Origin of the sequence: Paracidovorax konjaci, assembly GCF_900112675.1 — a bacterium.
Taxonomy (GTDB): domain Bacteria; phylum Pseudomonadota; class Gammaproteobacteria; order Burkholderiales; family Burkholderiaceae_C; genus Paracidovorax; species Paracidovorax konjaci.
The window spans coordinates 113,861-171,531 of the sequence record NZ_FOMQ01000002.1; the positions used below are offsets into that span (position 1 = coordinate 113,861).

Below are 57,671 nucleotides of genomic sequence, written 5' to 3' on the forward strand. Positions count from 1 at the left end.
CCGGGCGGCTCCGCCGAGGGGCAGGGCTGCGAGGTGCGCATCGTGCTGCCCAGTGCGTGAGCAGGCAGCCGCCGCGCCGGGCTGCCCGGTACGGCGGCGCGCCGGTCACCCCTTGCGCCCGAGCATCACGATCGCGGCCAGCACCACGGCGCCGCCCAGCAACTGCAGGGGCTGCAGGGTCTGGTCCAGCACCCACCAGCCGAGCAGCAGCGTGGCGACGGGCTCGATGTTCATCACGGGCGCGTTGCGGGCCATGTCCAGCCGCGGCAGGCTCACGAACATCGCGGTGAAGGCCGTGCCGTAGAGCAACACCAGTGCCGCCAGGCCCCACCAGCCGGGGGCGGCCTCGGGCCACCGCATGCCGCCCGGCACGAGCCCGCTCGCGCCGGCCGCCACCATCAGCGCGAACACGGTGCCCACGGTCATCAGGCTGCGCCACATGCCGGGCAGGGTTTTCAGCTTGTGGTCGGTGATCCACAGCGCCACGGCGAACACGCAGGCCGCCGTGAAGGCGAACCCGATGCCGGCCACCCAGGCATCGCTGCCGTCCTGGCCCAGTTGCGCGATGCGTCCCGGAACGTCCAGCGCCAGCAGCAGCCCGCCGAGTGCGACGGCCATCACCGCCGCCGCGCGGCGCGTGGGGCGAGGCCCGCCCAGCCCCCAGGTCAGCAGCGCGAGCAGCACCGGGCACACGTTCGACACCAGCAGTGCCAGTGCCACCGGAATGCGGGCCACGGCCGAGTAGAGGCACAGGCTCTGCGTGGCCACCAGCGCGCCCAGCAGCAGTTGCCAGCGCAGCATGCCGGGGGCCATCGCCAGCCGCGGGCGCTGCCACGCCACCAGCGCGGCCAGCACCAGCGCGGTGGCGCCGCTGCGGCACAGCACCGCCAGCAGCAGGCCGGTGCCGTGGTCGAACGCCAGCCGCGCCGCGACGTGGTTGGCCGCGAACGTGCAGCTGATCAGGGCCAGCAGCCCGATGGCGAGGCGGCGTGGAAAGAGGGCGGGAAAGGACATGCTGCTGCTCCGGATGTCGAAAAACGGGAAGGCCCGGCCGTTGGCTGGCCCGGGGCCTTGCAGGGAAAAAGCGGGGGGCGGCGGGTGCGGCGCACGGCCGACCCGGCGCGGTGCGGTGCGGGGGTGGTGGGCCGCGTGCGGCCCGGTCAGCCAGGGCGCCGCGGCACGGCGGAGGGGACCGCCGCGGCCGGGGCCTGCTCGCCGGCCTTGCGGCAGGGCAGGCGGGGCTCGAACTTGCTGCGCTTGATGCTGAAGAACGCCTTCACGTTGCGCACATTGCTGTCGCTGGTGAAGAGCCGCTGCGCCAGGGCGAGGTAGCCCGGCATGTCGGGCGCATGCACGATCAGGATGAAATCCGGGCCCGGCGACACGCGGTAGCACTGCTGCACCGCCGCCTCGTCGGCCACGCGCGCCTCGAACGCATCCATCTGCGCGGCATCCTGCCGGTCCAGAGCCACTTCGACGATGGCCGTCAGGCCGTGCCCCAGGTGCCGCGCCAGCGCATCGGGCTGCACCAGGGCGATTTCACGCTCGATCAGGCCCGCATCGCGAAGCCGCTTGACGCGGCGCAGGCACGTGGGCGGCGATACGCGCACCAGCGCTGCGAGGGCCTGGTTGCTCAGCGTGGCATCGGTCTGCAGCGCTTCCAGCAACTGGAGGTCAGTGGTATCCAGGAAGGATTCTTCCATTTATGGAGATCTCGTGAACATCTATTTCATGGATTATGGAGGGTGAAACCATATTTCTTCTGCAATCAAAAAATTGATGAGAAATTTCTCAGTGCCCTGCCTACCATCGCGGCTGTCTGGCAACGGCCGGGCATTTCTCTTCCCCCATCTACACCACTTCCAAAACAGGAGCAGGCCATGTGCGGCATCGTCGGCGCAGTTTCCACGCGCAACATCGTTCCCATCCTCGTGCAAGGCCTGCAGCGCCTGGAGTACCGCGGGTATGACTCGTGCGGCGTGGCGATCCACGACGCCAGCCTGGACCCCGCCCGCACCGGCGGCCTGCGCCGCGCGCGCAGCACGGCCCGCGTGGCCGAGCTGCTGGAGCAGGTCCACACCGACCATGTGGAAGGTGCCACGGGCATCGCGCACACCCGCTGGGCCACGCACGGCGCGCCTGCCGTGCACAACGCGCATCCCCACTTCAGCCATGGCTCCGGCCCCGACGAGCCCCTGCGGCTGGGACGGGTCGCGCTGGTGCACAACGGCATCATCGAAAACCATGAAGCCCTGCGCGCGTCGCTGCAGGCGCGCGGGTATGTCTTCACCAGCCAGACCGACACCGAGGTGATCGCCCACCTGGTGGACAGCCACTACGGCGGCGACCTGTTCCAGGCCGTGCAGGCCGCCGTGGCCGAGCTGCACGGAGCCTATGCCATCGCCGTGATCCACAAGGACGAGCCCCACCGCGTGGTGGGCGCGCGCGCGGGATCGCCGCTCATCCTGGGCGTTGGCGAGGGCGAGCACTTCCTCGCCAGCGACGCCATGGCCCTGGCAGGCGTGACCGACCAGATCGTGTACCTGGAAGAGGGCGATCTGGTCGATCTGCAACTGGGCCGCTACTGGATCACCGGCAAGGACGGCCAGCCGCTCGATACCACCCGCCGCCCCGTGCGCACCGTGCTGGCGCACAGCGGCGCGGCCGAACTGGGTCCCTACCGCCACTACATGCAGAAGGAGATCTTCGAGCAGCCGCGCGCCATCGGCGACACGCTCGAAGGGGTGCGCGGTGTGGCGCCCGAACTCTTCGACGGTGCCGACGGCACGGCCGCTTGGCGTGTCTTCAAGGAGGTGGACTCCGTTCTGATCCTGGCGTGCGGGACGAGCTACTACAGCGGCTGCACCGCCAAGTACTGGCTCGAATCCATCGCCGGCATACCGACCCAGGTCGAGGTGGCGAGCGAGTACCGCTACCGAACCAGCGTGCCCAACCCGCGCGCCCTGGTGGTCACGATCACCCAGTCGGGGGAGACCGCCGACACGCTGGCGGCGCTGCGCCATGCGCAGAGCCTGGGCATGCAGAACACGCTGACCATCTGCAACGTCTCCACGAGCGCCATGGTGCGCGAATGCAAGCTGGCCTACATCACCCGCGCAGGCGTGGAGATCGGCGTGGCCTCCACCAAGGCCTTCACGACCCAGCTCGCCGGGTTGTTCCTGCTCACCCTGGCGCTGGCCCAGGCCCGTGGCCGCCTCACCGAAGAGCAGGAGGCCCGGCACCTGCAGGCCATGCGCCACCTGCCGGTCGCCCTGCAGGGCGTGCTGGCGCTGGAGCCCCAGATCATCAGCTGGGCCGAGGACTTCGCGCGCATGGAAAACGCCCTGTTCCTGGGGCGCGGCATGCACTATCCCATCGCCCTCGAAGGCGCGCTCAAGCTCAAGGAAATCAGCTACATCCACGCCGAGGCCTATCCGGCCGGAGAACTCAAGCACGGCCCCCTGGCACTGGTCACTAGCAGCATGCCCGTGGTCACCGTGGCGCCCAACGACGAACTGCTCGAAAAACTCAAGAGCAACCTCCAGGAAGTGCGCGCGCGCGGCGGCGTGCTCTATGTGCTGGCCGATGCCAAGACCAACATCGACACCGCCGACGGCATGCACGTGATCCGCATGCCCGAGAACTACGGCGCGCTCAGCCCCATCCTGCACGTGGTGCCACTGCAATTGCTGGCCTACCACACCGCCTGCGCACGCGGCACGGACGTCGACAAGCCGCGCAACCTGGCGAAGAGCGTGACGGTGGAGTGAGAGGGGTCGGGCAGGGGCGAATCCGTCGCCTCTCTGCCCTGGCGTTGCAATCGTTGCTGCCGAAAAGGAGCGCTCGCAGGAGCGCTCCTTTCTTTTTGCAAAAGCCAGAAATCCCGGGGGGATGGCGGTGAGGTACCAAAAAGGCTTCGGCAGCTCAATGGGTTGCCAGGATAAATTTCGATAGTTGCTGCCAATCAACATCCACCGACATTTGTCACAGATGAGTTCATCCGTTACCGCTAGTATCCGCGCCAACAAAAAATTGCAACGACTCTGCATCTGCGGTTAGGGGGAGGTGGTCGACTCAGGGTCGGCCGACGACGCTTTTTCATGCGCACGGTGAGAGACGAGAGGATCTCCAATGCGTGTGACGGGAATCGAGCGTGCGGCCCAGGCCGTGCGGGTGTGGTTGTGCTTCGTTCTGCTGTGGGCCTGTTCCGGCCTGGCCTGGGCGGACAGTGCCGGCGGCCTTGCGTGGCTGCAGGCCCAGGTGCAGTCAACGGGTGGGCTGGCCAGCGCGTCCGGCTCGGCCACAGCCTCCCAGGGCCAATGCGAAGCCGCGCGTACGCTGCTGGAGTTCTCCGATCCCGCCCGGGCCGCCTCGCTGACCGCCGCGCTGGATGCGGCGCCCGTGGCCGAGACGGCGACGGAAGTGCTGGCATGCACGCAGTGGTTGCAGCAGCAGCAGAGCCAGATCCCCCGCGCCTCGGAACTCCAAGGCCGGCGCGCGGCCTCCGGCGGCTTTGCCACCTACGACCAACTCAGCGGGACCAGCGCGCTGGACACCGGCTGGGCCTTGCAGGCACTGGCGGGCGCATGGAGCGCCGCCCAGGCCGAGCCCACCCTGGCCTGGCTGCAACAGCAGCAGGCTGCCAATGGCAGCTTCACCGTGGGCGGCCGCGGCGATCTGCTGGGCACGGCCACCGTGCTGCGTGGCCTGCGGGAGCACCGCCAGCGCTCGGCCCTCGCCGCTGCCATTGCCGACAGAGCCGCGGCCTACCTGCTGTCCCAGGCCGATCCTGCGGGGCATTGGCAGTCCGATGCCGGAATCACCGCGCTCGTCTATGAGGCCGTGCACCCTTACAGCGGCGCTCTGCCGGACATCGGCCCATCCGTGAAGGCCTGGCTGCTGGCGGCGCAAGGCGCCAGCGGGGCCTGGGGCGGCAACGATCCCTGGGCCACGGCGCTGGCCCTGCGCGCATTGGCATTGGCGGAGCGCCCCGCCGTCAACCCCGCCCAGGCCGCACTGCGCGTGCAGTTCATCGACGCCCGCAACGGCAACCCCATCCCTGCGGTCCAGCTCACCGGCCCGGCAGGCAGCGGCATCCAGGGGCTGAGCGACGCATCCGGTCAGATCCGCCTGGCGGGGCTGCCACCCGGCGCCTACACCCTCACCGCCAGCACCCCTGGCTACCGCACCGTCCAGACATCGGCCACCTTGCGCGCCGGCGTGGTGACCGACCTGGGCACGCTGCAGATGCTGGTGCCGGGCAACAGCACCAGCGCGGTCATCACCGGCACTATCAAGGACAGTGCCAGCGGAGCCCCCCTGGGCGCCGTGACCGTCTCGGTGGCGGGCCGATCGCTGAGCGCCACCACCGACGCGGCCGGCCGCTACCTGATCAGCGATGTCGCGCCCGGCACCGTCGGCCTGGTGGCCAGCAGGGCCGGGTATTACGACGCCACCGGCCAGGCGGACGTCCTGGCAGGGCAGACGCTGGATTTCTCGCCCGCCCTGGTGCGCAGCCCGGCCACAGGCCCGGGCGGCGCGACCGACTGCCGCATCCTGGGCCGCGTCACCAAGGCCGCCGACACCTCGCCCATCGCGGGCGCCACCGTGTCGCTGAGCGGCGCCAACACGGGCAACGTGCTCACGGATGCCGATGGCGCGTATGTGCTGGCCGGCCTGGTTTCGGGCGATACGCGCATCAGCGTCAGCCAGACGGGCTACGGCCCGGCCGAGGCCAACACCCGGCTCGCCTGCAGTTCGCAGAGCGATACGGCGGTTCAATACTCCCCCAGGCTCCACGCAGGCAGCCAGAGCCCGCCGGATGCCAACCGTGCCAGCCTGAGCGGGATCGTCCTGGACGCCCGCAACAACCAGCCCATTGCCGCGGCGCAACTGTCCGCCACGACCAGCACCGGCATCGTGCGCACCACCACGAGCCAGGCGGACGGCCGCTTCGCGATCGGTGGCCTGGACGGCGCCAGCGTGCAGCTCGTGGTCGCCGCCCCGGGCTACGAGGGCTTCACGGCCAGCTACCTGCTGCAGCCTGCGCAGGACATCGACCTGGGACAACTGCGCCTGCGCCCCCCACGGACCGCGGCGCTGGCCGTGGACCTGCAGGTGCAGGCCGTCCGGCGCCACACCCTGCAGACCGATCCGCAAACACTGCGCGTTCTCGGGGCGCTGCAGGTGCAGGTGCGCAACGCGGGCACGCAGCCGGCCCCCGCGAACGTGCCGGTGCTCGCCTTCCTCGACACGGACAGCAACGGCCGATACGACGCCGGCACGGACACCGTGCTCGGCCAGGCAACGTTGTCCGCGGCACTGGCGTCCGAGCAGTCCCAGACCCTCGAGATCGTGGTGGCCGGCATGCTGCCGTTCCGGGATGCGCCGATCCACGTGATCGTCGATCCCGAAGGGGCGGTTCCCGAGAGCGACAAGTCCAACAACGTGCGGTCCAGTGCGCAGGACGTGCTGTTCACGCCCTCGGCCGCAGCGTTCTCGCCCAAGCTCAAATGGCACTGGGACGGGAGCCAGTCGCCGTATCCCGACTACAACCAGGTGATGATGGCGCCGGTGGTCGGGCGCGTCGTCGATACCAACGGCGACGGGCGGCTGGACTCGGACGACAGGCCCGTCGCGGTGTTCACGTCGTTCTCCGCCTCGCTGGGATACAACAACGCGGCCACGATCCGCGTGGTCGATGGCAAGACCGGGGTGCACCTGCTGTCCATCCGGGACGACTCCATCTCCGCGATCGCCAACCTCGCGCTGGCGGACCTCGATGGCGACGGCAAGCCGGAGATCATCGCCATCACGCGCGACTACCGCGTCGTCGCCTTCCGCAACACCGGCGACAAGTGGTGGGTTTCCGACGTGATGGTGGCCAGCTCGGGCTCCCCGCCGTGGGGCGCGCCGTACGTGGCGGACATCGACCGCGACGGCCGGCCGGAAATCATTTTCGGCCTCACCGTGCTGAATTTCGACGGCACCACCAAATGGCGCGCCAATGGACCGAACGTCGGCACCTCCTATGAAAGGAACGGGGGCTTCTCGATCCCCGTCGCGGCCGACATCGAGGGGCGCGGCAATGCCAACGTGATCTTCGGCGGGTCGCTCTATTCCGCCGACGGAACGCTGGTGTGGCAGGCCCCCATGGATGGCTACACCGCCGTCGCATCCTTCGATGGCAAGCAGCAGCCTTCCATCGCCATCGTCCATTCGGGCCAGCTCTCGCTGATCGGTGCGGACGGGCAGGTCCGGTGGACGACGGCGCTGCCCGGCGGCGGGACCGGTGGCCCGCCCACCATTGCCGACATGGACGGCGACGGCATCCCAGAAATCGGTGTGGCGGGCTCCAATGCGTACTCGGCGTTCCGGGGCGACGGGTCGCTGCTGTGGAGCAAGCCCTCGCAGGACTGGTCTTCGCAGATCACGGGTTCGACCGTGTTCGACTTCGACGGCGACGGCGTGGCCGAAGTGCTCTATGCCGATGAAATCAAGCTGCGCGTCTTCAAGGGGCCGACCGGCGAGGTGCTCTGGGAGCAGCCCAACACGTCGGACACCACGCTCGAATACCCGTTGGTGGTCGATGTGGATGCCGATGGGCATTCGGACATGCTGGTGGTGTCCAACGACTTCGGCTGGCTCATCAACGCGACGGAGCGTTTCCATGGCGTGCGGGCGTTCGAGGACGTCAACAACGCCTGGGTGCCCACGCGCAGCGTCTGGAACCAGCACGCGTACAGCATCAACCACATCAACGACGACCTGAGCGTTCCGCGCGACCCCGAGCCCAGCTGGAAGAGCCACAACACCTTCCGGCTGAACCGTCGCATGGATGCGGACGCCCGGGCCATCGCGGACGTCACGGCCAGCTACGTGCGCGTGGTGGATGGCGGTGCGCAGACGCCCTCGCAGATCATCGTGCGCGTAGGCAATGCCGGCTCCTACAAGGTGCCCGCAGGCACCCCGGTGGCCATCTACAACACCGACCCCGCCCTGGGCCCGCCTGCGGCGCAGGCCCTGGTGGCGCAAGGCGTCACGCGGGAGGTGCTGCCGACGGGCGCCTTCGAAGACCTGGCGATCGTCCCCGCCCGTGCGCTGGCGCAACTCAGCGCCATGGGCACCGTGTGGATCGTCGCCGACGACGACGGCACGGGCCGCCACACCCTGGCCGACTTCGACCGCGGCAACAACGTGGCCGCGGCCGATCTGGGCGCTATCGCCAACCACCTGCTCATCGCGGTGGCCACGGACAAACCGACCTACGCGGAAGCCGACACCGCCCGCTTCACGGCGACGGTGCGCAACGCGGGGAGTTTTGTCCGCAACGCGCTCGTTCGGCTGACGGTGCTGGATGCGGCCGGAAAGTCCGTGGACGTCTTGCCGCTCGGCACCGCGGCCCCGCTGCAACCGGCGGCCAGCGACCAGGTGCTGGCGCCGTGGTCGGTGGCCGCCGTGCTCGCCGGCGACTACCAGGTGCGGGCAGAACTCGTCACGCCGCAGGGCCTCGTGTACGGCACGGCAAGCGCGCCCTTCGCGGTGAAGGCGGGCGCCGTGGCCGGCGCTGCGGACAACAGCCTCAACAGCGCCCGCGCGAGCACCGACCGCAGCCGCTACAGCGCTGCGCACACCGTGTTCATCGACTCGCGGGTGGCCAACCTCAGCGCCAACCTGCTGCAGGAAAACCTGCGAGCGGTCACGCAGGTCATCGCGCCCGGCGGGCAGGTCGTGCTCGTCCAGACCGAGGACATCGCCCAGGCCGTTCCGCGCAGCCAGCGCAAGTACGGCTACTACCTCCCGGCCGGCAGCCTGGCGCCGGGCACCTACCAGGTGCGCATCCAGCTCTTCGGTTCGGCCAGCTACCAGAGCCGAACGGCCCTGGCCGCCAGGTCGAGCGCCCGGGCAGGCCTTGGCGACGTGGAACTGGCGTCCAGCACCGCCAGCTTCGTGGTCCAGGATTCGCTGCAAAGTGCCGTGGGCATCACGGGCCAGCTCGGTGCGGCCCCGGCCGCTGTCGCCATCGGCGCCTCTTCGGCGCTGCAACTGAGCGTGTTCAACAACGGCAATGCGGCCATAGCGGGCGCCACGGTGCGCGTGCGTGTGCTGGACCCCGGCAGCGGCACCCCCATCGCCGTCTTCACCCAGACCGGCGTGCAATTGCCCGCAGGCACGGGCGGCCAGTACAGCTGGAACTGGGTCGCTGCCGGCACGGCGGGCAGCGTGCTGCCAGTGGCCGCCACCATCGAGATCGCGGGCAGCGAGCAGCCCCTGGCGCAAGCCACCGTCACGCTCACCGCCTCGGCCGCGCAGCCACCGGTCGAGTTCCGGCCCGTGCCCCTCGAGGGGCGGTGGCTGCTCGCGCTGCTTCTCCTGGTGCCTGCAGTCGCACATTTCGGCGCGCGCCGCCGCCCGTCCCCGCGCTCACCCCTTCAAAGCAAACCATGAACCACGCGATCCCGAGCATGAGTGCACCCCACAACACCCGAGCCGCGTGGCACCCCTGGCTGCGCCCCGTAGCCCGCACCGTGATGGCGGCGCAACTGGCATTGGCGCTCCAGCCCCTGAGCGCGCTGGCCCAGGAAGGCACGCCTGCCGTCCCTGCCGCCGCGCAGCAGCAGATGCAGCGGCTGGCGCAGTGGCAGCAGCGCATCGAGGCGGCCAAACTGGAGCAGGCACGCGCGTCGCAGCCGCCGGGTGCGCTGGTGACCGAGCGCACCAGCCGCAACCTCACGCGGGTGCACGAGTTGCTGAGGGAGGTGAAGGCCCGAAACGAACGGCCCGTTGCCCGCGTGGCCAAAGCGCAGGCGGGCGCGGAGCCCGCCGAGGCCGATCAGGCGCAGATCACCGCGCTGCTGGGCGCGATCGATGCCGACACCGATGCCGTGCTGGCCGACTTCGCCGCGATGCGCCAGCAGCTCCAGGCGCAGGGCGTGGGCGCCGAGATCCTGGCCCGCCACGACCAGGCGCAGACGGAGCTGGACCAGCGTGCCGGCGAACTGCGCGGGCTGATCCGTGCATGGCGGCAGTCCCCGGGCGCGGCCACCCTGGCCGCACTGGACGCCTACTTCACGCGGTACCCCGCAGCGCGTGCCGGCGCACCCGCGGCCCCCGGCCCACTGCCCTGGAGAAACCCGCAGCCCAACCAGCGCCCGCCGGCGGAGAACAGGCTCGCGTGGTTCCAGAACCTGCATGGCAAGCAGCAGGTGCAAGTGGCGCAGGCGGGCGGGGGGAATGGCCTGGGCCTGGGCCTGCAGTTCACAATCCCGCCCGAGCCCGGGCAGGCGCCCATGCCCGAGGACTTGGCGGAAACGGCGGAAGTCACCCTCACGGCCGCCATCCGCGCGAAGGCCCAGGAACTGGGCAACAACCCCGTGGCGATCCAGAACTGGGTGCGCAACACCATCGAATGGGTGCCCACATGGGGAGCGATCCAGAGCGCGCAGGACACGCTGGACAAGCAGCGCGGCAACGCGGTCGACATCGCCAGCCTGCAGATCGCGCTGCTGCGCGCAGCGGGCATCCCGGCGCGCTACCAGTTCGGGACGGTGGAGATCCCTGCCGCGCAGGCGATGAACTGGGTGGGAGGCGCGAGCCACATCCAGGCGGTGCTGCAGCTGATGAACCAGGGCGGCATCGCGGCACGGGGCAGCGTGCAGGGCGGGACGGTGCAGAGCATCCGCTTCGAGCATGCGTGGGTGCAGGCCTATGTGAACTGGGCGCCTGGTCGGGGAGCCCGCAACGCCACGCCGACCCAGCACAACCACCCCAACGGGGCGCTGAACGCCTGGGTGGCGCTGGACGCGAGCGTGAAGCAGTACAGCTACGCGGCGGGCATGGATCTGCAGACCGCGGTGCCGCTGGACGCACAGGCCCTGCTGAATGCCGCCCAGAGCGGGGCCACGGTCAATGAGCAGGAAGGCTGGGTGCAGAACCTGAACCAGGCGGCCATCCAGAGTCAGCTCACCGCGTACCAGGCCCGCCTCAAGACCGCCATCGACACCCAGAAGCCCGACGCCACCGTGGGCGACGTCATCGGCAGGAAGATCATTCCGCAGACCGTGCACAGCGTGCTGGGCGGCGTCACGCCGCTGGCCCTGGTCCAGGCGGGCCAGCAGAGCGCCACGGTCCCGGCGGGTCTGCAGCACCGGTTCACCTATCGACTGAGCGACGGCTGGGGCAATGAGTTACTGAGCTATACAGCCCCAACGAGCCGCCTGGCGGGCAAACGCCTGACCCTGAGCTATGTGCCGGCCGACCAGGCCACGTCGGACCTGATCGCCAGCTTCCTGCCCAAGCCGCACGCGGACGGCAGCCCGATCCAGCCCGGTGAACTGCCCACCAGCCTGCCGGGCTACCTGATCCGGCTCAAACCGCAAATCAGCCTGGATGGGCAGGTGGTGGCCCAAAGCGCCAGCGCGGTCACGATGGGCAGCGACCTGCAGGGGCAGGGCGGCTTCACGCAGCTGTACGACCCCACGCAATGGGACATCACGCCCGACCAAAGCCACGTGGCGGGGCAGGCCACGGCCATCGGCATCAGCGCGGGAGGTATCAGCGCGAGGCAACTGGACAGCCTCAAGGCGAGGCTGGAGAACACCAAAACTCAGCTACAGGCCAACAACCTGCAGAACCTGACCGGGGAGCAGATCAGTGGGGATCTGCTGACGGCGGTGATCTGGAGCTGGTTCGCAGCGGCGGAAAGCCATAACCGGCTCTCCCAGAACCAGGCGCAGATGATCGAGAACCCTGGGCTCTCCTACGGCCTGTTCCATGCAGTAGCCCAACCGATTTATAGCTGGGGCGTGGTGAGGCAGGTGACGTTTCCTGGGGTGAATATCGATATCGGGCACATCCGGAATGTGAGTTGGGCGAAGGACAACGACGATAAGAAATGGGTGAGCTACAACCGGCTTAGGGGGCAGTACATGAGTGCGCTGGAGCACGCGGTGCCTGAGCGGTTCTTCAATGATCCGCAGAAGTGCAATCTGCAGGGAAACTCCAACCCTATTGCAGGCTTGCCGGAATGCCCGCAGGGAATATCGTCAGTCAAAGCCTTGGGGATTGCGGCAGCGCAGGGGCAGAAGATCTACACCATCACGAGAAAGGTCTACAGCCAAAACCCGGGCATCGTTACCAGCGCGCTATCAGCACATAGCTACGACACGCAGAACCGGGTGCAGCAGTCACTGGATGTGGGGTATGAGGTGACGATTCATGAGAGCCCGATCGCTGAGAGCGGATGGATGGGGGCGGGGTACACGGCAATTGATCCTGCTACGGGGGCTGGGGCCTACACCATTGAAGGAGGAAGTAATGGAGCGTTCACTGTAGGGGCGCAAATGGCAATTTTGCTGTCTATTACGATAGCTTTATATGCCGTCACTATTCCCGCAGGAGTAGGTACCGCATTCCCTGCGTACCTTTCAATTGCATTTGCTGGCGAATTTTCTCACGCATTAAGCCTCTACGAAGGGGATGAAGAAAAGCTCGCTTGCTTTTGGGGTGGATTCTTTTTCGCAATGGGCGGGATTTCATTGCTTGCAGGTGTTTTGACTGGAGGAGTATTGACTGGGTTGACGATGGGATTTTTATTCTGGATGTTGCCAGGGATATTTATCCCTACTAACACTGCATTGCAGTGCAAAGCTTTTTACTGGCAGAGGTAATTTATGTTCATTTGGAATGTTGTTGTATTTTTATTAATTCTAATAATATATCTTCTTGGGGTTAGAAGAAATATTGATGGACGATTGCTGGTGCAGCCTTTGCTGGGATTTTCGTTTTTCCAGTGGATAAACAACTTTGTATACAAATTCGATGATTTGGTTGTTGCCTGGATGAATTTCTTTTTTGTTGCATTGACGTTGTTGGTGATTATTTTTCTGGTAATTAAAAAGAAAAATATCAATTAGTGGGGTTGTTGATCGTTGTCATTGGCTCATGATAATGAGCCAGAGGATTGGAAGTCGCCATTGGAAAAATCCTAGCTCAAACAGCAGCCTTGCTGCTTGCAGATTTGATCGCGCTAAAGATTGCTGGGTATTGGACGCAACTTTTGCTTAACAGTAATTCTGTACGCGTTGGCGGTTCGGCAATTGGATGGTTTGATTCCCGTGGGGTGTGTAGATGAATTATTTGTTTTTTGTATATGTTTTTCCGTTCGTTGTTCTTTCATTGGTTGTTTATTTGCTGGAGGTCAAGCTGAAGAAAGGATCGCTGAGTGATCTGAGGCGGCTGACAATATTAAGGGTTGTTTATTTGTCGGTATCGGTTATTATGTTTTTTGTTGCGTTGTATTTTTTGATATTTTCTGAAAACGAAATGGCGAGTTTGATTATTTTGCTTGCTACATTTGATGTATTTTTCTATCTCGGAAAATATACAAATTCTCGTGGTTTGTGATTAATCTTGGCCGCATTGAACGCCTACTTCACGCGGTATAACGCAGCGCTTGTCGGCGCACTTACTGCCCTCGATCAGCTAGACAAGTGGTGCCCAAAGCACCAGCGCGGTCACGATGGGCAACAACCTGCGAGGGCAGGCGGCTTCACGCAGCTGTACGACCCCAAACGCTAAAGGCCAACTACAAACAATTAAGTTTCAATATCACTGCTTGCTTGGTGAGCAGGTTTTGCGCAAGGTGCTTCTGTTGCTGCTTACATAGGAATAGTTTCAATCTTGGCAGGTACTGCGATTGGCTCAATAGGTTATGGGGTGGATTATTTGCTGCACTCTTGCTTTCTGCTATTTTGATTGCAATTCATCTTGTTGTTCTTGAATTGAACCTGCGGAGTATGACGGATGAAAAAGTTTAATGCTATAACGGAGGATTCGGTTCTGGTTTGTCTTGAACTTCTGCTTTTTTAGTTGTCATGTCGCAGCTTTTGAAGAGTGTTTCGGCTAAACCTTTTAATAGTACTATTTCTGATTTGTATGAAACTATTATTGGAATTCCTGTATTAATTGCGAGATGAGAGTATCCATCTACAGGCCGTCCAACGTTTTTCAAGGGTTAGTTATGAATGGCTTGGTCCAGAGTTTGATATTCGTGCTGTCACTGGCATTTCTTTTTCTCAGTATAAATATCAAGGAGAATAAAGGGAATAATGGAAGGCCAAAGATATTTCTGTATTGTATTGTCATGTTCTTGCTTCTAATTCTTCTAATGTTCTTTTAGGCTGATAACGTCTTTGGATTTCGTGAGGCGGATGTATCGCATGGCGCAATACCAGCACAATATCCGAACAGGGTGCCCACCTAGGGTTGCTTTCTAGAGCGCGCACGACATCCTGGGCAAGCAGCGCGGCAATGCGATCAACATCGCAGCCTGCAGATCGCGTTGCTGAGCGCAGCGAGCAGTGATTTCCAGAGATCAAACAACTATATTCTGCTATATAAATGTGAGCGAACTATTCAATGTTTGCGGCGGCATGAAGGCAGTTTTCCTCTTCATTCAATTTTCTTGGCGTCATTACGGAAAATTTGCGGCACGTGCTTTGTGTACTGAACAGCCAATACAGCCAATGCCTCGAAACGACAATGCCAATCCTGCGCGGTAGAGGCTTGGATCGGGGGATAGGGCGGCTGCACATCCGGCGCACGGCTTGAGCCGCGCGTTGAACAGTCGGAATCAACGCGCCAGCAGAAGCAGACGGGCACGCCCACGCAGTAGCTGCAAGCTCCGTCACAGACAAAAAAGCCCACACCAGCCAGAACAGCCGGCCGGCACGTGGCGAGTTCAATCGCGGCTGTCTCCGGCCGCGTTAAAACGTGCGGCGCTGAATCAAGCCTCGTCCTACAGCCTCCTGCGCGGGTCGCAGATAGCTTCGCCCCATGCCAGAAAAAAACCTCAAGAACACATGGGCGCTCGTCAAGCAGGCGGCTTCTTCGTGGGTCGATGACTACGCGCCCAGCATGGGGGCGGCGCTGTCGTACTACAGCGTGTTCTCGCTCGCACCACTGCTCGTCATCGTGATCGCCATCGCAGGCATGGTGTTCGGCGAAGAGGCCGCACGCGGCGAGGTGTTCGCCCAACTGAGCGGGTTGATGGGAGCGGACGCTGCCGCGGCCGTGGAGGAACTGCTCAATGCCGCTGCCAAGCCGTCGACGGGGATCACGTCCGCGGCGATCGGGCTGGTGGTGCTCCTGATCGGGGCGACGACGGTGTTCGGCGAACTGCAGGATGCCCTGGACCGCATCTGGCGCGCGCCGGTGCGCGAAGGGTCCACCGGGCTGTGGGGCCTGTTGCGGGCCCGATTCCTGTCGTTCGGGATGATCCTGGGGATCGCTTTTCTGCTCATGGTCTCGCTGGTCATGAGCGCGGCGGTGTCGGCGCTCGGCAAATGGTGGGCGCCAGCGTTCGGCGGGTGGGAGGTGCTGGCGCAGGGCATCAACGCGGCCGTGGGTTTCGCTTTCACCACCGTGGTGTTCGCGATGATCTACAAGGTCATGCCCCGCGTGAGCGTTCGCTGGCACGACGTCTGGCTGGGGGCGGCCATCACGGCGGTGCTGTTCACCGTGGGCCGGATGCTCATCGGGCTCTACATCGGCAAGACGGCGCTGGCTTCCGGGTTCGGCGCCGCCGGGTCACTCGCGGTCATCTTCGTGTGGGTGTATTACTCGGCGCAGATTTTCCTCATGGGGGCCGAGTTCACCTGGGTCTACGCGCGCACCTTCGGGTCGATGCGGGACCGGGCGGACGATACGCCGGCGGCCGCAGAGGCCCAGGGTGAGCCACCTTCCCGCGCTGCGGGCCAGACCCCGGGCCGGGCCGTTTCGGCCTAGCCATCCATTCCACCTTGTCCAGGCAGGGCAGGACGGCTTATGGCCGGAACGCCCTTTTGCGGACTTCCGGGCCGTCGCCGATGCGCTGCAGCGCGCGTTGGCAATTTTCCAGGGTGTGCCGGCGCCGCGCCGCCAGCCAGCCCACGGCAAACCAGGCTTGCGGGTGCCGCGCCGCCCGTTGGCGGTACAGCCGGTCGGCCACCTGTTCGTCATTGAGCCGGCCCAGGGACGCTTGCGCAGGCGCGAGGCGCTTCAGGAATTTCCGGCCCCCGCCTTCCAGCACGGGCGCCAGGAATTCCGTGAGGTAGCGCAGGCGCTTGATGCGTTTACGCACGCGGTGCTGGCGCTCGGTGGTCAGTTCGGAAAACGATGCGATGTCTTTGCCGATGCCGCGATGGAGCTTGCGCAGGGCCTTGCCCACCGCACGCCGTGTTCCCTCGGCATCCAGGGCCTGGGCCTGCGCGGGCGGCGTGCCGTCCTGCGCGACCGTGAAGCCCATCAACGCGATCAGCACCGCCTGGAAGGCGCCATCGGACAAGATCTCTTCGGGCGATACCGCGGCCTCGGGGTCGGGCGCCACCTCCGGTCCTCCGGCCTGGCGCAGTTGCGCATTCATCGCCTCCAGCACGTGCCCGCTGTCGCGCAGTTCGCCCAGGCGGCGGAACACCGTGCGCAAGGGCGCCTCCCATGCCGGGTCGAAGCTGTTGGGCGCCAGGCCGTCCAGCTCGCGCAGGGCGGTCCGCAACCGGCGGATGCCCACGCGCAACTGGTGCACGTGTTTCTCGGTGCCGTGGCCCTGCGCGATCTCGCTCGCGTTGGCCATGATCTGCTCCAAGCAGTTGCCCACGACCACCCGCTGCAGGTGCTGCCCGGAAGGGAGGCGGCCGTTCTTCGCGCGCATGGGCGTGGCCTTGGCCGCGGGGCCTGCGGAGCCACCCGCGCGCAGGCGCTCGCCGCGCTCGGCTTTCGACAGGGTGCTGAGGACCAGCCCGTGCCTTGCCGCCCAGGCGCGTGCCGCCTCGACGAGCGCGGAAACCGGGCCGTCTTTCAGTTCCAGCTCCAGTTCGCAGATCGGTGCGGAGGCTTCTTCCGCGGTGCCGCGGTGGGCGACGACCCGCCCGGTGTCCAGCGCCAGTTCCATGGCACCTCCGCCGTCGAAGGGAATGTCGCGGGTCACCCGCTCGAACCCGGTGCCGTAGGTCTCCACGGGCGATGTTTTCGCGTGGGCCAATGCCCGGGCCAGTTGCCGACCTGCCGCGGAGCCCGCATGCAGCGCCGGGTCCGGCCGGGGAACACCCTCCGCACCGGCAGGCCGCGGCAGGGCGGCGTTGTGTTCTTCGCGCGCCAGCGGGCCTTCGCCCAGCGTTTTGACGGTCTGCACCCATGCACCGCCTTCGTCCCGGACGCGCCAGGCGATCCCCTGGCGGGCCAGGTCGCCCTCGGGGGTATCGAAGTAGTGCGCCTCCATGCGGCGTGCGGTGTAGTGGCCCTGCTGCATCTCCGCCTGCACGCCTTCCAGGCGGTGCGAAGGGATGAGGAACTTGAACTCGATTTCCATGGCGTTTCCGGAATGGGTGGGGGGTTGGGCGGTGTTTCTGATCGGATGGTGGGCGGTGCGGCGAGGGCTTGCGGAAGGCGGGGCGCGTCCCAGGTGGTTCGCGGGCATCAGTCCTTCGCGTGCGATGCCAGCGCGGCGCCCAGGTAGGGAGCCGTGCGGGAGGCCGCGCAGCGGGCCACGTCCTGCGGCGTTCCCGCCACGACGATGCGCCCTCCATCGTGACCGGCGCCGGGGCCGATGTCGATCACCCAGTCGCAGGCTGCCACGAAATGCATGTCGTGTTCGACCACCACGACGGTGTGGCCGGCCTGCACCAGCGCGTCAAGGTGCGCCAGCAGGCGGTCCGCGTCGGCGGGGTGCAGGCCGGTGGTGGGCTCATCCAGCACATAGAGCGTATGGCCCCGCTGCGTGCGCTGCAGCTCGGCGGCCAGTTTGATGCGCTGGGCCTCGCCGCCCGAGAGTTCGGTGGCCGGCTGGCCCAGGCGCAGGTAGCCCAGGCCGATCTTCCGGAGCACCTGCAGCGGCCGCAGGACGGCGGGTTCGTGGGCGAACGCTTCGCAGGCCGCATCGACGGTCAACCCCAGCACGTCGGCGATCGTCAGGCCGTTCCAGGTGACGGCAAGCGTCTGCGGGTTGTAGCGCGAGCCGTGGCACGTGGGGCAGGGCGCGTAGGCACTCGGAAGAAAAAGCAACTCGACGCTCACGAAGCCTTCCCCCTGGCAGGTGGGGCAGCGCCCCTTGGCGACGTTGAACGAGAACCGGCCGGCGTCGTAGTGCGTCCTGCGGGCGGCCGGCGTGGCCGCGAAGAGTTTCCGGATGGCGTCGAACAGGCCGGTGTAGGTGGCGAGGTTGGAGCGCGGGGTCCTGCCGATCGGCTTCTGGTCCACGTTCACCAGCCGCCGTATCTGGCCGGTGGCGCCGCCCAGCCGGCCGGTGGATCGTTGCTCCGGGCCTTCCGCGGCGCCCGCGCCGGGGTCGTCGTCCGCCGCATCGGGAAGGACCGTCTCGGGCAGCGCATCGCCGTCCGCGGGCGATGCGTCCTGCCCCAGGTGGTCCGCCACCAGGGTCAGCAGCGCGTGGCTGACGAGGCTGGATTTGCCGGAGCCCGACACCCCGGTCACCGCCGTCAGGCAGCCCAGCGGGATGGCGGCCTGCACGCCCTGGAGGTTGTGGCTCCGGACATCTTCCAGCTGGAGCCAGGCCTGCGGAGTGCGGCGGTGCCTGCGGGCGCGGGCGCCGTCGTCGAAAAGGTATTGCCGCGTTCGCGAATCGGCCACGTCCCGCAGGCCCTGCGGCGGGCCGCTGTAGAGCACCCGGCCACCGCGCTCGCCGGCCTCCGGGCCCACTTCCACGAGCCAGTCGGCGCGGCGCATGGTGGCCACGTCGTGCTCCACGACGAGGATGGAGTTGCCTGCGGCCTTGAGCCGGTCCAGCGCCGCGAGCAGCGATTCCCCGTCGGCCGGGTGCAGGCCGGCCGATGGCTCGTCGAGGACGTAGACCACGCCGAACAACTGGGACGCCAACTGGGTCGCCAGGCGCAGCCGCTGAAGCTCGCCCGGCGACAGCGTGGGCGTGGCGCGGTCGAGCGACAGATAGCCCAGTCCCAGCCCGACCAGTGCCCCCACCCGCGCGAGCAATTCCTGCGCGATGCGCTGCGCGGCCAGGCGCTTCTCCGCGGAGAGGTTGGGTGTGCGGCGGATGTCGGGTGCGGCGGCATGCGCGGCCCCGCCGGCCGCGACCCGCCGGGCCGTCGCGCGTGCACGGGCGGATTCGGTCGGTGCCGGGTTCTCGGCATCGTCGTCGGCGGACTGCAGCGCGCCATCGGCCACCGGGCGCAGCACGTCGGCCAGCGCGGCCAGGGGAAGGCGGGTGAATTCGCCGATGTCCATGCCGCAGAACGTCACCGACAGCGCTTCCGGCTTGAGGCGCTTGCCGTGGCAGACGGGGCAGGCCTGGCCCACCATGAACTGCGCCACCCGGCGTTTCATCATCGCGCTCTGGCTGGTGGCGAAGGTCTGCATCACATAGCGCCGCGCACCCGTGAAGGTGCCCATGTAGCTGGGCGGCTGGCCGCTCTTGCGCGCCTGCCGCACCTCCTGCCGGCTGAACCCGGCATAGACCGGCACCGTGGGCTGCTCGTCCGTGAACAGGATCCAGTCCCGCGTCTTGCGCGGCAGATCGCGCCAGGGCACGTCGATGTCGTGGCCCAGGGTGGTGAGGATGTCGCGCAGGTTCTGGCCCTGCCACGCGGTGGGCCACGCCGCCACGGCGCGTTCGCGCAGCGTCAGCGAGTCGTCCGGCACCATCGAGGCTTCCGTCACCTCGTAGACGCGGCCAAGCCCATGGCAGTGCGGGCAGGCGCCCTGCGGCGTGTTGGGCGAGAAGTCTTCTGCATACAGCATCGGCTGGCGGGCCGGGTAGCTTCCGGCGCGCGAGTAGAGCATGCGCACCAGGCTCGAAATGGTGGTGACGCTGCCCACGGAGGACCGCGCGCTCGGCGTGCCGCGCTGCTGCTGCAGCGCGACCGCGGGCGGCAGGCCCTCGATGGCGTCCACCTGCGGCACGCCCACCTGGTCGATCAGGCGCCGGGCATACGGGGCGACCGACTCGAAGTACCGGCGCTGCGCCTCGGCATAGATCGTGCCGAAGGCGAGCGACGATTTGCCGGAACCCGAAACGCCGGTGAACACCACGAGCGCATTGCGCGGAATCCGGACGTCCACGTTCTTGAGGTTGTGCTCGCGCGCGCCGCGCACGGAGATGAATCCGCCGAAGGGCGTTTCTTGGGAGGGAAGGGTGGGTTTCATCGTGCCTTGGAGGGTTCATCCGCAGCATTGCCCGTGGACGGCGCCGGGCGTGTAGGTGCGGTCCGGTATTGGCCGCAGCGCGCGCCGCATGTTTTCCGAATCTTGCAAAAAACATCCATTGACCATCCATATGGATGGTAATAGGATGGCGCATGACCTCCGATACGCCCGTTCAGCGCCCGCCCAAGGCCGGCGATTCCGAAAAGATCACCATCAACCTGGGGTATGTCGATCTCGGCCACATCGATCTGCTGGTGGCCGAGAGCTTCTACGGCAACCGCACCGACTTCATCCGCACGGCGATCCGCAACCAGTTGGCCGTGCATTCCGATGCGCTGCGGCAGGTGGTGGCTCGCAAGATGCTGGTGCTGGGCCTGCAGCGGTTCTCGTCGGCCGACCTGGAGGCCGCACGTGCGGCAGGCCAGAAGCTGCAGATCCGCGTGCTGGGGCTGGCCACCATCGACCCCGACGTGGCGCCCGAACTGGCGCTGGCCACCATCGAGTCCATCACCGTGCTCGGAGCGCTGCAGGCCAGCCGTGCCGTGAAGACCGCGCTGGCCGGACGCATCCATTGACCCCGCAACGAAAGTCTCCGTGAACACAATCTTTCAGCAATGGATGGCCGACGCGGCACGATCCACCCGCAGCGGCCAGCTCGGCGAAGCCACCCAGACCATCCAGCGGGCGCTGCGCGAAGCCGCCGCGGCCGCCCGGGGCGGGGTGCCGGAGACGCCTGCGGCCGCCCCCCGCCCGGCACCCCGCGGCGCCGACGATCCCCTGGTGCTCGACGGCCTGGTCCGCGAGATCGATGGACGGGGGCACGGTCCATCGGACGGGCCGGCGGACCCGCCGCACGGCGGCACGCAGGAGCGCTGGCAACGTGCCAGCTTTTCCCACCAGGGCCGCACGCTCGCGTTCCGGCTGTATCTGCCGCCCGGCACGGCCGATGCCGCGGCGTTGCGGCCGATGGTGGTCATGCTCCACGGATGCACGCAGAGCGCGGAGGATTTCGCCGCCGGTACGCGCATGAACCTGCTCGCCCGCGATCTCGGCGTGGTGGTGCTCTACCCGGAGCAGACGCAGCATGCCAATGCGCAGAAGTGCTGGAACTGGTTCAAGCCGCAGCACCAGCGGCGTGGCCGTGGCGAACCCGCGGTGATCGCGGCCCTCGCGCGCTCCGTGGCGGCCGAGCACCGGGTGGACCCGGCCCGGATCTACGTGGCGGGGCTGTCCGCCGGCGGGGCGATGGCCGATATCGCCGGGCACTGCTATCCGGACGTGTTCGCGGCGGTCGGGGTGCATTCCGGGTTGCCCCAGGGGTGCGCGACCGATGTCGCTTCGGCGCTGGCCGCCATGCGCAGCGGCCAGGGGACAGCGGCGCCGCAGAACCGGGCGCAGGCCATCCCCACCATCGTTTTCCACGGCGATGCGGACCCCACGGTCCACGTCCGCAATGCCGAGGTGCTCGTCGATTCCTTGCTCGGTGCCGGGCCCACGCCTGCCGCCGGCGCCGGCCAGGCGGCCGCGCGCGTGATCCGGGGCCGCTCGGCACGGGGGGCGCACCACACGCGCAGCGTGTACACGGACGCGTCCGGGCGCGACACGCTCGAATACTGGCAATTGCACGGGGCGGGCCATGCCTGGTCGGGCGGCAGCGCCAGCGGAAGCTATACGGCCCCGGAGGGCGTGGACGCCAGCGCGGAGATGCTCCGGTTCTTTCTCGCGCATCCGCGCGTCGCCCGCTGAGGCCGGCGCTGCCGCACGCGTGCCAATCCGGCACGGGCGGTGGGGGCATGGCGCGCCCGCGGCGGCGCCGTGCCTACACTCGCCCCATGACCTCCCTGGCCCACGCCGTCGCCTTTCCGGCCGCGCTGTCGCACGCAGACGCGGCAGGGCGCGCGCTGGCGGCCGCGGCAGAACGGGCCCACCGCCCGTCGACGCCCGCACCTTCCTGAGCCCGGCGGTCCGCTCTCCCTCCCCCTTCTCTTCAGCGCAATCCTCCACCGCCGGGCCCCACCTTCCGCGCGCCCACGGCCGCTCTCTGCGCAGGCGATGGCGGCCACCGATGGAGTGCTTGCATGCATGCAATGGTCCGTGGCGAGCGCACGCTCACCGATCTCGATTTTTCCCGTCTGTCCAGGCTGGCGGGCCAGCCGCTTCCGCCCACCCTCTGCGACCTGCTGGCCACCGCCGAGGTCACCAGCTCCCGCTCCGTCCAGGCGGATGTGGTCACCATGTATTCGCGCGTGGAGCTGGTGGATGCCCTGACCCACCGGCGCCAGGTGCTGACGCTGTGCTACCCGCGCGATGCGGAGCCCGCCGCGGGCTTCATCTCGGTGCTGTCCCCGGTGGGGAGCAGCCTGCTGGGCCTGCGGGCGGGCGATGTCGCCAGGTGGTCCACCCCGCTGGGCGAAGCGTGCGCGGCGACGATCGCGGCCGTGCAGTACCAGCCCGAGGCCACGGGGGACTACCTCACGTAGCGCCGCGCGGTCACTGCCCGGCCGGCCCCTTGAACGTCTTCGTGCTGTACAGGTCGCGGGGCAGCCGGCGCAGCGCGGGCAGGCCGCTGGCCGCATCCTTGCCCTGGCGCTCGATGTAGCTGAAGAACACGTCGGCATCCAGCACGCCGATGTCCAGTCGCCGCGATGCGGGCACGGCGGCCAGGGTCTTGTAGCCATCGCCGCCGGTGGCGTTGAAGCTCAGCACGAAGAGCTTGTAGGTCTTCGTGGCATCGAGCGGCTCCCAGGCGCCCGCTGCGTTGCGCACCTCGGCGCCCGAGATGCGCTGGCCGAAGGCCGCGGCGGCATTGGCGTCGAAGCGCAGGCCGCCCGTGTACGGGTAGGGGCCGGTGGAGCCGCCCGTGCCGTAGACGGCTTCCAGGCCGTCTTCCAGCATGGCCTTCACTTCGGCGCCCGTCACGTCCAGGCGGAAGAGCATGTTGCCGAAGGGCAGCACCTGGATCACCTGGGCGGCCGAGACCGTGCCCTGCAGCGGGATGCGCACGCCGCCGCCGCTCTGCAGCGAGATGTCGGCGCCGCCGTACTGCGCCTTGGCCACGTCGAGATAGGCCTGGGCCACCAGTTGCTGGATGTCGCCGCCGCGCACGCTCACGCTGCCTTCGGCATTGCAGGCCGCGCTGGAGCGGCCGTAGTCGGCGGAGCCGGCCCCGCCGGGCACGCGGCGCGAGCACAGTTCCTCGGGCACGAAGGCCACCTGCGTGCGGTTGAACACCGCCACGCGGTCCTTGAAGGGCTGCAGGGCCGCGGTGGCGGCGGCCGAGGGCTGCGTCACGCGCAGGAAGCCGGTGGCCGCCACGCTGGCCTGCAGCGCGCGGGCCTCGGCGTCGGTGGGCGCCTTGCCGGCGATGGTGAAGCTGTCGCCGATCAGCACGTGCGGCGTGCCGGCGCACTGGGTGACGTTGCCGTCGCCGTCGAACTGCACCTTCAGCTCGCCCACCACCTGCGCGTATTCCCAGGCCTGCACCACGCAGACGGTGTGGCCGTCCTTGTCCACGGTGCGCGTGGGGTAGGCGCCGCCCGGCGTGCCCACGCCCGTGGTGCGCAGTCCGTCGAGGCCGAGCAGCGTGTGCGAATCGCCGCCCACCACCACGTCCACGCCCGAGAGCCGGGGCACGATCTGCCGGTCGGCGTCGTAGCCGATGTGGCTCATCAGCACGATTTTGTTGATGCCCTGGGCGCGCAGGCGGTCGATCTCGCGCTGGGCGGCCGTGGCCTCGTCCTCGAACGTGGTGTCCGGGTCGGGGCTGGAGGAGGCCTTGGTCTTGCCGGCGATGGTGAGGCCCACGATGCCGATCTTCTGGCCGCCGCGTTCCACCACGGTGGACGGGTTGACGTAGCCGGGCGCCTTGTTCGCGTTCAGCGCCGAATTGGCGCCGAAGCGCACGTTGGCACTCAGCACGGGCGTCTTGCAACTGCCCTTGCGCAGCAGGTCCAGGAAGGACTTCAGGCCGGAGTCGCCCTTGTCGAATTCGTGGTTGCCGAGCGTGAAGGCATCGAAGCAGACGGTGTTCATCAGGGCCGCGTCGGCTTCGCCGTCGGCGCCGGCACGGTTGAAGTACAGGGTGCCGGTGAGCGCGTCGCCCGCATGCAGCTTGAGCACGTTGGGCGACTGCTTCGCCAGCGTCTCGATGGCCGCGGTCACGCGCGGGAAGCCGCCCGCATCGACCGCCACGGCCACCGGAGCGGCGCCCCCGGCCGAGAGCTGCAGCGTCTTCGAGCGCGGCTCCAGGGTGGAGTGGTGGTCGTTGATGTGCAGGATGGTGAGTTCCATGGGTTCGCCACCACCGCCCGATCCGCCGCAGGCGGCCAACAGCAGGGCCGTGGCGGTCATCGCCAGCCATCCGCCCGCACGTGCCGCTTGCCGGCGCCCACCTTCTCTCCACGTCGTTCCCGCCATCGGGGTCTCCTACAAAGCGTTGCAAAGCAGGCATGCTTGCGGCGCCACGTGACAGGGCGATGAATGGCGCCCCGCGCGGTGCGGGTGTTCAGGCGGCCGGCAGCCGCGCCTGGTAGAGCGCCAGATCGCGCGCGCCGAAGCAGCAGAACGTGACCTGCAGCCGGGCATCGCCCACGGCCTCCCGGGTGGCGGCCACGGCGATGTCGGCCGCCGCATCCGCCGGGTAGCCGTAGGCGCCGGTGCCGATGCAGGGGAATGCGATCGAGCGCATGCCGTGCGCGAGCGCCAGCGCGATGCTTTCGCGGTAGCACGAGGCGAGCAGGGCAGGTTCGCCCTGGCGTCCGCCGTGCCAGACCGGCCCCACGGTGTGGATCACGTGGCGCGCGGGCAGCCGGAAACCCGGGGTCAGCCTGGCCTGGCCGACCCGGCAGCCGTTCAGCGCCCGGCAGGCCGCCAGCAGGTCGGGCCCGGCCGCGCGGTGGATGGCGCCGTCCACGCCTGCGCCGCCCAGCAACGAAGTGTTGGCGGCATTGACGATGGCGTCGACCTCCAGGCGGGTGATGTCGTGCTGGATCGCGTCGAAGGCGGGCATGGGAGGCTCCTGGTGGGATGGCTGACGCTGGACGATGGCGCAGTTCCGGCGGCCCGTGTGTCGGCGGCCGCGCAGAATGGGCGGCACACTGCCTGTTTTTTGAGAAAGCCTCCGACCGATCCATGGCCCCTTCTTCCCCGGACACCGATTTCACGCCCATTCTGTGCACCGTGGACGTGGTGCTGCTCACCCTGGAGCGGCAGGAACTGCACGCCGTGCTGATGCAGCGCCCGCACGGCCCCTGCGCGGGCGCCTGGGCGCTGCCGGGCGGCTACATCCATGCCCAGGAGGACGGCACGGCCTGGGATGCCGCGGCCCGGGTGCTGCGGCACAAGGTGGGCATCGCGAGCCCCTACCTGGAGCAGCTCGCCACCTATTCGGGCGCGGAGCGCGACCCGCGCGGCTGGTCGGTGTCGATCGTCTACTGCGCGCTCGTGCCGGCCGAGATGCTGCCCGCGTCCGCGCCGGGCCTGCAGCGGGCGCCCGTGCACCGCCTGCCGCCCCTGGCCTTCGACCATGCGGACATGGTGGCGCTGGCGGTGTCGCGCGTGCGATCCAAGAGCCAGTATTCGTCGCTGCCCGTGTATTTCTGCGGGGAGCGCATGACGCTGCCGCAGTTGCAGGCGGTGTACGAGGCGGTGCTCGGCGAGCCCGTCAACAAGGTGAGCTTCCGCCGCAAGATCGACGAGCTGGGCATGCTGGAGCCGATCGAGGGCGTGCTGGAGTCCGGCGCGGCGCACCGGCCCGCGCAGGTGTACCGGCTGCGGCCGCCGTACCGCCGCGCGCTCTCGCTGGTGGCGCGGGGTCTCAATGCGTGAGCCGGCGGGTTGCCGGCGCCGTTCCTAGAATGCGCCCCACGATGTCTGCCGGCGCCCCCACGTCCTCTTCCCCCGCCTTCCCGGTCCCGGTCCGCGCCGAATGCCCGCCGGGCGCCTGCACCTGCGACCTGCAGGCCATGCTGCAGGCGCCGGACGCGGACCGGCGCGTGCTGCTGCTCTCGCGCGAGGAGGAGAAGCGCCTCGTGCAGCGCCTGGAGAACATCGAGAGCCTGGCCGATCTGCGCCGCCTGGAGGGCCGCATGGAGCAGCAGCTCGGCATCCGCATCGACATCGCGCAGGGGGCGAGCGAGGTGCGCACGCTGCGCGGCATCGCCATCCTGGTGCACGAGCAGCGCGGCCTCTGCCGCAAGACCCGGCAGGCGATCGCGGCCGCCATCCGCCGGGGCATGGAGCGGCGCCCGGAGATCGCGTTCGCGCTGCTGGACGAAGGCGGCCTGTTCGGCTGACAGGCATGGCGGCCCGCCCCCGTCCGCCGGAAGGGGCGGTATGGCGCGCCATACCACGGCGCGCAATTCCCCGTGCGAGCGCGGTGTCTCGGCGGCTCCTAGACTCGGCCGTTCCTGATTCCACCAACGCTCAACACACAGGAACCGACACCATGGAATTGCTCGACGTGCTGCAGTGGCGCTACGCCACGAAGAAGATGGACCCCTCCCGCGCCGTGCCGCAGGACACCGTGGACCGCATCCTGGAGGCCGCCCGGCTGGCGCCGACCTCCAGCGGACTGCAGCCCTACGAGATCATCGTGGTCACCAGCGCCGACGTGCGGGCCCGCATCCGCGAAGTGGCCTGGAACCAGGCGCAGGTGACCGACGGCTCGCACCTGCTCGTGTTCGCCGCGTGGGACGACTACACCACCGAACGCATCAACCAGATGTTCGACTACACCAACGAAGTGCGGGGCTTCCGCAACGAGGGCTGGGAGAACTACCGCAACATGCTGCTCGGCTCGTACCCGCAGCGGGGCGCGGAGGTGAACTTCCAGCATGCCGCGCGGCAGGCCTACATCGGCTTCGGCGCCGCGCTCATCGCCGCGGCCGCCGAGGGCGTGGACAGCACGCCGATGGAGGGCTTCCAGCCCGAGGCGGTGGACGAGATCCTGGGCCTGCGCGCTCGCGGCCTGCGCAGCGTGACGCTGCTGCCGCTGGGGTACCGCCAGCCCGAGGAAGACTGGCTCGTCAACCTCAAGAAAGTGCGCCGTCCGCGCGAACAGTTCGTCTCCGAAGTGCGCTGACCCGCCAGGGCGTCGCAGCTACCGGCACGGAGGTGAAATCGCCTCCATGCCGCCGGATCCATTGAATAGTTTGCTATATATTTAATAGCAAACGCCGGTGGCGACCCTGCCCGCATCGCCGGGCCTTGCCTCCGGCGCGGCCGGTCAGAACAGCCGGCGCAGCAGCGCAATGAGCGCCAACGCCAGGCCGGCCAGGGCCGCCACGGCGCGCAGCGCCCGCTCGCGGTGTTCCCGCCAGTGCGCGTTCAGGCCCATCTCGTGCAGCACCTGGGGAACCCGGCCGTGCAGCAGGTCGGACAACAGCCCTTCCAGCACGTTGACGCGGTCGGCCAGCAACAGCAGCAGCCAATGGCGCAGATCGCTCTCGCTCGTCTGGAAAGCCAGGCGGCGCAACATTCCGCTCACGCCCGAGGGCGGGACCGTGGTGCCGAACACGGGCGTGAGGCCCGGGCGCTCGATCGAATGCAGCACCTCCACGGTGGGTGTCTGCGCCTCGGGCCGCTTCCACGGCACGTCGATGCGCGGCGGCGTGCGTTCGCGCGGCACGGCGGGGCGGTCTTCGCGCCGCAGGTCGGCCCCCCAGCCGGGGATGCTGCCGGCATCGGCGCGGGCGCGCGGGCCCGGCGGGGTGGCGTCGATGTGGATGGTGGCGGTGGTCATGCGGTGTCCTTTCGGGGCGGAGCGATGGGCTTCGGGGTCGGAGTCGTTCAGGCTGCGGCGGGCACGATCACGGGCTTGATGCAGCCGTCCAGCTTGCTCGAGAACGTGTGGTATGCCTCGGCGATGTCCTCGAGCCCGAAGCGGTGGGTGATGATTTCGCGGGGGCGGATGCGCCCGGCCTGGATGTGTTCGATGAGGCGCGGCAGGTGCCGCTTCACGCTCGCCTGGTTCATGCGCAGCGTCAGACCCTTGTTGACGGCGTTGCCGATCGGCACGGCGTTGAACGTGGGCCCGTACACGCCCACGATGGACACCGTGCCGCCTTTGCGCACCGAGTTGATGCACCAGTGCAGCACGGTGGCCGCGCCGCCCTGCAGTTTCAGCCGCACGCCCGTGAGCGATTGAGCGAAGGAGCCCGCGGCCTCGCAACCCACCGCGTCGATGCAGACGTCGGGCCCCAGGCCGTCGGTCATGCCCTTGAGGTGCACGGCCATGTCCCGCACGCTCTTGAAATCCACCGTTTCGCAGGGCGCGTAGCCGCGGACGAAATCCAGGCGGTACTCGACGTGGTCCACCACGATCACGCGCCCGGCGCCGAGCAGCCACGCGCACCGCGCTGCGAAGATGCCGACCGGCCCGGCGCCGAACACCACCACGGTGTCGCCCTCGCGGATGCCGCCCATCTCCGCCGCCTGGTAGCCCGTGGGCAGCGCGTCGGTGAGCAGCACGGCGTCGTCCAGATCGAGGTCGGAGGGGATGACCTGCGGCCCCACGTCGGCCAGGGGCACGCGCACGTACTCGGCCTGGCCGCCGTCGTAGCCGCCCGTGGTGTGCGAGTAGCCGTAGATGCCGCCCACGGCCGTGGCCTCGGGGTTGGTGTTGTGGCAGTTGCTGTACAGCTCCTTCTGGCAGAAGTAGCACGAGCCGCAGAAGATGTTGAACGGCACGAGCACGTGGTCGCCCGGCTTGAGATTGCGCACCGAAGGCCCGACGGCCACCACGGTGCCCGTGAACTCATGGCCGAAGGTGGTGCCGACGCGCGTGTCGGGCACGAGGCCGTGGTAGAGGTGCAGGTCCGATCCGCAGATGCACGAGCGCGTGACGCGCACGATGGCATCGTTGGGATGCTCGATGTCGGGTTCCTGTTTGTGCGATGCCCGCACGCGGTAGGGGCCGCGGTAGTTCATTGCCAGCATGGGGTTCGCTTGCCTTTCGTCAGAGCCGGTGGTGCGGGAGAGAAGCCCGTCCTGTGGTCCATCTTGCGAACTTCCCGGGGTCTGTCGGTGTAGGACGTGCGCACGCTTACGAATCACTGCGCGGCCGTGGCGCAGGCGTCGGCGCCAGCGGCTGCGTCTGCGCCCCACGCCCGGAGCGCGGCCACGATGCGCTCGGCGCCTCCGCCGTAGAGCATGGTGAAGTGGTTGCCCGGAATGCGCACGGGACGCGTGCGCAGCAGCTGCGCAGTGGTCTCCGCCCCCTCGTCCGTCAGCATCGGCATGCCCATCCAGAACGGTTCCGTGGCCTGTGCCAGCAGGGCGGGCACCTGCACGCGCGCCGCGCAGTCGCGCCATTGGCGCTGCGTCACGCTCTGCACGTGCAGGGAGGCGAGGTGCGCGGTGCCGGCGCGCGCCGAGGTGGTGTAGAGGCCCGGGCCGATGGCGGCGAGGTCCGCTTCCACGAAGCCTTGCATCGCGGCATGCCAGGGCGCGACGAAAGGCGCGCTGCGCACCACCGTGTCGCGGTAGGCGCCCACCGATGGGTACACGCCGTCCAGCCGCGCGGCCACCATCGCGAATTCGAGGCAGTGCAGGTTGATGCCGTCGGTGCGCAGGTGGTGCGACCGGGAAGGGCGGTGAGAGGGCAGGACCATGGCGGCGGTGCGCGCTGCTAAGGCGCTTTGCGGTAGCGATCGGCCGCACCGTACCCGAGCCTGCACGGCCGGGCCGGCCGATCACGGCCTTGTCCTACGGGCCCGGCCGTGGGCCCGTCAGGATGGCGCCGTGGGCAGATCGGCCGGCGTATCCACATCGCGCAGCACGCCGGGGTCATCCACCTCGACGGTGCGTGCCCGGCCCCAGTCCACGCGCTGCGCCCCGGCCTGTGCGCCGGTGGCCCGTGCGAGCGCGGCGAAGCAATGGCGCGGAAGGCCGCGCGGGTTGCCTGCGCGGCCGCGGAACACCGGCAGCGTGGGGGCCGCGCCCTGCGCGAGCGCGGTGCGCAGCGCCAGCAGTGTGTCGGTGCGCACCCAGGGCATGTCGGCCAGCCCGACCACCACCGCGCCGATGTCCTCCTGCGCGAGCGCCCACTGCATGGCGGCTGCGAGCGAGGTGCCCTGGCCTTCGTGGCTGCGTGCATTCACCACGGCCGCCAGGCCCAGGCGGGCGCACAGCGCCTGCCCGAACGCATCGCCCGGCGGCAGCACGACGGCTACCCGCCCGAACACCTGGCCGAAACGCTGCGCCACGGTGGCCAGCATGGGCTGGCCATCCACCGCCACGGCCTGCCGCTTGTCGCTGCCGAACCGCGTGGCCGCGCCCGCGGCGAGAACGATGCCGGCCACGCAGGGCGGCGGGGGAGAAGCAGCGGGCGGGATGGGCATGGGCCCAGCATACGCCGGCCCTGGCGCTGCGCGGTGCCGTGCCGTAAACGCCGTGTGGCGAAGTCGGCCGTGTGCGCGCGGTCTTCCTACAGCCCTCTGCGGGCATGCCGCAGACACTTTGCCGTTCCCCCGGCAGTGAAGGAAGCCAGATGCAATCCAGCCACCCCACGTCGGTCGCCCGCGCCAGCGGACCGGCCGAATCCGCCGTGTCGACCCATGCCGTGCAGCTGCACGTGAATGGCACGGCACAGCACCTCGACCTGCCCAGCTGGGTGACGCTGCTCGACATGCTGCGCGAACTGCTCGGCCTCACGGGCACCAAGAAAGGCTGCGACCACGGTCAGTGCGGCGCCTGCACGGTGCTCGTGGACGGGCAGCGCATCAATGCCTGCCTCACGCTCGCCGTCATGCACGACGGCGCGCACATCACCACGGTGGAAGGGCTGCCCGCGCTGTGCGGCAGCGGCGCCGCGGAGGGCGGCGCGCTGCACCCCCTGCAGCAGGCCTTCATCGACCACGACGCCTTCCAGTGCGGCTATTGCACGCCGGGCCAGCTGTGCTCGGCCGTGGGCCTGCTGAACGAAGGCGGCGTGTGCACGGCCGACGACATCCGCGAGCGCATGAGCGGCAACCTCTGCCGTTGCGGGGCCTACCCGCAGATCGTGCAGGCCGTGGCCGAAGTGGCGGGCGTGCCGCTGCGGGGCCCGCAGCCGTCTGCCGGCCGCGGCGCGCAGGCTGCGGTGCCGGCGGCACCGGCAGGGGAGGCGCTCGCATGAGGGGCTTCGACTACCTGCCGGCCCGCGATGCGGAGGAAGCCACCGCGGCGATGCCGCAGTCGCCGCTGCACCACCCCAGCGAGCGCGCGCTGCCGGCCAAGTTCATCGCGGGCGGCACCAACCTCATCGACCTGATGAAGGAAAACGTGATGCGGCCGCGCCGCGTGGTCGACGTGGGGCGGTTGCCGCTGTCCGGCATCGAGGCCATCGAGGGCGGCGGGCTGCGGCTGGGCGCCACCGCGCGCAATGCCGCCACGGCGAAGCACCCGCTCGTGCTGGAGCGCTACCCGGTGCTGGCGGCGGCCATTCTGGCCGGTGCCTCCCCGCAGATCCGCAACATGGCCACCAACGGCGGCAACCTGCTGCAGCGCACGCGCTGCCACTACTTCTACGACGTGGCCGTGCCCTGCAACAAGCGCGAGCCCGGCACGGGCTGCCCCGCGCGCGACGGGCTCGCGCGGCAGCTCGCCATCCTGGGCACGAGCGACCACTGCATCGCCACGCACCCGTCCGACATGTGCGTGGCGCTGGCCGCGCTGGAGGCCGTGGTGCGCGTGCGCTCGCCGGTCGGGGAGCGGGACATCGCATTCGCCGACCTGCACCGCCTGCCCGGCGGCGAGCCCGACCGCGACACCACGCTGGCCTGCGACGAACTCATCATGCACATCGAACTGCCCGCGCAGGGCTTCGCGCGGCACAGCGCCTACCTCAAGCTGCGCGACCGTGCCTCGTATGCGTTCGCGCTGGTGTCGGTGGCAGCCGCGCTGGACTTGGACGAACAAGGCCGCATCCGCACGGCGCGCATCGCACTGGGCGGCGTGGCCCACAAGCCGTGGCGCGATCCCGCGGCCGAGGCGCTGCTCGCGGGCCGCGAAGCCACGGCGCAGGCTTTCGGCGAGGCCGCGCAGCGGCTCCTGCAGGGCGCCCGCGGCCACGGCGCACCGGGCGGCCCGGGCGACAACCGCTTCAAGATCGAACTGGCCCGGCGGGCCATCGTGCGGGCGCTGGAGATGGCGCGCGACGGAGAACTCACCCAGACCGGCGAATTGGGCGCCGGCCATGCACAGGACATCGCGCCATGAACGCATCGATACCGAACGAAGTGGCGGACCACGCCCCCGAGGGCCAGCAACCCCGTGCCGCGCCGGGCACCGGCCCGGTCAAGCTGGGCATGCCCGTCTCGCGCGTGGATGGCCGCCTCAAGGTGACGGGGCAGGCGCGTTACGCCGCGGAACACCCGGCCGACGACCTCGCCTATGGCGTGGTGGTCAACAGCAGCATCGCGAAGGGCCGCATCCTGCGCATGAAGCTGGACCGGGCCCGCGCGGTGCCGGGCGTGCTGGACATCATCACGCACGACAACCGCCCCAAGGTCCGCTCCATGGACCTGTTCTACAAGGACATGACGGCCCCCGGCGGTTCGCCCTTCAAGCCGCTGCTGGACGGCGTGGTGCGCTACAGCGGCCAGCCCGTGGCGCTGGTGGTGGCCTGCACCTTCGAGGCGGCGCGCTGCGCGGCCTCCCTGGTGGAGATCGACTACGAGGTGGAGCGGCACGAAACGCACCTGCTGCGCCACCTGGGCCGCGCGCGCGAGCCCAGCCGCCTGAAGGCCGGCTACTCGCCGCCGCCGAAGCCGCGCGGCGATGCCGATGCCGCCTTCGCGCGCGCCCCGGTGAAGATCGAGGCCGAGTACTACAGCGGCGTGGAGCACCACAACCCCATGGAGATGCACGCCTCCACCGTGCTGCGCGGTGCCGACGGGCACCTGACCATCTACGACAAGACCCAGAGCCCGCAGAACAGCCGCTGGCTGGTCTCGCGCGTGTTCGGTCTGGCCGAGGACGAGGTCACGGTGCGCAACCCGTTCGTGGGCGGCGCGTTCGGATCGGGGCTGCGGCCGCAGTACCAGCTGGTGCTGGCGGTGATGGCCGCGCTGCACCTGCAGCGCTCGGTGCGCGTGGTGCTCACGCGCCAGCAGATGTTCACCTTCGGCCACCGGCCCGAGACCTGGCAGCGCGTGAAGCTCGCGGCCGAGCGCGACGGCACGCTGCGCGCCGTGGTGCACGAGGCCGTCGCCGAAACCTCGCGCATGGAGGATTACGTCGAAGTGGTGGTGAACTGGTCGGGCCAGCTCTACCGCTGTGACAACGTGCGGCTGGGCTACCGCCTGGTGCCCCTGGACCAGTACACCCCCATGGACATGCGCGCGCCGGGCGCTGCGCACGGCGTGCATGCGCTGGAGGTGGCCATGGACGAGCTGGCCCATGCGCTGCGCATGGACCCGCTCGCGCTCCGCCTCAAGAACTACGCCGAACGCGACGCCTCGCAGGACTTGCCGTTCTCCACCAAGGAACTGCGCGCCTGCTATGGCCTGGGCGCCGCGCGGTTCGGCTGGGACGGCCGGCCGCTGGCGCCGCGCTCCATGCGCGAAGGCCGGGAACTCGTGGGCTGGGGCATGGCCACCGGCACCTGGGATGCGATGCAGATGTTCGCCAAGGTGCGCGCGGTCCTCCGCGCCGACGGCCACCTGGAAGTGAGCAGCGCGGCCTCGGACATCGGCACCGGCACGTACACCGTCATGTCGATGATCGCCGCCGAGGCCATGGGCCTGCCGCTGGAGCGCGTGACCTTCCGCCTGGGCGATTCCACACTGCCGATGGCACCCATCGAGGGGGGTTCCTCGCACGTGGCGACGGTGGGGTCGGCCGTGGAAGGTGCCTGCGAGAAGCTGCAGCGCCTGCTGTGGGCGCTGGCCCGGCGCACGCGCGGCTCGGGCTTCGAGCGCACGCTGCTGCGGGATGTGGAGTTCGTGGACGGGCGCATGCGCCGCCGCGGCGCGCCGCCGCAGGAGCGCGGCATCGCGCTGGCCGACATCCTGGCCGCCCAGGGGCGCTCGCAGGTGGAGGTGCGCCACCTGCTGCTTCCCAACGTGCCGAAACAGAAGAAATACGTGCGCGCCACGCACTCGGCCGTTTTCTGCGAGGTGAAGGTGGACGAAGAGCTGGGCACCGTGCGCGTCACCCGCGTGGTGAGCGCCATCGCGGCGGGCCGCATCCTGAGCGCCAAGACGGCGCACAGCCAAATCACCGGCGGCGTGGTGTGGGGCATCAGCCAGGCCCTGCACGAAGAGACGCAGACCGACCATGCCCTGGGCCGCTTCATGAACCACAACTATGCCGAGTACCACATCGCCTCCAACGCCGACACGCCGCCCATCGACGTGATCTTCGTGCAGGAGGACGACCGCATCGTGAGCCGCCTGGGGGCCAAGGGCGTGGGCGAGATCGGCATCGTGGGCGTGGCCGCGGCCGTGTGCAACGCGATCTTCCACGCCACCGGCCGGCGCGTGCGCTCCACGCCGATGACGCCCGACAAGGTCATGCGGCCCGCCCCCGATGCACCTGCCCAGGCCATGGAACACGTGCCGCCAGCGGTGGCGCATCAGGCCATGGGCGAACCGTCGTGATCGCAGGCGCCGCACTCTCCGCATCGCCCGAACTGCAGGTGGCGCAGGCGCTGCAGGCCTGGCGCGCCGCGGGGCGCCATGCGGTGCTGGCGACGGTGCTGCGCACTTGGGGATCGTCGCCACGGCCGGTGGGATCGTGGATGGCGCTGCGGGACGATGGCTGCATCGAAGGCTCGGTGTCCGGGGGCTGCATCGAAGACGATCTGTTGCGGCGCTGCCTGGAGGATTCCGGCGGCTGGGCGGGGCGGCCGCCCGAGCGCGTGCGCTACGGCATGGATGCCGAAGAGGCCCACCGCTTCGGACTGCCCTGCGGCGGAACGCTGGAGTTGCTGCTCGAATACGACCCCGACCCGCACGCGCTGCACCGCCTCGCGCAATGGCTGCAGGAGCGCCGGGTGGTGTGGCGGCATGTGCGCTGCGCCGATGGCATGGTGACGCTGTCCACGGACGGGCAATCTGCCGCCGATGCCGCGCCCGCGCTGGTGGACCGCGGCGATGCGGTGGCGCAGCGGCTCGGCCCGTCCTGCCGGATGCTGCTGATCGGTGCCGGCGCGCTGGCCCGTTCGCTCGCGGCGATGGCGTTGCCGTGCGGTTTCGCGGTGACGGTGTGCGACCCGCGCGAAGAGCACCGCAAGGGCTGGCACCTGCCCGGCGTGGAGTTGGTGACCGCCATGCCGGACGATGCGGTGCTGGCGATGGGCATGGACGCACGCACCTGCGCCATCGCCCTCACGCACGACCCCAAGCTGGACGACCTCGCGTTGCTGGAGGCCTTGCAGAGCGATGCTTTCTACGTGGGAGCGATCGGCTCCGCCGCCACCACGGCCGCGCGCCGGCAGCGGCTGCAGGAGCATTTCGGCATCGGCGATGCCGCGCTGGCCAGGCTGCGTGGGCCGATCGGCCTGGCCATCGGCAGCCGCACTCCGCCGGAGATCGCGGTGAGCGTGCTGGCCGAGGTGCTGGCGGCCAGGAATGGCGCTGCCCTGCCGGCTGCGGCACGCATGAGCGAGGCCGCGCGGACTGGTGGCCCGGCCGTCGGCAACGGCGCCTGCGGATGGGCTCCGCGCGGCAGCGCCGCGGCCTGAAGACCGCAGCGCGGCAGTGCGCCGCGCGCCACGGATGAGACCGTAGGAGCCGACCGACCGGCATCAGGGCGGACCACCGATGGAGCTGCGGAGGGCGCTCAGTGACCATGAAGGCATCTGTTTTCCGGTGCCTGCCATGCGAACTTCCACACTGCCTGCCTATTCATCCGATGACTTCAACGCACAGCGCAGCGGCGCACCCGCGTCGCGGCCGGTACTCCAGGAAGGCCCGTTCCAGTCCCTGCATACCGCGCTGCACCAGCCCGACCCGACGCCCGAAGCGCGCGAGCGTGGCGCGGCCCTGCTGCGCGACACGCTCGCACGTGGCGACCTGCCGGGCGCCACATTGCCCGAGGATCCGAACGAGCTGCACGCCTGGATGGCGCGCAACCATGCGGCCGTGGCCGCGCAGTACGAGGAATACCTCGCCGCCCGGCGCGAAGGCGCCGGCCGGCGCTACTTCACCAACCGCGCGCACGCGCTCTATTTCCTGCGCGCGGTCGCTCCCACCAAGCTGGTGGATGGCAGCTGGCTCTACGGCCTGCTGCGGCACGCGCGCAACCCCCGGCTCGAAGAACTGGTGCGCACCTACCTGGAGGAGCTGGGCGATGGCGCACCCGACAAGAACCACGTGGTGCTGTACCGCCAGCTCATGGCCCGTTATGGTCTGGTCCAGGGCCCGGCGCTGCCGGACGCGCTGCACGAGCAGGGCGCGGTGCAACTCGCACTGGCCTGGAATGCCGAGGACTTCCTGCCCGAGGTCATCGGCTTCAACCTGGGTTATGAGCAACTGCCGCTGCACCTGCTGATCACGGCCTACGAACTCAACGAACTCGGCATCGATCCCTACTACTTCACGCTGCACGTGACCGTGGACAACGCCGATACGGGCCATGCCCGGCAGGCTTGCGATGCCGTGCTGCAGCTGCTGCCGCGCCATGGGGATGCCGACGCGTTCTGGCACCGGGTGCGCGAAGGGGCGCGCCTGGGCGATGCGGGGCTCGGCACGGCGCGCGTGATCGCCGATTTCGACATCGCGGCCGAAGTGGTGCGCATCTTCCAGGGCAAGTGCGGCGCTGGCCAGGGCATGCACTCGGACTACTGCCGCGTGGCGGGGCGCAGCGTGAACGCGTGGCTGTCCGAGCCCGAGCGGATGGATGCGTTCCTGGAGGCGCTCGTGCAGGCCAACTGGATCCGCCCGGGCCGCCCCGTGGCCGAGAGCCGCTTCTGGGGCTTGCTGCAGGGGCCGCGCGCGGAGATGTTCGGCGTGTTCTCCCCTTATGAACTGCAGGTGATCCACGACTGGATCCGCGGTGCGGAGGCGAGCGCCGACGGCCAGGCGTATTTCGAGCCCGCTGCCGCCAACGAAGCCCGCCGCCGGCCCACTTTCCGCGCGCTGCATCGCGCGCGGCGTGAAGACGCCGGACCGGCGGGCACGGAAGACGTGCTCGATTCGGACCTGGTCGCCTTCAAGGACCGGCTGCGCACGCTGGATGCCGCGGCGCAGTTCGATGCCCTGGTGCACGCGATGTCGCCCTCCGAGCACTGGACCCCTGTGGGGCTCTATGCCACGCGGAGATTCGTGGCCGCGCACCCCTGACCGGCATCGGCTGCCGACGCCTGCGCCGTGCAGGCAGGGTGGAAAGCAAGAAGGCCCGCGGATCCGCGGGCCTTCTTGCATGCGGCATGCAGAGCGATCAGGCGCTGCGCAGTTCCACGGTGTCCAGGGGGTTGGCCTGCAGCGGCAGCAGGGCCGGATCGTTCGCTGCTGGAGCGGCTGCCCGGCGGCGCGCCTTTTTCACGAACTCCGGGTGGAAGCAGCGTTCGCTGCCGTCGGCGAAGGCCACGGTGATGGACTGCGACTCGATGGCGCGCACGGTGCCTACGCCATACCGTTTCACGCGCACCGGCATGCCCAGCGCGAAGGCCAGGTGGGGAAGCGCCCGCGCGGGCGCGGCGCCGCCTGCGACCACGATGGCCGGGGAGCCGGGCCTCGGGCCGGGAGGCGCAACCGGTGAGGAAGGCTGCTGGCGGGTGGAGGGTGCTGCAGCGGGTTCCGCTGGCTGCGCCGACTGCGCATCCAGCGCGGCGATGCGCAGGCAGTTGTCGCAGGTACCGCAGCGCTCGTCCTGGCGCGCATGGCCGAAATAGTCCAGCAGCACTTCCCAGCGGCAGCGGCCGCTTTGTGCGTAGAACACCATGCGTTCCAGCGCGTCCTGGTCCTGCGTGCGTTTCTGGGCATAGTCTTCCAGCAGGGCGGCCAGCGCCGCGCCGTCCATGCCCGGGCGCCGCAGCGACAGCCCGCCATCGGCCTTCTGGGTGACGATGCGGCGGCGCCGCAGCAGGCCCATCGCGACCTGCAGCTTGGCGCGGGGCCGGTCGAGCCACTGGTGCAGCAGGTCCATGTCCCAGGCCGTGTGCGCGCCCGGTGGAGGCGACTGCAGCGCGGTGTAGAGCGCGTCCAGGTCGTCCGTCGTGGGGTAGCGGCCGGCCAGGAAGAATTGCTGCACCGCCTTGTCCTTGCGCAGGAACAGCAGCGTGCATTCGGCCGGCTCCCCGTCGCGGCCCGCGCGGCCGGATTCCTGGTAGTAGGCATCCAGGCCGCCGGGCATCTGGTAGTGCACCACGAAGCGGACGTCCTGCTTGTCGATGCCCAGGCCGAAGGCATTGGTGGCCACCATCACGCGGAGGTCTCCGCGCATGAATCGGTCCTGAGCGTCCCCGCGTTCGGCGGCCGGCAGGCGGCCGTGGTAGAGGCCCACCGATTCGCCGGCACCCGCCAGCAGCGCGTGGGCGGCTTCGGCGGCCTTCACGGTGGCGGCATAGACGATGCCGGTGCCTGCCGTCTCTTTCACGGTGCGCAGCAGGCGGTCGTTTTTCTCGGCCTCGCTCGCGAGCTGCTCGGCGCGGTAATGCAGGTTGGGCCGGAAGGTGCCGGTGTCCACCACGCCGGCGGCGGGGATGCCGAGCTGGCGCCGGATGTCCTGCGCCACGGCGCCCGCCGCGGTGGCGGTGAGTGCGAGCACGGGCGGTTTGCCCAGCCGCGGGAGGGCCTGCGCGATGTCGAGGAACGCCGGCCGGAAATCGTGGCCCCACTGCGAAATGCAATGCGCCTCGTCCACGGCCAGCAGCGCAACGCGGCCGCCGGCCTCCAGCAGCGCCTGGAAGGCGGGGTCGGACAGCCGTTCGGGCGTGGTGAGCACGATGCGGGCGCTGCCGTCCGCGACGGCCGCCTCCGCCGCGCGGGTTTCCTCGGCGTCCAGCGCGCTGTGGAGTTGCACGGCCGCCACGCCTCGGTCGCGCAGCGCATCGCACTGGTCGCGCATGAGCGCGATGAGCGGCGAGACCACGACGGTGCGGCCCTGCAGCAACAGCGCGGGCAATTGGTAGCACAGCGACTTGCCTGCGCCGGTGGGCATGATGGCCAGCGTGTTCTCGCCGCGGAGCACGCGGTCGATGACCTCGCGCTGCCCGGCGCGCAAGGCGCGCAGGCCAAAAGACTTTTTCAGCGCCGCCTGGATGCGGGCCTGGCTGGGTGGACGTGGACGCGCGGGCGCGGCCGGGGAAGGGGAGGAGGGCATGGCGGCAATCGGTCGTTGCAGGGCCCGCCCGCCCCGATGGCGGACAGGCCCGTGCCTATGCTGGCGCGCAGCCGCCCTGCGGCGCGTGGGACGCCGCTTACCCAGGGTGTCATCCGGGAGCGTGCTCCAGGGCTTCCAGCAGGCCGCCGCGCAGCCGCAGCGTGCGCGTGCCGACCGCTCGGGCCAGCGCGTCGTCGTGCGTGACCAGCAGCAGGCAGGCCCCGGTCTCCTTCATCACCTCTGCCAGCAGCGCGAGGGTGTGGCGCTGCGTGAGCGGGTCCAGCCGCGAGGTGGGCTCGTCCGCGAACAGCAGCGCGGGCCGGGCCATGAGCGTGCGCGCCAGTGCCAGGCGCTGCAGTTCGCCGCCCGACACCTCGCCCGGCCTGCGGCGCAGCAGCGATGCGTCCAGGCCGAGGCGGTGCAGGCGCTCCTGCAGCACGGTCCAGGGATGGCCGTAGCGCCGGGCCACGTCGCGCAGGGCGGTACCCACGTCCACCTGGGGCGGAAACGCGCCTGCCGGGTCCTGGTAGAGCTTCTGCAGCGCGGTGGGCGCGAGCGACGGGGCGTGCCGCACCTCGCCCTGGTCGGCCTTGAGCAGCCCCAGCAGCACGTTGCCCAGCGTGCTCTTGCCCGAGCCGCTCTCGCCCTGCACCACGGTGCGCTCGCCCCGGCGCAGGTCGAGGTCCACGCCGCGGAACAGCGTCTGGTGGCCGAAGGCCTTGCCCAGCCCCGTGGCGCGCAGCACCGTATCGCCCGCGGCCGGTGCTGCCATGCGCGGCCAGGCCGAGGGGTCCGCCGCCAGCAACTGCCGCGTGAACGCGTGCTGCGGCGTGGCCAGCACCTCCTGCGCGCGGCCGGTTTCCACGGCCTGGCCCGACTGGAGCACCATCACCGCGCCGTTCAGGCTGCGGGCCAGGTCCAGGTCGTGCGTGATGACGACGGCGCAGCCGCCGCCCGCCAGCAGTTCCTTGAGGCCGTCGATCGCCTGTCCGCGCCAGAAGGCATCGAGGCCCTTGGTGGGCTCGTCCGCCAGCAGGATGCGCGCGCCACCGGCCAAGGCGATCACCCCCGCGGCGCGCTGCGCCATGCCCCCCGAGAGCTGCCATGCATGCTGCCCTGCGGCGGCGCCCAGGCCCACGGCCTGCAGCTGTGCCTGGGCGGCGGCCCGGGCGCCGTCGGCGGGGCTTCCGCGCACCAGCGCATGCACTTCGGCGAGTTGCGGAGCGATCCGCATGAGGGGGCTGAGTGCCTGCATGGGTTCCTGCGGCAGCAGCGCGAGCGTGCGCCCCCAGACCGGACGCCGCGCGCTGCCTTGGGCGGCCGCGCTGCCCTGCCCATCGATGGCGATCCGTCCCGATGCGTGCAATGCGGGTGGCAACTGCCCCATCACCGCCTGGGCCAGCAGCGACTTGCCCGCGCCGCTTTCGCCGACGAGGCACAGGGCCTCTCCGGGGCGGAGCGCGAACGAGATGCCTTGCAGCAAGGCCGTGCGGCCGGCATGCACGCCCAGATCGTCCACCTGGAGAAGCGGTGTGCCGGAACTCATGGCAGTACCCCATCACAGTGCGGCGCGCTGCCAGGGCGTGAGGGCTGCGTGGGTTTCATGCGCGCTCTCCCGTTCCGGCCACCAGGGCCATGCCCAGCACCAGCAGCATCAGCAGCCCGACGGGGGCGGCCATCAGCCACGGGGCTTCTTCGTAGTGGGGCAGTGCCTCGGTCATCATCAGCCCCAGCTCGGCCGTGGGCGGCTGGATGCCGACGCCGATGAAACCCAGCGCGGCGAGTGCGAGCACGGCCTGTGCGGCACTGAAAGGCAACAGCGTGGACAGCACGGGAGACAGCGCCGGGAGCACATGCCGGCGAAGCACGTACACGGGCCCGAACCCCAGCAGCCGCGAGGCCTGGACGGCATCGCCGGCCAGCACGGGGCGGCTGGCGGCGCGGCCCACGCGGAAATACTCCACCCACAGCGAGAGCGACAGGCCCACGTAGAGCGCCCAGTGCCGGCCGGGGGCCAGCGCGGCGAAGAGCAGCACCAGCAGCAGGCCGGGCACGGCCAGCACTGCATCGGCCAGCAGCACGAGGCACCGCTCGGCCGTGCCGCCCCGCCAACTGGCGGCCACTCCGAGCAAGACGCCGGGCACGGCGGCGCTGAACGATGCCACCAGCGCCAGCCCCAGCGAGAGCTGCGCGGCATGGGCGAGCCGGGCGAGCGTGCTGCGCCCGAACAGATCGGTGCCCAGCCAGTGCGTGCTGCCGGGGGGCAGCAGGCTCCGGTCCAGGGCCTGCTGCGCGGGGTCCGTGCCCACCAGGGCCGGCCCCAGCGCTGCGAAAACCGCCAGCAGGCCGAGGATCGCGAGGCCGGCGCGGCGGCGCGTGCGGGAGGAGGCGGTCATGCGCTGGTATCCGTGCGGCGCCGGGGATCGATGGCCACACAGGCTGCATCCACCAGCAGGTTGAACATAACGAAGAGCAGGCCCATGCAGAGTGCGGCGCCCTGGACCATGGGCACGTCGCGGCCGAACACGGCGTGCACGAGCGCATGGCCGATGCCGGGCCAGGCGAAGAGCGTCTCCACCACCACGGCCCCTTCGACCAGGAACACGCTCTGCACACCCAGGTAGGCCACGACCGGCAGCGCCGCCTGCGGCAGGCCGTGGCGCCACAGCGCCTGCCGGTCGGTGAGGCCCTTGGCGCGCGCGAAGACCAGCGATGGCGATGCGGCGGCCTGCCGCATGGCCGCGCCGGCCACACGTGCCAGCCCGGCTGCGAGCCCCAGGCCCAGCGTGAGCGCAGGCAGCAGCAGGCTGCCGGCATGCGCGTCGCCTGCCACGGGAAGCATGCCCAGGTGCACGGCCACGGCCAGCATCAGCAGCACGGCAAGCAGGAAGGGCGGAGTGGCCCGCAGCAGCACGGCCAGGGCCGCGGCCGTGCGGTCCACGCGGCCGCCCGGATGCAGCCCCGACCAGATGCCCAGCGGCAACCCCAGCGCCATGGCGATCAGCAGCGCGGCGACCGACAGATCGACCGTGGCGCCGAGCTGGTGGGCAATCTCCTGCCAGACCGGATCGCCGCTGACGAACGAGGTGCCCAGGTCCAGCCGGGCGATGTCGCCCCACCAGGAGAGCAGGGCCTGCCAGACCGGCCGGTCCAGGCCCAGTTCGCCGCGCACCGCCGAAGCAGCTGCGTTGGACACGAGGTCGTATCCGTACCGCCCCGCGGCGATGCGCGTGGCCATGTCGCCGGGCAGCGAACGGGCCATGGCGAAGCACAGTGTTCCCACGATGAGGGCGAGCGCCACGATCTGCAGGCCGCGGCGCAGCAGGATGCCTGCCCAGCCACGCGCCGCGGAGGCCGCGATGGTGGGGGTACGGCCGGTCATGCGCGCCACCCCATCGCCGTGAGCCGGTACGAGCGTTCCAGCGGGTCGAGGTGGACGCCATCGAGGCGCGCGCTCACCGCCACGGCCTGCCGGTACCACGCGACCGGAATCACCGGCAGATCTGCCTGCAGTGCCTGCACCACCTGCAGGCGCAGCGCCGCTGCGCGCCCGGCATCCAGGCCGCCGGCCAGCAGCGCGGCGAGCGCCTGCGCCACCCGGGCGTCCGACCAGTCCATGGCCCCCCAGTCGCCGCCGCCGGGGCCGAAGTCCTGCGCCAGCGTGCTGGTGGGGTCGGGCGTGGTGGCGTAGTTGCGGGCGATCAGGGCGAGCTGCAGGCTGCCGTCGCGGTGCCCGAGCGGAATGTCGCCCGAGTTGCCCACGTCCACGCGCACGGCGATGCCCGCCTCCCGCCACTGGGTCTGGAGCGCCGTGGCGATGAGCGGCAGTTCGGGCCGGTCGGGAAAGGTGCGCAGCGACAGCCGCAGCGGTTGGCCCTGTGCATCCCGCAGGCCGCCGGCGCCGCGCCGCCAGCCGGCCTCCGCCAGCAGGCGGGCCGCTGCGCCGGGATCGTGCGCAAGGGGTTCGATCGCGGGCGCGTGCCAGGCGCGCAGGGTGGGCGGAAAGAGCTGCGTTGCGGCCAGGCCAGGGTCGCGCAGCAGGGCGCGGGCGATGCCGGCACGGTCGATGCACAGGCTCAGGGCGCGCCGCACGCGCGGATCGCGCAGCGCCGGCATGCCCGCGTTGATCTTGATGGCCACCGAGCGCGGCAGCGTGACCGACTCCACTCGCACGCGCGCGCGCCGGCGCAGCCGCACGACACTGGCCGGGTCGAGCCCGTAGGCCAGGTCGGCCTGCCCGGCCTCCGCCATGAGCGCGCGTGTCTCGGATCGCCCGGCCGCCAGATAGGCCACGCGCCCGACGGCGGGAATCGGCCCGCCATGGCCGTCGAAGGCCGCGGTCTCGACCCGCTGCGGCGCCGCAAGCGTGGTGATCCGGTACGGGCCGCTGCCGACGATGGACCGCACCGAACCGTCGGCGCCGTAGCTGGACGGCGCCAGCACCAGCGTGCTGCTGTGGGCCAGCAGCGCGGGCAGCGCGGCATGGGGCGTGGACAGCCGCACGCGCACGGTGGCGTCGTCTTCCGCGTCGATGGCCTGGATGGGCGCGGCGCTGAGCAGCGACGGGGGCTTGCGCGCATCCTCCAGGCACCGCACCACGGCGCTCGCCTGCACGGCGGTGCCGTCGTGGAAGCGCGCGCCCGGCCGGAGGGCGAAGCGCCAGGTGCGCCCATCGGCGGAGACCCCGAACCGCTGCGCCAGGCCCGGCAGCAGCGTGCCGTCGTCATCGGCGTCCACCAGCGTTTCGGCGATCTGCAGGCGCGTGAAGACATGGCCGCTGGCGGCCGGTGCCAACCCGCTGATTTCCCAGGGGCCGACGATCTGCAGCGGTGCGCGCTGCCCGGCCGCAGCCGCCGCCGCACCGGTCTGCGCGCGCAAGCCCGGTGCCACCGTTCCCGCGGCGCCGGCCGCCAGGGCTTGCAGGGCGCGGCGCCGGGTGGCGTGGGCGCCGGTGGGTGGGGAATCCGTCATGGAGGCTCTCGTCGGTAAAGGTGGGAAAAGTGAGCGGGACCTGGCCGGAGCGGATCAGAAGCGCGCCTGCAGGCCCACCGTCACGGCCCGTGCACTGCCTGGCGTGACCCACAGGCGGCTGACCGACGTGGTGTAGTAGGTCTTGTCGAACACGTTGTCCACGTCGAGCGTGAGCCGCACCGCGGGCGTCAGGCGCCAGTAGGCGACCAGCTTGGCCGTGGTGTAGGCGGGCAGGTCGAAGGCCGGCGTGCCGGCGGCGGCTTCGGCCTGCGTGCGCGCCGCACCCAGCCGCTTGCCCACGTGGGTGATGCCGCCGCCCACGCCGTAGCGCTGGCCGTTGGCGAGCGCATCCTCGTACACGGCCAGCACGCTTCCGTTCACGCGCGGTACGTTGAGCAGCCGCCCGCCCACTTCCAGCGTGTTGTCGCGCAGCACCTCGACATCGTTCAGGACCAGGCTGGCGTTGAGGCGCCAGTGGGTGCTGAGCTGCCCGGCCAGATCGAATTCCGCGCCCCGGCTGCGCACCTTGCCGGCGGTGATCTGGAAGCTGCTGTCCACCGGATCGGTGGTGAGCATGTTGCGCTTGGTGATGTCGAACACGGCGGCCGTGGCGCCCATGCGCTGGTCTGCGCTTTCCCACTTCACGCCCAGCTCCAGCGCGCGGCCCTTCTCGGGCTCCAGCGCGAGGCCGCCACGGCCCACGGCGGACGTGAAGCCGCTGTTGGGCCGGAACGACGTCCCCGCGTTGGCATACACCGTCCATTGCGCGTTGGGCAGCCAGCTCACGCCCACGCGCGGCGAGGCGGCGGTGGGGTCCTGGCCGTCGGTGGAGCCGGTGCGGTGGTTGTCGTAGGTCTGGCGGTAGCGGTCGAAGCGCGCGCCGGCCAGCAGGCGCCACTGCGGCGCGATCTGGATGGCGTCCTGCGCATAGAAGGCCAGGTTGCGCTGGCGTTCGTTGAAATCGGTGTTGGGGCCTGGCACGGGCCGCGCCTGGCCGTAGACGGGGTTGAAGATGTCGATGCCGTAGGGCGCCGCGGCCGTGGGGTTGATGCGCAGCATGCGGGCATCCAGCGTATAGCGGTAGGTTTCCACGCCCATCAGCAGTTCGTGCGGCGTACCGCCCCATTGCACGTTGCCGATCAGCTCGGCCTGCAGGGCCGCGTCGTCCGACGAGAAATCGCGGTAGCGCCGCTGCCGCCGCAGCGTGCCGTCCGAGAGCAGGGCCGAGGCCTCGGTGGAGAAGCCCTCCAGGGAGGTCGTGCGGTACGACACCGCGAAGCGGCTGCGCCATTGCGCATTCCACTCGTGCAGCAGCGCGAGCTGGTGGGTGACGTTCTCCACGGTCACATCGCCGTCGCCGGGTTCTCCCAGGAAGCGGCTGCGCGGTATGGCGCCGAGCTGGTTGTTCACCGCGACGACGCCCCGGTCCAGGGGTGCGCGGTGGCGCAGGTATTCGCCGCTGTAGTCCAGCACGGTGCCGCTGCCCAGCTTCCAGGTGAAGGCGGGCGCCACCACCTGCCGCTGCGATCCCACGTGGTCGCGGAAGCCGTCGCGGTCTTCTGCGGCCACGTTGAGGCGGTAGGCAAAGTTCTCGCCCAGCGGTCCGGTGCTGTCGAGCGCCGCGCGCCGGTAGCCATGGCTGCCGGCATAGCCTTCCACGGCGTTGGCGGACTTCCACTGCGGGCGCTTGGTGACCACGTTCAGGGTGCCGCCCGGTTCGCTGCTGCCGTAGAGCGCGGCTGCCGGCCCCTTGAGGAATTCGATGCGTTCCACGCCGGCCATGTCGCGCGGGGCATTGAACCCCCGGTTGCCGGAGAAGCCGTTCAGCAGGGTGGCGGAACCGGTGTTCTCGTTGCCCGGCAGGCCGCGGATGGAGACGTTGTCCCACAGGCCGCCGAAGTTGTTCTGGCGCGAGACGCCGCCGACGTAGTCGAGCACCTCGTCCAGGCGCGTCGCGCCGAGGTCGTCGATGGCCTGCCGCGTGATGACGCGCACGGACTGCGGCAGCTCCCGCAGCGGGAGATCGGTCTTCGCGCCTGCGGCCTCCTGGGCCTGGTAGGCGCCCGACTCGGTGCGGCCGACGATCTCGATGGTGGACAACTGGGCCTCGCTGCGCGGCGCGGTGTCGCCGCCGGATTGCGCACGGGCGCCGCCCGCGAGCAGCGTGGCTGCGGCCACCGCGAGGGGCAGGGCCTTGAAGGCGGGGGTACGGGAAAGAACGGTCATGGAGAAACTCTTGCAAAAGGCAGGCCGTGCGCTGCCCGGCCGCAGGCCAGGGCGGCGCACGCGCCTGCGGGCCGCCCTGCGTGCGGGCAGCACGCGGGGCGGCGAAAAGGAGGAGAGGGAAACGGAAGCGGGGCCGTGCGCGGCACTGCTCAGAGCAGAGCAGAGTAGAGCAGATTGCCGCAGGCTCAGAGGAACCGGGCCGGCGGCGGGCCCCGGGCCGAGAAGGGGCGGGGCGCGTCGCTCGCGCAGTCCGGGGCTTGCCGGGCCGCAGGGCAGGCCAGGGCTGGCGTGGCTTCGGCCCACGGCAGGGCTGGCGTGGCTTCGGCCCACGGCAGGGCTGGCACCGGCGGCGGTGCAGCGCCGTGCAGGTGGGCGAATGCCAGGCAGCCGATGCACAGGCCGTGGCCGCCCGGGGAGCCTTTGTGTTCCGCGGGCGAATTCGCCGGGGCGGACGGTGGCGCTGCCAGGGCCGCGCCTTCTTGAACCGCTGCCTGCGTGGACGGTGCCAGCGCGTGGCGCAGATGCTCCGCTTCATGCAAGGACCAGCCCAGGCAGGCGTTCAGCCACAGGGCGAGCAGCAGGAAGAGCGTGAAGCGGCGCGGGGTGTGCATGGGTTTTCCGGAGCGCGGGATGATAGCGGCCCGCGGAACGGGACCGGTGGCGCGCGGGGGCGTCAGCCGCCGGCCCGGGGGGTCATTCGTCGGCCACGGCCACGCAGACCCGGTCCCGGCCTTCCTGCTTGGCGCGGTAGAGCGCCTTGTCGGCCCGCTCCAGGATCGTCGCGAGCGGCTCGCCGCCGCCATGGCAGAACGCGAGGCCGATGCTTACCGTGAGCAGCCCCACGCCCGGGAACTGCACCTTGCCCACCGCCAGGCGGATCTTCTCGGCCACCAGCCGGCCTTCTTCCCGGTCGCGGGGTTCGGGCAGCAGCACCACGAATTCTTCACCGCCGAAGCGGGCGACGAAATCGCTGGTGCGCACACAGCCCGTGATGACGCCTGCGAGGTGGCGCAGCACGGCATCGCCGGTCTGGTGTCCATGGGTGTCGTTGACGCGCTTGAAATGGTCCGCATCCACGATCATCAGTGCGAAACGCTGGCCGGTGGCGTTGCACTGCGCCATGAAGTGCCGCAGCGTTTCATCGAATCTGCGCCGGTTGTAGAGGCCGGTGAGGGGATCGCGCACGGCGAGGTTCTCCAGCTCCTGGTTGGCGCGGTGCAGCGCCTGGGTGCGCTCCTCGACCTGGTTCTCCAGCGAGGCATTGAGGCGCGAGAGTTCACGCTCGCGCTCCAGCAGCGATGCCGTCATCGACTGGAAGGAACGGTTCAACTGGGTGACTTCCTGCGTGTAGGTCCGCTCCGGGTACCGGGGCTCGCCTTCGCGCCGTTCGATCGTGCGCGCGGCGCGGGCCAGCAGCTCCAGCGGCCGGCTGAAACGCGCGGCCAACTGGTAGGCGACGAAGCCGCACAGCAGGGCGGCGGCGATCCCCAGGCCGGCGAGCTGCTGGCGCAGTGTGCGTGCCGGCGCCAGCGCCACATCCAGCGGCTGCCGCACGACGATGCGCCAGCCCAGTTCATTGCCCGCCACCACCGGCATCCCCACGGTGCTGGTCAGATACTGCGCGCCGTCGGCCCAGCGCAGGCGCTCGTACCGCCGCGCCGGGTTCGAGCCCGCCGGCAATTGCTGCTGCCCCGCAAGGCGGAACGGATACAGCACATTGCCGGCCTTGTCGGCGATCAGCACCTCGATCTGCTGCCCGGCCGTGCGGTCGACCACCACGGCTTCCACCGTCTCGGTGACCCAGTACCAGTGCGCATGCGCGCCGATCACGCCGCGCAGCTGCCCGCCGGAATCGATGATGGGGGCAGCGAAGTCGATGAAGCGCAGGGGCTGGTCCAGGTGCTTGTTGGGCAGCTTCTTGGCCAGCAGCACGGCCTCGTGGACGTCGCCCACGAACAGGCGGCTGCGGGCCTCCCGGAACCAGTCCCGGTGGTCCACCTTCTCGCCTACCAGGATGCCCCCGGTGGCCTGGGTGACCCGGCCTTCGGCACTGGTGACGCCGATCCAGGCGTATTCGTTGTGCGCGGCCTTGCGCAGGTCCAGCGCCTTGCGGATGTCCTCGCTGCCCAGGTCGCCCTGGGTCATCAGGATCGACTGCCGCAGCAGATCCACTTCGAGGGCCCGCTCGCGCAGGTTGGTGGCGAGCAGATCGGTCGCGGAGCGGGCCGTGGTGTACAGGATTTCTCCGCTGAAGCGAGCGAGGTCCTGGGTGGCGATGCGGCCGAGGTAGAGACCCACGCCCAGCACGCAGGCCAGCGCGAGCGCACCGAACCACAGCGTGAGTTGGCCACGCAGGCTGGGGGAGCGGTCGGGGGACCGGCGCAGTGGGTTCATGCCGCATTGTCGCGCTTGTGGCCGGCAGCTCGGCCGCAGGCATGGGGGGATTCCGCCGTGCAGTCCGGCCGGTGTGCGCTTCTCTCTACAATCCCGCCCCTTTCCGGCCCGCGCTATACCCCCAACCCATGTCCTCCATCATCGTCAAGGAAGAACTCAAGGCCTACATCGACCCGCTCACGCCCGAGGAGCATGCTGCGCTGGAGCGCAGCCTCCTGGCGGAGGGTTGCCGGGACGCGCTCGTCCTCTGGGGCGACGTGCTCGTGGACGGCCACAACCGCTATGGCATCTGCCAGAAGCACGGCTTGCCCTTCAACACCATCCAGCACCCGCATTTCCGCTCCATGGAAGACGTGCACCTGTGGATGATCGACCAGCACCTGGGGCGCCGCAGCGTCTCGGATTTCCAGCGGGGCGTGCTGGCCTTGCGCAAGCGCGAGATCCTCGCGCAGCGCTCAGCGGCCCCGGCCGATACCGCTGCAGCGGGCGACGACGCCCCCTGGGAAGCTCCCGCGGAGGCCTTCGGGGACGGCACATCCGCTCCGGTGCCCTCGCCATCGCAGGACGGCCCGCCGGGTGCGCCGGGCGCGGAGCCATTGACCAGCCGCGAGGCCATCGCCCGCGCGGCGCGGCTCAGCAGCAGCCAGGTGGTGATGATCGAGAAGATCCAGAAGCAGGCGGCCCCCGAACTGGTGGCGGCGGTACGGTCGGGTTCGATCTCCATCAATGCGGCCGCGGCCGTGGCCACGCTGCCCGAGGACGAGCAACGCGCCGCAGCGCTGGCAGGCAAGGATGAGCTGCGCCAGGCCGCCAAACGGGCGCGCGATGCGCGGCGCAAGCCGCGCGCCGATGCGCCTGCGCAAGAGCCGATCTCGGAGGATTCCGCTGGGGGGAACGAGGGTGCCGAAGCGCCCGGCGATGTCCACGCATTGCGCCGCCAGGTGGCGGAACTCACCGCAGAAAACGAAGCCTTGCGCCAGGAGATCGCGCGACTGCGGGCGTCGGCCGCGGGCTGAAGCCCCGCGCGGGACGGTTGCTCCTCCTTTTGCAGGATACGGCCTACGCGGCCGGGTGAAGGGGCGCCCTATCATCGGCGCCTTCCTTTTGCCGCCGCCATGCCTTCCCAGTCCCTCAAGTCCGAAAAAAACCACCGCGGCATGCCCTTGCGCCTGCTCGTCGGTTTCGTCCTTGCCGCCATCGCCACGGCGGTCATCGCGATCTTCACGTACCTGTCGCAGCAGGACCGTGCCGACGCGGTGCGGCGCATCAACGTGGCGGTCGAGTCGATCGTGCAGATGCAATATGTGCTGTCGCTCGCGAAGGATGCCGAAACGGGCCAGCGCGGCTACCTGCTCACCGGCGAGCCGCGCTACCTCGCGCCGTATGAGACCGCGCAGGCAGCGCTGGAGCCGGAGCTCGATCGCCTGCGCCGGCTGGTGAGCGATTCCCCACGGCAGCTGCGCCGCTACGAGCAACTGCAGCCGCTCGCGCGCCAGAAAATGGCCGAGCTGCGCGAGACCATCCAGTTGCGCCAGTCCGGGCAGGCAGACGCCGCGATGGAGGTGGTCAAGACCGACCGCGGCCGCGCCACGATGGACGCCATCCGCACGCTGGTCCGCGACATGGTCGCGGCCGAGCGCGAGGAACTGGAAGAGCGGCGCCGCATGTGGGACGAAGCGGCGAGCTTCGGTGCCTATTTCACCTGGGGCGGCGCGCTCGTGCTGCTGGCTTTCATCCTGGCCTCGGCTGCGATGACCGAGGCCGACCACCGCGCCAAGGCACGCGAGGCCTGGATCCGCAGCGGGTTGATGGGCCTGTCGGACGAGATCCAGGGCGACCAGCGTCTCGAGGACCTGGGCCCGCGGGTTCTGGCCTACCTCGCGCGGTGGCTCGGCGCGCAGGTGGGTGCGGCCTACGTTGCCGAAGGACACGGCTCGTTCCGCCGCTTCGGGGGCTATGCGCTGGCCGCGGGTGCGAGCGCCGAGCACGTCGCGGCCGGGCAGGGCCTGGTGGGGCAGGCCGCCCAGTCGCTGCAGACCATCCATGCCAAGGCCGTGCCGGCCCCGCACTTGGCGGTGCAGTCGGGCGTGGGGCGCAGCACGCCGGGCGAACTGGTGGTGCTGCCCGCCGTACACAACGGCGCGGTCCAGGTCGTCATCGAACTCGGTTTCTTCCGGGCCGTGCGCGACAGCGACCTCGAATTGCTGGCGCGCGCTTCCGACCAACTGGCCATTGCCGTGCGCGCAGCGGCGGACCGTTCGCAGCTCGAAGCCCTGCTCGAGGAAACGCAGCGGCAGGCCGAGGAACTGCAGGCGCAGCAGGAAGAACTGCGCGTGAGCAACGAGGAGCTCGAACAGCAGAGCCGGGTGCTGCAGGAATCCCAGGCGCAGATGGAAGCCCAGCAGACGGAACTCGAACAGAGCAATGCGCAGCTGGAAGAGCAGACCCAGCAGCTCGAATACCAGAAACAGCAGCTCCTGCGGGCGCAGGACGCACTTTCGGACAAGGCGCGCGACCTGGAGCAGGCGAGCCAGTACAAGAGCGAATTCCTGGCCAACATGAGCCATGAGCTGCGGACCCCGCTCAATTCGAGCCTGATCCTTGCCAAGCTGCTGGCCGACAACAAGGCCGGCAACCTCACCTCCGATCAGGTGCGGTATGCGGAAACCATCCACGGTGCGGGCAACGACCTGCTGCTGCTCATCAACGACATCCTCGACCTCGCGAAGATCGAGGCGGGCCAGGCCACCGTCGAGATCGAAACCGTGGATTTGGCGCGCACCGTGCAGGCGATCGCGGAGCCCTTGCGTCCGCTGGCGCAGCAGAAAGACCTGGCTTTCGGCGTGACCGTGGAGCCTGGCGTGCCCCGCCATCTGCGCACCGATGCGCAGCGGCTGGGCCAGATCCTGAAGAACCTGCTCTCCAACGCGATCAAGTTCACCGAGCGCGGCGAAGTGGCCCTGCGCGTGGCCGCGCAGCCCGACGGGCTACTGGCCTTTTCGGTGCGCGACACCGGCATCGGCATTTCGGAAGACCAGCAGGGCCTGATCTTCGAGGCCTTCCGCCAGGCCGACGGCAGCACGCACCGCAAGTACGGCGGCACGGGGCTGGGCCTGTCGATCTCGCGCGATCTCGCGCAGTTGCTGGGCGGCAGCGTGTCGGTGCAGAGCGCGCCGGGCCAGGGCAGCGTGTTCACGCTGGTGCTGCCCACGCAGCCGCCCGAGAGCGCCGCGGAAGGGGCACAGGTGCAGTCCCCGCCTGCTGCACCGCAGCGCGCCGTGGCCACGGCCAGCGCCACGCCCGCATCACCCGCGCCGTCCGCGCCGTCCGCGCCGTCCGCGCCGTCCGCGCCAGCGGCCGAGCAGCCGGCCCTCGCCCCCCAGCCCGCGCCGCCGCGCCGCCCCGCATCCGCCGTGGCCGATGACCGCGACGGCCTGCGGGCCGGCAAGCGCACCATCCTGGTGGTGGAGGACGACGTGCGCTTCGCGCGCATCCTCGTGGATCTGGCCCATGAGATGGACTTCCAGTGCATCGTCACCCACAGCGGGGGCGAGGGGCTGGCGGCGGCCAACGACTACATGCCCAGCGCCGTGGTGCTGGACATGAACCTGCCGGACTTCTCGGGCCTGGGTGTGCTCGACCAGCTCAAGCGCAACCCCGCCACGCGGCACATCCCCGTGCACGTGGTCTCGGTGGCCGACTATTCGCAGGAGGCCATGGGCCGCGGCGCGATCGGCTACGCGCTCAAACCCGTGAAACGCGATGAACTCGTGCAGGCCCTGCAGCGCATGGAAGCCAAGTTCACCCAGGCGCTGCGCCGCGTGCTCGTGGTGGAAGACGATGACCGCCAGCGCGAGAGCATGCGGCACCTGCTGGCCAATGGCGACGTGCAGATCATCGGTGCGGAAACGGCCCAGCGTGCGCTGCAACTGCTGCGCGAGAGCACCTTCGACTGCATGGTGATGGACCTGAACCTGCCCGACCTGAGCGGCTACGAGTTGCTCGAGCAGATGGCGGGAGAGGAGGACGTGGCGTTCCCGCCGGTGATCGTCTACACCGGGCGCTCGCTCTCGCGGGACGAAGAGCAGCGGCTGCGGCGGTTCTCCAAGTCGATCATCATCAAGGACGCGCGTTCGCCCGAGCGCCTGCTCGACGAAGTCACCCTGTTCCTGCACCAGGTGGAATCCAGCCTGCCCGTGGACCGGCAGCAGATGCTGCGCCTGGCGCGCGACCGCGAATCGACCTTCGATGGCCGCAGCATCCTCGTGGTGGAAGACGACGTGCGCAACATCTTCGCGCTCTCCAGCGTGCTGGAGCCCACGGGCGCGAAAGTGCAGATCGCCCGCAACGGCCGTGAAGCGCTGGAGGCGCTCGAACGCTCGCAGGCCGGCGACGCGCCGCACGTGGACCTCGTGCTCATGGACATCATGATGCCGGAGATGGACGGCTTCACCGCGATGAGCGAGATCCGCAAGCGGCCCGAATGGCGCCGCCTGCCCATCATCGCGCTCACGGCCAAGGCTATGAAGGACGACCAGGAGAAGTGCCTCGCGGCCGGTGCCAACGACTACATCGCCAAGCCGCTGGATGTCGAGAAGCTGCTCTCGCTCGTGCGGGTGTGGATGCCCAAGTGACCACTGCCGAAGACGCCGCCGCGGCCGTGGGCCGAAAGACCTTCGACATCGAGCAGCACCTGCTGGTCGAGGCCATCTACCGCCGCTACCACTACGACTTCCGGGGGTATGCGCAGGCATCGCTCAAGCGCCGCCTGCAGACGGCACTCACGCGGTTCCACTGCCGCTCGCTGTCGCAGCTGCAGCACCTGGTGCTGCACGAGCCCGATGTGTTCCCCGCGATGCTCGAATACCTGACGGTGCAGGTGAGCGAGATGTTCCGCGACCCCCGCTATTTCCGTGCGCTGCGCGAAACCGTGGTGCCGATCCTGCGCACCTACCCGTCGCTCAAGATCTGGGTGGCCGGCTGCAGCACCGGCGAGGAGGTGTATTCGCTCGCCATCCTGCTGCGCGAGGAAGGCCTGCTGGAGCGCACGCTCATCTACGCCACCGACATCAACGCCAATGCCCTGCAGAAGGCCGAGGCGGGCGTGTATGCGATCGAGCGGGTGCCCGGCTTCACCGAGAACCATGCCCGCTCGGGCGGCCGGGGCTCGCTGTCGGAGCACTACACGGCCGCCTACGGCCGCGTGGTGTTCGACAAGAGCCTGCGCCGGCACATCGTGTTCTCCGACCACAGCCTGGCCACCGACAGCGTGTTCGCCGAGGTGCACCTCGTCTCGTGCCGCAACGTGCTCATCTATTTCGACCGCGACCTGCAGGACCGCGCGCTCGGCCTGTTCGAGGAGGCGCTGTGCCGCAAGGGCTTCCTGGGGCTGGGCTCGAAGGAGTCGCTGCGCTTTTCGGCCCACGCACAGTCCTTCGACGAGCTGGTGGCGCCCGAACGCATCTACCAGAAGCGGGGAGGCGCATGAGCCGGCCCGGACCCTATCCGGCGAGCACGGCAGCCCCGTTCGACGCCATCGTCGTCGGCGGATCGGCCGGCAGCGTGGAGGCGCTCGCGGTCCTGCTGCCGGCGCTGCCGGCCGCCCAGCGCGCCGCGGTGTTCGTGGTGCTGCACCTGCCCCGCGACCGGCCCAGCCTGCTGTGCGACATCTTCCAGCCGCGCTGCGCACTGCCGCTGCGCGAAGCCCAGGACAAGGAGCCGGTGGAAGCCGGGACGGTGTATTTCGCTCCGCCCGACTACCACCTGCTGATCGACCGGGGGCCGGTGCTGGCGCTGTCCGTCGACGACCCCGTGCATTTCTCGCGGCCTTCCATCGACATTCTTTTCGAATCCGCTGCCGACGCCTATGGCGAGCGGCTGCTGGCCATCCTGCTCTCCGGTGCCAACCATGACGGCGCGCAGGGCATCGCGGCCGTGCAGGCCGCTGGCGGCACCACCATCGTGCAAGACCCTGAAAGCGCACCCATGACCACCATGCCCGAAGCGGCACTGCAGCTGTGCACGCCGACCCATGTCCTCTCGCCGCAGCGCATTGCCGAGTGGCTGGCCGCGCTGCCGCACGGAGCGCGCCGATGATCGCCATGCCCCCCCTGCCCGCCACGCCGCCGCCGCCGCCGCGCGCCGCCGCGCCGGTCAAATGCCTGCTGGTGGACGACGTTCCCGAGAACCTGATCGCGCTGGAAGCGCTGCTGCGCCGGGACGACGTGCAGATCCTCAAGGCCGCCTCGGGGCCCGAAGCGCTGGAGCTGCTGCTGGCGCACACCGATGTCGCACTGGCGATGCTCGATGTGCAGATGCCCGAGATGAACGGCTTCGAGCTGGCCGAGCTGATCCGCGGCAGCGAGCGCACGCGCCACATCCCGCTCATGTTCATGACCGCCGGCTCGCGCGATCAGAACTGGCAGTTCAAGGGCTATGAAAACGGGGCGGTGGACTTTCTCTACAAGCCCATCGATCCGCACATGCTGGTCAACAAGGCCAACGTATTCTTCGAGCTGCACCGGCAGAAGGTCGCGCTGGCCTGCGAGCTGCGCGACCGCACGCAGGCCCTGCAGCTCAGCGAGATGTTCATGGCCGTGCTCAGCCACGATCTGCGCGGGCCGCTGAGTGCCATTCTGGCGAGCGCGATGGTGCTCAAGCGCTCGCAGGAGCCCGAAAAGGTGCTGTCGATGGCGGACAAGGTGCAGACCAGCGCGCAGCGCATGGGCCGCATGATCGAAGACCTGCTGGACGTGACGCGTGCGCGCCAGTTCGGAGGACTGCCCGTGCGCGCGGCGCCGGCCGACCTCGGCGAGCTGGTGCAGCGCACGGCCGCCGAATGGCGCACCAGCCATCCGGACCGCACCATCGCGGTCACGCGGGATGGCGACCTGACGGGCCAGTGGGACGCCGAGCGCCTCTACCAGGTCGCCGCCAATCTGCTGGGCAATGCCATCCACCACGGCGATCCGCAGCAGCCCGTGGAGGTGCACCTGGACGGGCAGGGCGCGGCCAGTGTGGTGATGACGGTGCGCAACGGCGGCGAGATCCCGGCCGCGCTGATTCCACAGCTGTTCGATCCGTTCCGGGGGCGCGAGCGCGAGCCGGGGCGGCACCAGGGGCTGGGGCTGGGGCTCTACATCGTCCACCAGATCGTGACCGCGCATGGCGGATCGATCGGGGTCTGTTCGCGCGAGGGGCGCACGCTGTTCCGGGTGGAGCTGCCCCGCGAGGCGCCGCCCTGCGCGTTGCGCAGCGCAGACTGACCGAGCCCAAAGCATTCGCCACCAAACCGGGGGCGGATGCCACGGCGCCGCCTGCGGACCCCGGGCGTGCCCACAGCCTTGCGCGGCGCGGTCAACCCTGCGGGCCGCAGGCGCAAAGGCGCATGGCCCGGTTGCTGGCCGGCCAGGGTTTCGGCGTTGCGGTTCAGGCCCTCCGGGGTCCGCGCAGGGCGCTGCGGATCGACTCCATCAAGGTTTCGAGGTCTTCCAGCTCGAAAGGTTTGAGCAGGGCGCGCACGTTGGGGCCCAGCGTGTCGAGCCCATGGCCGAACTGGTAGCCCGAGCACAGCACCACCCAGCGTTGCCGGTCGGCCTGCAGCAGGCGCCGGCACAGGTCGGTGCCGGACATCCCGGGCAGGCTCACATCGGTCACCACGATGTCGAAGGGCTGCGGCCCGTCGAGCGCGAGTGCCTCTTCCGCCGTGGCGCAGGAGGTGACCTCGCGGTCGTCTCCTTCGATCAGCATGCCGATGGTCTCCCGGAGTTCGGCGTTGTCTTCCACGTACAGGATGCGCAAGGGGGTCATTCTGGTTTGTTTCCCTTCGGAGAGTCGCTGTGCGAGCGGTAAAGCGGGCGGGCCGGTGCCTTCGGGATGCGCATCATGCCAGCATCCGCACCTTGGGTTCGCGGTCCCATTGGCGGGTTGCCGCGGCCTTCACGAAGGCGGCCGTATCGTCCGGCGCCAGCACCCCGGCGTCGGCTTCGATGCCGGCGGCCTCGATGATCGGCTGCGAGCCCTTGCAGGCCGCGATCGCCTTCAGGTGGCCGAAGGCGTCGCGGAACCAGTCCACGGCCGCGGCCTCCCGGGCCAGCTGCGCGCCGGCCTGCGGCGACAGCACCGAGGCGACGGCGTCGAACACCACCGAGGGCGTTCCGGCGAGCTGCCCGTCGGCGGGCAGCCGGGTGCCGTCTGCGAGCAGCGCGCCGCCCACCTTGGGGGCCACGATCTTGACCTGGGCGCCGGCTTTTTCCACCGCAGCGCGCAGCGCGGCGATCGGACCCGGCGCAGACCCGTCGGCCACGAGGATGCCGACGCAGCGGCCTTCCAGCGTGGGCTTCATGCGGTCGATGATGCGCAGTGCCGGCGAGAGCGGCAGGTCCTGCACGGGCGCGGCGGCGGGGAAGGGTGCGGGCAGTTCCGGCACGCCCAGGCCGTCGGCGACGCGCTGCGCGAGCGACGCATCGACGTTCAGCAGCTGTGCGAGCACGGCGATGCGCACGCGCTCGGTCTCCACTTTCGACAGCTCGAACACCAGCGCGGAAGCCATGTGCGCCTGCTCGACGACGCTCTGGCTGCGGAAGAACATGCGCGCCTGGCTGTAGTGGTCCGCGAAGCTCTCGGGGCGCAGGCGGCCCTTGGCGCCGTCGTCCTCCAGCCGTTCGGCGAAGTGGCGGAAG

The 57,671-nt window shown here is 69.6% G+C and carries 43 protein-coding genes (2 of these 43 running past the window's edge); 22 read left to right on the forward strand and 21 right to left on the reverse strand.

Translation table 11 applies throughout. The features are described from left to right. Positions 1-60, forward strand: the 3' portion of a protein-coding gene (locus BM144_RS03170; protein WP_092949762.1) for a sensor histidine kinase. Its footprint begins 780 nt before the window's first position; only the last 60 of its 840 coding nucleotides appear in the window; its start codon lies off the left edge, out of view; its stop codon occupies positions 58-60. 45 nt (positions 61-105) lie between these two features. Here BM144_RS03170 and BM144_RS03175 read toward each other — a convergent pair whose 3' ends face one another. Both BM144_RS03175 and BM144_RS03180 read right to left on the reverse strand, forming a co-directional pair. Then, entirely contained in the window at positions 106-1,014 is a 909-nt protein-coding gene (locus BM144_RS03175; protein ID WP_092949764.1) for an EamA family transporter, read from the reverse strand. A 146-nt stretch (positions 1,015-1,160) separates the two neighbouring features. Next, a complete protein-coding gene (locus tag BM144_RS03180) occupies positions 1,161-1,703 on the reverse strand; it encodes an Lrp/AsnC family transcriptional regulator (RefSeq protein ID WP_092949766.1) in 543 nt (180 codons plus the stop codon). A 177-nt stretch (positions 1,704-1,880) separates the two neighbouring features. On the opposite strand from BM144_RS03180, the gene glmS reads away from it, so the two are divergent. From glmS to BM144_RS03195, 3 genes are all read left to right on the forward strand, one after another. Next, positions 1,881-3,770, forward strand: a complete 1,890-nt coding sequence (glmS, locus tag BM144_RS03185; protein WP_092949768.1) for a glutamine--fructose-6-phosphate transaminase (isomerizing) — start codon at positions 1,881-1,883, stop codon at positions 3,768-3,770. Positions 3,771-4,131: 361 nt separating this feature from the next. Further along, positions 4,132-9,447, forward strand: coding sequence for a carboxypeptidase regulatory-like domain-containing protein (locus BM144_RS03190; protein ID WP_092949770.1), 5,316 nt, complete (start codon positions 4,132-4,134; stop codon positions 9,445-9,447). Beyond that, positions 9,444-12,668 (forward strand): transglutaminase domain-containing protein, encoded by a 3,225-nt coding sequence (locus tag BM144_RS03195; RefSeq protein WP_092949772.1) that lies wholly within the window; start codon positions 9,444-9,446, stop codon positions 12,666-12,668. Before BM144_RS03190 ends, BM144_RS03195 begins: the two co-directional genes overlap by 4 nt. Positions 12,669-14,451: 1,783 nt before the next feature. Here BM144_RS03195 and BM144_RS22525 read toward each other — a convergent pair. Continuing rightward, entirely contained in the window at positions 14,452-14,667 is a 216-nt protein-coding gene (locus BM144_RS22525) for a hypothetical protein (protein ID WP_139225623.1), read from the reverse strand. 168 nt (positions 14,668-14,835) lie between these two features. Here BM144_RS22525 and BM144_RS03200 point away from each other — a divergent pair, with 168 nt between their 5' ends. Continuing rightward, the gene (locus BM144_RS03200; RefSeq protein ID WP_092949774.1) at positions 14,836-15,786 is read left to right on the forward strand and encodes a YihY/virulence factor BrkB family protein; all 951 of its coding nucleotides are present in this window, start codon (positions 14,836-14,838) and stop codon (positions 15,784-15,786) included. A 37-nt stretch (positions 15,787-15,823) separates the two neighbouring features. On the opposite strand, the gene BM144_RS03205 is transcribed toward BM144_RS03200, so the two are convergent. Continuing rightward, positions 15,824-17,344, reverse strand: coding sequence for a CYTH and CHAD domain-containing protein (locus BM144_RS03205; RefSeq protein WP_092949776.1), 1,521 nt, complete (start codon positions 17,342-17,344; stop codon positions 15,824-15,826). Positions 17,345-17,451: 107 nt separating this feature from the next. Further along, on the reverse strand, positions 17,452-20,151 hold the full coding sequence (locus BM144_RS03210) for an excinuclease ABC subunit UvrA (RefSeq protein WP_092949778.1): 2,700 nt from the start codon (positions 20,149-20,151) through the stop codon (positions 17,452-17,454). 152 nt (positions 20,152-20,303) lie between these two features. Here BM144_RS03210 and BM144_RS03215 point away from each other — a divergent pair, with 152 nt between their 5' ends. From BM144_RS03215 to BM144_RS03225, 4 genes are all read left to right on the forward strand, one after another. Further along, a complete protein-coding gene (locus tag BM144_RS03215; protein ID WP_092949780.1) occupies positions 20,304-20,726 on the forward strand; it encodes a CopG family transcriptional regulator in 423 nt (140 codons plus the stop codon). A 19-nt stretch (positions 20,727-20,745) separates the two neighbouring features. After that, positions 20,746-21,897, forward strand: a complete 1,152-nt coding sequence (locus BM144_RS03220; protein ID WP_092949782.1) for an extracellular catalytic domain type 1 short-chain-length polyhydroxyalkanoate depolymerase — start codon at positions 20,746-20,748, stop codon at positions 21,895-21,897. Positions 21,898-21,983: 86 nt separating this feature from the next. Beyond that, positions 21,984-22,106, forward strand: coding sequence for a hypothetical protein (locus BM144_RS23575; RefSeq protein WP_281246079.1), 123 nt, complete (start codon positions 21,984-21,986; stop codon positions 22,104-22,106). 123 nt (positions 22,107-22,229) lie between these two features. Then, positions 22,230-22,631, forward strand: a complete 402-nt coding sequence (locus tag BM144_RS03225; RefSeq protein WP_092949784.1) for a GreA/GreB family elongation factor — start codon at positions 22,230-22,232, stop codon at positions 22,629-22,631. 10 nt (positions 22,632-22,641) lie between these two features. Here the strand turns inward: BM144_RS03225 and BM144_RS03230 are convergent, their stop codons facing one another. Continuing rightward, positions 22,642-24,501, reverse strand: coding sequence for a bifunctional metallophosphatase/5'-nucleotidase (locus BM144_RS03230; RefSeq protein WP_245783510.1), 1,860 nt, complete (start codon positions 24,499-24,501; stop codon positions 22,642-22,644). A 154-nt stretch (positions 24,502-24,655) separates the two neighbouring features. After that, positions 24,656-25,159, reverse strand: a complete 504-nt coding sequence (locus BM144_RS03235) for an O-acetyl-ADP-ribose deacetylase (RefSeq protein WP_092949788.1) — start codon at positions 25,157-25,159, stop codon at positions 24,656-24,658. Positions 25,160-25,281: 122 nt separating this feature from the next. On the opposite strand from BM144_RS03235, the gene BM144_RS03240 reads away from it, so the two are divergent. From BM144_RS03240 to BM144_RS03250, 3 genes are all read left to right on the forward strand, one after another. Continuing rightward, positions 25,282-25,977 (forward strand): NUDIX hydrolase, encoded by a 696-nt coding sequence (locus tag BM144_RS03240; protein WP_092949790.1) that lies wholly within the window; start codon positions 25,282-25,284, stop codon positions 25,975-25,977. 41 nt (positions 25,978-26,018) lie between these two features. Further along, a complete protein-coding gene (locus BM144_RS03245; protein WP_092950103.1) occupies positions 26,019-26,444 on the forward strand; it encodes a hypothetical protein in 426 nt (141 codons plus the stop codon). 152 nt (positions 26,445-26,596) lie between these two features. Next, positions 26,597-27,232 (forward strand): NAD(P)H-dependent oxidoreductase, encoded by a 636-nt coding sequence (locus BM144_RS03250; RefSeq protein ID WP_092949792.1) that lies wholly within the window; start codon positions 26,597-26,599, stop codon positions 27,230-27,232. Between the two features lie 144 nt (positions 27,233-27,376). Here BM144_RS03250 and BM144_RS03255 read toward each other — a convergent pair whose 3' ends face one another. The 4 genes from BM144_RS03255 to BM144_RS03270 form a co-directional block, all read right to left on the reverse strand. After that, on the reverse strand, positions 27,377-27,892 hold the full coding sequence (locus BM144_RS03255) for a hypothetical protein (RefSeq protein ID WP_092949794.1): 516 nt from the start codon (positions 27,890-27,892) through the stop codon (positions 27,377-27,379). Positions 27,893-27,939: 47 nt separating this feature from the next. After that, positions 27,940-29,088 (reverse strand): zinc-dependent alcohol dehydrogenase, encoded by a 1,149-nt coding sequence (locus tag BM144_RS03260; RefSeq protein ID WP_092949796.1) that lies wholly within the window; start codon positions 29,086-29,088, stop codon positions 27,940-27,942. A gap of 113 nt (positions 29,089-29,201) precedes the next feature. Further along, a complete protein-coding gene (locus tag BM144_RS03265; RefSeq protein WP_092949798.1) occupies positions 29,202-29,762 on the reverse strand; it encodes a hypothetical protein in 561 nt (186 codons plus the stop codon). A gap of 117 nt (positions 29,763-29,879) precedes the next feature. Next, positions 29,880-30,491 (reverse strand): nucleotidyltransferase family protein, encoded by a 612-nt coding sequence (locus tag BM144_RS03270; protein WP_092949800.1) that lies wholly within the window; start codon positions 30,489-30,491, stop codon positions 29,880-29,882. A gap of 149 nt (positions 30,492-30,640) precedes the next feature. Between BM144_RS03270 and BM144_RS03275 the strand changes: the two genes are divergently transcribed. The 5 genes from BM144_RS03275 to BM144_RS03295 all read left to right on the forward strand — a co-directional run bounded on the left by BM144_RS03275 (position 30,641) and on the right by BM144_RS03295 (position 37,418). Beyond that, complete coding sequence (locus BM144_RS03275; RefSeq protein WP_092949802.1) at positions 30,641-31,267, forward strand: (2Fe-2S)-binding protein; 627 nt, start codon at positions 30,641-30,643, stop codon at positions 31,265-31,267. Continuing rightward, the gene (locus BM144_RS03280) at positions 31,264-32,349 is read left to right on the forward strand and encodes an FAD binding domain-containing protein (RefSeq protein WP_092949804.1); all 1,086 of its coding nucleotides are present in this window, start codon (positions 31,264-31,266) and stop codon (positions 32,347-32,349) included. Before BM144_RS03275 ends, BM144_RS03280 begins: the two co-directional genes overlap by 4 nt. Beyond that, positions 32,346-34,733, forward strand: coding sequence for a xanthine dehydrogenase family protein molybdopterin-binding subunit (locus BM144_RS03285; protein WP_092949806.1), 2,388 nt, complete (start codon positions 32,346-32,348; stop codon positions 34,731-34,733). The genes BM144_RS03280 and BM144_RS03285 overlap by 4 nt, the downstream gene beginning before the upstream one ends. Then, on the forward strand, positions 34,730-35,818 hold the full coding sequence (locus BM144_RS03290) for an XdhC family protein (RefSeq protein ID WP_245783511.1): 1,089 nt from the start codon (positions 34,730-34,732) through the stop codon (positions 35,816-35,818). The genes BM144_RS03285 and BM144_RS03290 overlap by 4 nt, the downstream gene beginning before the upstream one ends. Before the next feature lie 136 nt (positions 35,819-35,954). Beyond that, a complete protein-coding gene (locus tag BM144_RS03295) occupies positions 35,955-37,418 on the forward strand; it encodes an iron-containing redox enzyme family protein (protein WP_092949808.1) in 1,464 nt (487 codons plus the stop codon). Positions 37,419-37,515: 97 nt separating this feature from the next. On the opposite strand, the gene BM144_RS03300 is transcribed toward BM144_RS03295, so the two are convergent. The 8 genes from BM144_RS03300 to BM144_RS03335 all read right to left on the reverse strand — a co-directional run bounded on the left by BM144_RS03300 (position 37,516) and on the right by BM144_RS03335 (position 48,990). After that, the gene (locus tag BM144_RS03300) at positions 37,516-39,399 is read right to left on the reverse strand and encodes a RecQ family ATP-dependent DNA helicase (RefSeq protein ID WP_092949810.1); all 1,884 of its coding nucleotides are present in this window, start codon (positions 39,397-39,399) and stop codon (positions 37,516-37,518) included. 109 nt (positions 39,400-39,508) lie between these two features. Further along, positions 39,509-40,945 (reverse strand): ABC transporter ATP-binding protein, encoded by a 1,437-nt coding sequence (locus BM144_RS03305; RefSeq protein WP_092949812.1) that lies wholly within the window; start codon positions 40,943-40,945, stop codon positions 39,509-39,511. Positions 40,946-41,000: 55 nt separating this feature from the next. Then, positions 41,001-41,795: an ABC transporter permease gene (locus tag BM144_RS03310; RefSeq protein WP_092949814.1), complete on the reverse strand. Its 795-nt coding sequence runs from the start codon at positions 41,793-41,795 to the stop codon at positions 41,001-41,003. Continuing rightward, the gene (locus BM144_RS03315) at positions 41,792-42,781 is read right to left on the reverse strand and encodes an ABC transporter permease (protein WP_092950105.1); all 990 of its coding nucleotides are present in this window, start codon (positions 42,779-42,781) and stop codon (positions 41,792-41,794) included. Before BM144_RS03315 ends, BM144_RS03310 begins: the two co-directional genes overlap by 4 nt. Further along, positions 42,778-44,370 carry an ABC transporter substrate-binding protein gene (locus tag BM144_RS03320; RefSeq protein ID WP_092949817.1) on the reverse strand — a complete coding sequence of 531 codons (1,593 nt, stop codon included), beginning with the start codon at positions 44,368-44,370 and terminating at the stop codon, positions 42,778-42,780. Before BM144_RS03320 ends, BM144_RS03315 begins: the two co-directional genes overlap by 4 nt. 54 nt (positions 44,371-44,424) lie before the next feature. Continuing rightward, positions 44,425-46,596: a TonB-dependent siderophore receptor gene (locus tag BM144_RS03325; RefSeq protein WP_092949819.1), complete on the reverse strand. Its 2,172-nt coding sequence runs from the start codon at positions 46,594-46,596 to the stop codon at positions 44,425-44,427. 185 nt (positions 46,597-46,781) lie between these two features. Then, the gene (locus tag BM144_RS03330) at positions 46,782-47,207 is read right to left on the reverse strand and encodes a hypothetical protein (RefSeq protein ID WP_092949821.1); all 426 of its coding nucleotides are present in this window, start codon (positions 47,205-47,207) and stop codon (positions 46,782-46,784) included. A gap of 82 nt (positions 47,208-47,289) precedes the next feature. Continuing rightward, complete coding sequence (locus BM144_RS03335; protein ID WP_092949823.1) at positions 47,290-48,990, reverse strand: sensor domain-containing diguanylate cyclase; 1,701 nt, start codon at positions 48,988-48,990, stop codon at positions 47,290-47,292. 128 nt (positions 48,991-49,118) lie between these two features. On the opposite strand from BM144_RS03335, the gene BM144_RS03340 reads away from it, so the two are divergent. The 5 genes from BM144_RS03340 to BM144_RS03360 all read left to right on the forward strand — a co-directional run bounded on the left by BM144_RS03340 (position 49,119) and on the right by BM144_RS03360 (position 56,255). After that, positions 49,119-50,006: a plasmid replication/partition related protein gene (locus BM144_RS03340; RefSeq protein ID WP_092949825.1), complete on the forward strand. Its 888-nt coding sequence runs from the start codon at positions 49,119-49,121 to the stop codon at positions 50,004-50,006. Positions 50,007-50,105: 99 nt separating this feature from the next. Next, positions 50,106-53,624, forward strand: a complete 3,519-nt coding sequence (locus BM144_RS03345; protein ID WP_245783512.1) for a response regulator — start codon at positions 50,106-50,108, stop codon at positions 53,622-53,624. Then, positions 53,621-54,478: a CheR family methyltransferase gene (locus tag BM144_RS03350; RefSeq protein ID WP_092949827.1), complete on the forward strand. Its 858-nt coding sequence runs from the start codon at positions 53,621-53,623 to the stop codon at positions 54,476-54,478. Before BM144_RS03345 ends, BM144_RS03350 begins: the two co-directional genes overlap by 4 nt. Continuing rightward, positions 54,475-55,086 carry a chemotaxis protein CheB gene (locus tag BM144_RS03355; RefSeq protein ID WP_092949829.1) on the forward strand — a complete coding sequence of 204 codons (612 nt, stop codon included), beginning with the start codon at positions 54,475-54,477 and terminating at the stop codon, positions 55,084-55,086. Before BM144_RS03350 ends, BM144_RS03355 begins: the two co-directional genes overlap by 4 nt. Before the next feature lie 5 nt (positions 55,087-55,091). After that, positions 55,092-56,255 (forward strand): hybrid sensor histidine kinase/response regulator, encoded by a 1,164-nt coding sequence (locus BM144_RS03360; RefSeq protein ID WP_092950107.1) that lies wholly within the window; start codon positions 55,092-55,094, stop codon positions 56,253-56,255. Between the two features lie 163 nt (positions 56,256-56,418). On the opposite strand, the gene BM144_RS03365 is transcribed toward BM144_RS03360, so the two are convergent. Next, positions 56,419-56,790, reverse strand: a complete 372-nt coding sequence (locus BM144_RS03365; protein ID WP_092950108.1) for a response regulator — start codon at positions 56,788-56,790, stop codon at positions 56,419-56,421. Positions 56,791-56,872: 82 nt separating this feature from the next. Then, positions 56,873-57,671: the 3' portion of a catalase gene (locus tag BM144_RS03370; RefSeq protein WP_092949831.1), read on the reverse strand. The gene runs 1,286 nt beyond the window's last position; only the last 799 of its 2,085 coding nucleotides appear in the window; its start codon lies beyond the right edge, outside the window — the gene reads right to left on this strand; it ends in the stop codon at positions 56,873-56,875.

Bases quoted from the DNA above. Each gene is read 5' to 3' on its own strand.
- BM144_RS03175 (WP_092949764.1), bottom strand. From the start codon at position 1,014: ATGTCCTTTCCCGCCCTCTTTCCACGCCGCCTCGCCATCGGGCTGCTG.
- BM144_RS03180 (WP_092949766.1), bottom strand. From the start codon at position 1,703: ATGGAAGAATCCTTCCTGGATACCACTGACCTCCAGTTGCTGGAAGCG.
- glmS (WP_092949768.1), top strand. From the start codon at position 1,881: ATGTGCGGCATCGTCGGCGCAGTTTCCACGCGCAACATCGTTCCCATC.
- BM144_RS03190 (WP_092949770.1), top strand. From the start codon at position 4,132: ATGCGTGTGACGGGAATCGAGCGTGCGGCCCAGGCCGTGCGGGTGTGG.
- BM144_RS03195 (WP_092949772.1), top strand. From the start codon at position 9,444: ATGAACCACGCGATCCCGAGCATGAGTGCACCCCACAACACCCGAGCC.
- BM144_RS03200 (WP_092949774.1), top strand. From the start codon at position 14,836: ATGCCAGAAAAAAACCTCAAGAACACATGGGCGCTCGTCAAGCAGGCG.
- BM144_RS03205 (WP_092949776.1), bottom strand. From the start codon at position 17,344: ATGGAAATCGAGTTCAAGTTCCTCATCCCTTCGCACCGCCTGGAAGGC.
- BM144_RS03210 (WP_092949778.1), bottom strand. From the start codon at position 20,151: ATGAAACCCACCCTTCCCTCCCAAGAAACGCCCTTCGGCGGATTCATC.
- BM144_RS03215 (WP_092949780.1), top strand. From the start codon at position 20,304: ATGACCTCCGATACGCCCGTTCAGCGCCCGCCCAAGGCCGGCGATTCC.
- BM144_RS23575 (WP_281246079.1), top strand. From the start codon at position 21,984: ATGACCTCCCTGGCCCACGCCGTCGCCTTTCCGGCCGCGCTGTCGCAC.
- BM144_RS03225 (WP_092949784.1), top strand. From the start codon at position 22,230: ATGCATGCAATGGTCCGTGGCGAGCGCACGCTCACCGATCTCGATTTT.
- BM144_RS03230 (WP_245783510.1), bottom strand. From the start codon at position 24,501: ATGACCGCCACGGCCCTGCTGTTGGCCGCCTGCGGCGGATCGGGCGGT.
- BM144_RS03235 (WP_092949788.1), bottom strand. From the start codon at position 25,159: ATGCCCGCCTTCGACGCGATCCAGCACGACATCACCCGCCTGGAGGTC.
- BM144_RS03240 (WP_092949790.1), top strand. From the start codon at position 25,282: ATGGCCCCTTCTTCCCCGGACACCGATTTCACGCCCATTCTGTGCACC.
- BM144_RS03245 (WP_092950103.1), top strand. From the start codon at position 26,019: ATGTCTGCCGGCGCCCCCACGTCCTCTTCCCCCGCCTTCCCGGTCCCG.
- BM144_RS03250 (WP_092949792.1), top strand. From the start codon at position 26,597: ATGGAATTGCTCGACGTGCTGCAGTGGCGCTACGCCACGAAGAAGATG.
- BM144_RS03255 (WP_092949794.1), bottom strand. From the start codon at position 27,892: ATGACCACCGCCACCATCCACATCGACGCCACCCCGCCGGGCCCGCGC.
- BM144_RS03260 (WP_092949796.1), bottom strand. From the start codon at position 29,088: ATGCTGGCAATGAACTACCGCGGCCCCTACCGCGTGCGGGCATCGCAC.
- BM144_RS03265 (WP_092949798.1), bottom strand. From the start codon at position 29,762: ATGGTCCTGCCCTCTCACCGCCCTTCCCGGTCGCACCACCTGCGCACC.
- BM144_RS03270 (WP_092949800.1), bottom strand. From the start codon at position 30,491: ATGCCCATCCCGCCCGCTGCTTCTCCCCCGCCGCCCTGCGTGGCCGGC.
- BM144_RS03275 (WP_092949802.1), top strand. From the start codon at position 30,641: ATGCAATCCAGCCACCCCACGTCGGTCGCCCGCGCCAGCGGACCGGCC.
- BM144_RS03280 (WP_092949804.1), top strand. From the start codon at position 31,264: ATGAGGGGCTTCGACTACCTGCCGGCCCGCGATGCGGAGGAAGCCACC.
- BM144_RS03285 (WP_092949806.1), top strand. From the start codon at position 32,346: ATGAACGCATCGATACCGAACGAAGTGGCGGACCACGCCCCCGAGGGC.
- BM144_RS03295 (WP_092949808.1), top strand. From the start codon at position 35,955: ATGCGAACTTCCACACTGCCTGCCTATTCATCCGATGACTTCAACGCA.
- BM144_RS03300 (WP_092949810.1), bottom strand. From the start codon at position 39,399: ATGCCCTCCTCCCCTTCCCCGGCCGCGCCCGCGCGTCCACGTCCACCC.
- BM144_RS03305 (WP_092949812.1), bottom strand. From the start codon at position 40,945: ATGAGTTCCGGCACACCGCTTCTCCAGGTGGACGATCTGGGCGTGCAT.
- BM144_RS03310 (WP_092949814.1), bottom strand. From the start codon at position 41,795: ATGACCGCCTCCTCCCGCACGCGCCGCCGCGCCGGCCTCGCGATCCTC.
- BM144_RS03315 (WP_092950105.1), bottom strand. From the start codon at position 42,781: ATGACCGGCCGTACCCCCACCATCGCGGCCTCCGCGGCGCGTGGCTGG.
- BM144_RS03320 (WP_092949817.1), bottom strand. From the start codon at position 44,370: ATGACGGATTCCCCACCCACCGGCGCCCACGCCACCCGGCGCCGCGCC.
- BM144_RS03325 (WP_092949819.1), bottom strand. From the start codon at position 46,596: ATGACCGTTCTTTCCCGTACCCCCGCCTTCAAGGCCCTGCCCCTCGCG.
- BM144_RS03330 (WP_092949821.1), bottom strand. From the start codon at position 47,207: ATGCACACCCCGCGCCGCTTCACGCTCTTCCTGCTGCTCGCCCTGTGG.
- BM144_RS03335 (WP_092949823.1), bottom strand. From the start codon at position 48,990: ATGAACCCACTGCGCCGGTCCCCCGACCGCTCCCCCAGCCTGCGTGGC.
- BM144_RS03340 (WP_092949825.1), top strand. From the start codon at position 49,119: ATGTCCTCCATCATCGTCAAGGAAGAACTCAAGGCCTACATCGACCCG.
- BM144_RS03345 (WP_245783512.1), top strand. From the start codon at position 50,106: ATGCCTTCCCAGTCCCTCAAGTCCGAAAAAAACCACCGCGGCATGCCC.
- BM144_RS03355 (WP_092949829.1), top strand. From the start codon at position 54,475: ATGAGCCGGCCCGGACCCTATCCGGCGAGCACGGCAGCCCCGTTCGAC.
- BM144_RS03360 (WP_092950107.1), top strand. From the start codon at position 55,092: ATGCCCCCCCTGCCCGCCACGCCGCCGCCGCCGCCGCGCGCCGCCGCG.